Consider the following 56,858-nt stretch of genomic DNA (forward strand, 5'->3'; position numbering starts at 1 on the left):
TATTCCTACTCCTTTGCTGCCATGTTCTCTGCCTATGTGAATCATTCAGCCAATTTATATTTAATTGTTTTCACAGTTGGATTGTATGGTTTAATGAATCTATTAAGGACAAAAAGAGAAAAGGCAGAAAAAGAATACCATGCATTAAGATGTGAAATTATTGATAAAAGCAAGGATCTTTGGAAAAAGGAAGAGGAATGGAAAAATAGGCATCTTGTATATGAAATGATGAAAACCAATTATGACATTAATCTTTATCATGAAAATAAATAAATCCACAGAAAAGGTAAGTAAAGCTGCTTCTTTTCTGTGGTCCTTGTTTTTTAAAAGATTCGCTTTTTCCCTTGTTCGTCTTTCAAAATTTCTACGGCCTCTCTAAAACGCTGAGAGTGAATGATCTCTCGTTCTCTTAGGAACCGTAAGCTATCGTTAATATCTGGATCATCACTCATATTAATAATCCATTGATAGGTGGCTCTTGCCTTCTCCTCAGCCGCAATATCTTCATACAAATCGGCAATTGGATCGCCTTTTGCTTGAATATATGTTGCAGTCCAAGGGACGCCGCCAGCATTTTCATAATAGAGGGCATTGTCATGATTGGCATAATGTGCACCTAATCCTGCTGCTTTCATTTGGTCGGGAGTGGCGTCTTTAGTCAATTTAAATACCATTGTGGCAATCATTTCTAAATGAGCAAATTCCTCTGTTCCGATATCTGTGAGTAGACCAATGACTCTATCAGGTATTGTGTACCGCTGATTTAAGTATCTTAAGGCAGCTGAAAGCTCTCCATCGGCTCCGCCGTATTGTTCAATTAAGAATTTCGCAAGCATCGGGTTACATTGACTGACACGAACCGGATATTGTAATTTCTTCTCATAAACCCACATATAACCCCTCCATCATATAAAGCAATTGGTTATAGTTATTGTTCCGAAAGCACTTCCACAATTAAATTTGCCATGGCCATGGTGGATCATCCCAATTCCATGGGGTTCCTGAATAGCTGTGACCAAAATGCATAAGTGGGCCGTATTTGCTCTCAATTGCATTTCTGAGCTTCTTTCTTTCACTTACATAATGATTAAATTGTTTAATTGCCTCCTCATCTCCATTATGAGTATCGAGATATAAATTAAGCTCAACTAGCACAAAATCAACTGCCTGAAGATGCTCCAATAACTGATAATATTCAGCTGGCAGCTGTTTCATGAGTGCCCCTCCTTTGCCTTCTCATATGGACTGAAATAGGGATCGTAGAATGCCTTCCATAATGTACCTGCACGCAGTGCCTCCATTGGTGAAAATTGAGGGAGATTTGGCGGCTGAAAGCCCATATATAGATTAGGTGGAGTGGAAAAGGTTTTTACTTTGATCGGTTTGCAAGGATCGAATGGACTAACATAAGGATGGTAAGTTTTTATAGGTGTGAACATGTAATCCCTCCTTTAAATGTACGTCATTCAATCTTATGACTAAAATTTTGCTTTCATGTTTACTTTTATGAAGGGTTTTAGAGATATATGTGGAATAATAAAAGCATAGCTGTAAATAATATTTTGAGGTGATAATTATGTTTGTGAAAAGCGTCATGATTCCAAAATTTAAGAGCTATACAATTGATCACGATAAGACAATCAAGGATGCCCTTGAAAAATTAGAAGAACATCAAATTGATGGGTTGCCAGTTTTAGAGGGGGACTCCTATGTTGGAATTATTACACGTTACGGAATTTATGAAAATTATTTTTCCGCAGAACAAACAAAAGAAGATTATTTACAGAAAACATTAGTGAAGGAAATTGTCACACATAAAGAGCATTATTTAAGTGGTGATGAAATATTTGAAAGTACACTTTTGGATTTAAAGGATTTCCCACTGTTAGCCGTGCTTGATGATAATCAGAAATTCTTAGGGGTCGTTACCCGCTATGATGTCCTTGCACAATTTCAATCTGCTTTTGGCATGAATAGACCAGGTGTCCGAATCGCCTTTACTTCTTCCGAAACAGAGGGAAGACTTGCAAGGCTAGCTGACATCGCACAGCATTATCATGAACAAATCATTTCACTTGTCACTTTCGACGAGACAGATAGACTTATCCGAAGAATTGTCATGAAGATCGAAAAGAAAGAAAACATTGATCAATTCATTGAAAAACTTGAAAACTCAGGATTCCGAGTTCTCGATGTAAAGGAAGATTAATCAAATCAATATAACCCCAAATCCCCTCTTGAAATCTAGTGAGAGGGGATTTTCTGTTTTCTCATAAATTATGGTATGATTTCTTTAGTTTCTAAAGATTGTTGTTTTTGTATAAGTTGTGTAAATGAAAAAATGTTGACAAAAAAAGTTGTTGATTGGAGCGGAAGGTGCGAGACTCCAGCGGGAGTAGTGGGACAGCTGAGACCCCACAGGCGCATGGCACCGAGGAGGCTCACCGCCCACCCCGCGGAAAGCGAGCAGCCTGGAGCGGAAATCAACCTCTACACACTCCTTTTTAATAGCACAATGTTTGCGAAAATAGCCTTAGATTATAAGAATTTAAAGTTTGCTGTTAAACAGTAGGGCTTTTTAGGGCAGGAGGAAATATGGGCTATCTTTTTATCGTTGTAATTATATTCATCATATTAATCATTGGGCTCGTTGCTTATATGTTTAAGGAGGCATTCGCTAATCGGGTCATTCAAATGGATGTTTCTTTTTCTGATTTTCCGGAAACCTTTGGGGAAGTAAAGCTATTTTTTATATCGGATATACATAAAAGGGATATTTCTGACCAAATTATTCAAGAAGTGAAGAACCTGAAAGCAGATATTGTTATTATTGGTGGAGATTTAGTAGAAAAAGGTGTTCCATTTGAAAAAGTAAGAAGTAATCTCCTTAAATTAAAGACACTCGGAGATGTTCTTTTTGTATGGGGAAATAATGATTATGAGGTTGATTATCGGTATTTGGATGCACTTTTATTAGATTGCGGTGTGCAGATTCTAGATAATACGGCAGCTACCTTTGAATCAGCTGAAGGTGAACGTCTTATTTTTATGGGGATAGATGATATAGGCGTAAAAAGAGATCGGTTTGACCTCGCATTGGGAGATGCAGGAGAAGGCGGATTCAAAATCCTAGTTAGCCATAATCCGAAAGTCATTGATATGATTGAAAAGGAACATAATATTCGCCTTGTCTTAAGTGGACATACACATGGTGGGCAGATCCATATTCTAGGATACAGTCCATATGAAAAAGGAAAATTAAAAGTATTAGAAAAAACAACCCTGCTAATTAGCAACGGTTATGGCACAACTGCGCTGCCTTTGAGATTAGGAGCAAAAGCAGAAACCCATCTAATTACTTTAAAAAAGGGGTAGTGCTCCATGGGAATATTTGTGGACGACTCACCAACAATTATTCATTTCATACACTAATTAAAAGAGTTGGTTCACGGCAGGGGGCATTTGCATGCGCTTAGAACGTTTGAATTATAATAAAATTAAGATCTTTTTAACTTTGGATGATTTATCGGAAAGAGGCCTCACGAAAGAGGATATATGGAAGGATTCTATGAAATGGCATCAGCTCTTTCATGAGATGCTTGAGGAAGCTAGTGATGAGTTTGGCGTAGAAATTCAAGGGTCTGTTGCGGTAGAGATTTTCTCCATGCAGACTCAGGGAATGATCATGATCGTCACAATGGAAGAGCAAGAGAGTGAGGATAGCTTTCAGGATGGATTTATTGAAATGCAAGTGATTATGGAGGGTGAGGATATTCTTTTTGAACTGGATGAATTTGAATATGCCATCCAATTGGCAAAGCGTTTATCCAGTATCAAGATGACAGCTGGGTCCCTCTATGCTTATGAAGACCATTATTATTTTCATTTCTGTAATCATGATCCAGCGGAATTAAACAAATTGATTGCGATCCTTGCAGAATATGGGAATCCTTCAATGAAAAGCATCCATATACTTCAGGAATATGGCAAAGAAATAATTAAAGACGAGGCAATAGAAACGCTGGTAAAGTATTTCCACTAAAGTAGGGAGGAGGGATTAATCTCTCCTCTTCTGTGCATAACAAAGTAATATTTTATGTATATCCAAGGATTTCGGTAGGGTAAATATTTATAGATTTATTGGGTAAAACAAGGTGTAGAATGAAAAAGCTCTACCTTGTATTTTTTTATGATGTCAATTAGTAAATTCCTTAAAAATAGTGTCATTACTTGTCATTTAAAATAATTAGAAGTAGAGCTGTGGGTGGAGTTGAGAGCGTTTACATAAAATTATCAAAAAATAAGAAAAAAAACTTTTTTCATCTTGCATAAATTAAACAAAGGTGTATACTATGTCATGAATGGGACAACAAATGAAAGAGATTTCTAGGAGGTTTACTGATGGTAGCCAATAATGGTACTGAAACGAATAAAGAAGACAAACTTGACGTGTTAAAGTCAACTCAAACTGTTATTCATAAGGCGTTGGAGAAGCTAGGGTATTCAGATGAAGTGTATGAACTCTTAAAAGAGCCTCTTCGAATGATGACTGTTAAAATTCCAGTCCGGATGGATGATGGAACTGTGAAAGTCTTTACTGGCTACCGGGCCCAACATAACGATGCAGTCGGTCCAACAAAAGGTGGAATTCGTTTCCATCCAAATGTAACAGAAAAAGAAGTGAAAGCCCTTTCGATTTGGATGAGCTTAAAATGTGGAATTGTTGACCTACCATATGGTGGGGGAAAAGGCGGAATTGTATGTGATCCAAGAAACATGTCCTTCCGTGAATTAGAAGCATTAAGCCGTGGATATGTACGTGCAATCAGCCAAATCGTCGGTCCGACGAAAGATATCCCAGCACCAGATGTATTTACTAACTCACAAATCATGGCATGGATGATGGATGAATATAGCAGAATGGATGAGTTTAACTCACCAGGATTTATTACTGGGAAGCCATTAGTACTTGGTGGTTCTCATGGCCGTGAATCTGCAACGGCTAAAGGGGTAACAATCTGTATTAATGAAGCAGCAAAAAGAAGAGGAATTGAATTAAAAGGCGCAAGAGTAGTTGTGCAAGGATTTGGGAATGCAGGAAGCTTCCTATCTAAATTCTTACATGATGCTGGAGCTAAAGTAATTGGTATTTCTGATGCGTATGGTGCATTACATGATCCAAACGGTCTTGATATTGATTATTTACTTGACCGTCGCGATAGCTTCGGAACAGTAACTAACTTATTTAATGATACAATTACGAATAAAGAGCTCTTGGAATTAGATTGCGATATTTTGGTTCCAGCAGCGATTGAAAACCAGATTACAGATGAAAATGCTCATAATATTAAAGCGAAAATTGTTGTTGAAGCTGCGAATGGACCTACTACATTGGAAGCTACACAGATTCTAACTGAGCGTGGAATTTTGCTTGTTCCTGATGTACTAGCCTCTTCTGGTGGAGTAACAGTGTCATACTTTGAGTGGGTACAGAATAATCAAGGTTACTATTGGTCTGAAGAAGAAGTTGAAGAAAAGTTAGAAAAGATTTTAGTGCAATCATTTGAGAATATTTATGATACAGCTGAATCTCGTCGTGTAGATATGCGTCTAGCTGCCTACATGGTCGGTGTTAGAAAGATGGCAGAAGCATCAAGATTCCGTGGCTGGGTTTAATTAGATCATTTGAATCTTTAAGAAAAATCTCCTATCATGTTTGGTAGGGGATTTTTAATTTCTCCTTTGGAAAGGAGTACATAAACATGAAAAGAGAAGATGTAATTATTATTGGGGGAGGTCCATGTGGTTTAGCGGCAGCGATATCACTTATTGAAATTGGACGAAATCCGCTGGTGATTGAAAAAGGCAATATTGTCCACGCGATCTACCATTATCCAACACATCAAACCTTTTTTAGCACAAGTGAAAAGTTAGAAATTGGGGATGTTCCTTTTATAACTGTAGAACATAAGCCACGAAGAAATGAAGCTTTAACCTATTACCGTGAAGTAGTTAAAAGGAAGAATATTAAGGTAAATTCATATGAAAAAGTAATAAAGGTAGTAAAACAAGAAAATAATGAATTTCTAATTGAATCAAATAAAGATCAGTACATTGCAAATCAAGTAATTATTGCAACTGGCTATTATGACAATCCAAACTTCATGAATATTGAAGGGGAAGACCTTCCGAAGGTACTTCATTATTTTAAAGAGGCTCATCCCTATTTTGATAAGGATGTAGTAGTTGTTGGCGGCAAAAATTCAAGTGTTGATGCGGCATTAGAGCTAGTAAAGGCTGGTGCAAGAGTGACTGTTATTTATCGTGGAAGTGAATACTCCCCGAGTATAAAACCATGGATATTGCCAGAATTCGATTCTCTTGTTAGAAATGAAACCATTAAAATGGAATTTAATGCACAGATAAAAGAAGTTCATCAGGATAAAGTGATCTATTTGAAAAATGATCAAATGTATGAGATCAAAAACGACTTTGTCTTCGCAATGACTGGGTATCATCCAGATCATCAATTTCTAAAGGAAATGGGCGTGCAGATCGATCAGGAAACAGGCAAGCCTTTCTTCAATACTGAGACAATGGAAACAAATGTTGAGGGTATCTTTATTGCAGGGGTAATAGCAGCAGGTAACAATGCAAATGAGATTTTCATTGAAAATGGCCGTTTTCATGGCGGTTTAATAGCACAGGCAATCAAAAATAAATAGTAAAAAAAGAAATCGGCGAAATAGCCGATTTCTTTCATTATAATGACTAAATAAGGAACATTTCTTCAATTGCTTTCATTTCATTCGTGCTCTCTAAACCAATTAGTAATTTGATTCGTGCTTTTTGGCCATTTAGACCGTTAGAGAAAATAACGCCTAAATCCTTTAAGTTCTTCCCACCGCCATCATAACTGTAAACATCTTGAGCAATACCGTTAAAGCAGCGGGAGACGAGAACGATAGGTATATTCTTTTCAATGAGTGCTTTAATTCCGTCAACAGTTGCAGGCGGCAAATTCCCTTGCCCAAGTGCTTCAATAACCACTCCATTATAGTCTAGGTCTCTAATGGCAAGTAAGAGAGTAGAATCCATTCCAGCATGCGCTTTAATTAAGGCGACTCGTTTAGACACTCCAGCAATTTTGTAATATTCATTCGTTGTAGGGAGATGATGGAAGAAGACACCTCTCTTTGTCACTATACCGATCGGTCCGTACTGTGGACTTTGAAAAGTGGAAACATTGCTTGTATGTGTTTTGGTCACATTTTCTGCTGTGTGAATTTCATCATTAAGGACCACAAGAACCCCTTTATTCTTTGCTTCTTCACATGACGCCACTCGAATGGATGAGATTAAATTATAAAGTCCGTCTGCTCCAATTTCATTGCTTGAACGCATAGCACCAGTGACAACAATGGGCATAGATGACTGTACTGTTAAGTGAAGGAAATAAGCTGTTTCCTCTAATGTATCTGTTCCGTGAGTAATAACAACCCCTGAAATTGCTGCTTCTTCATTGTATTTATCAATGATTGTCTTCAGTTTATACATTTCTACAGATGTTATATGTGGAGAAGGAAGATGGAATGGTTCCTCAACAATAATATCAGCAAGAGACAGTAATTCATTTGTCTTTTCAGTTAATGGGTTATTATCAGTTGGCCTGACAGCACCTGTTGAAGCATCTTCACTCATGGAAATTGTTCCGCCTGTATGAATAATAAGTACCTTCTTCTGCATCGAATATTCCTCCGAATTTCTTATTGTAAATGGATGATCTTTTGAACTAAATGGACATAGTTTCCTATTTTTCTAATTCCAATATTTGAAAAGTCATTTTCATTCCTTCATTATCATGTTACGATTAAAGAAAATTATTTGAAAAGAGGGCAGCTCATGCTTGGAATATTATCTGCGGGCATTGCCCCTGGATTAGCACTATTAAGTTATTTTTATTTGAAGGATCAATATAGCTCTGAGCCCATTTCTATGGTATTAAAAACCTTCTTTTTCGGCGCACTGCTTGTGTTTCCAATTATGTTTATTCAATATGTACTTGAAACGGAAAACTTGATTCAATCCAGCTTTATAAATGCCTTTCTTTCAGTTAGTTTGATGGAAGAATTTTTTAAATGGTTTGTATTATTTTATGCGATTTATCAGCATGTAGAGTTTGATGAACCATATGATGGAATTGTGTATGGTGCTTCCGTATCTTTGGGCTTTGCAACATTAGAGAATATTTTCTATCTAATTGCTCATGGAGTGGATCATGCACTTGGAAGAGCTCTTCTTCCAGTATCAAGCCATGCACTTTTTGGTGTCATTATGGGTTATTATATCGGAAAAGGGAAATTTACAGCAACCCATAAATATAAATGGATATTTCTATCCTTATTCTTTCCATTCATTCTTCATGGTACGTATGACTTCATATTAATCACTCAAAAAAATTGGATGATCATAATGCTTCCATTCATGATATTCCTTTGGTGGCTAGGCTTGCGAAAGGTTAAGATGGCCAGAGCGATGAATGCAAAGCATATCGAAAATCACCTTCATTATTAAACAAACTCTTCATTTATAAAAATGAGGAGTTTTTTAATTGTATAAAAAACCAGTTACTACAAAATATAGAGATAATGCTATAAAGATTTACTTTGGAGGTTGCAATCCATGAAAAAGAATTTGTTCATAACTAAAGTATTTCTAATCATTTCTCTATGTATGCTGTTTGTACCAATGAGCTGGAATGATGGAAAGGTTACGGCTTTTACAAATCAAGTCATCCAACAAGGAGCGGTAGGTGACGATGTAATTGAGCTGCAATCAAGGCTTCAATATCTTAGTTTTTATAATGGAAAGATAGATGGTGTATTTGGGTGGGGGACATATTGGGCTTTAAGGAATTTTCAATATGAATTCGGATTGGATATTGACGGGATAGCTGGACAGGGAACAAAGGACAAGCTTGTTAAGGCATCGAATTATAATGAAAGTTTTGTCAAAGAACAAATCAAAAAAGGAAATAAGTTTACGCATTACGGAGGTACTGATTTAGAAAAACAAACGAAGTCGACTAATGAGGGAAAAGCAAAACAAGATACAACTGGAGCACAGCAGAATCAGACCGGTACTCAGCAAAAACCTTCAGCAGCAAATATGCCAAATGGTTTCTCGCAAAATGATATTCAATTAATGGCTAATGCAGTGTATGGAGAAGCAAGAGGAGAGCCTTATACAGGTCAGGTTGCGGTTGCAGCTGTCATTTTAAACCGGGTGGATAGTGCTTCTTTCCCGAACACGGTATCAGGTGTTATTTTTGAACCGCGGGCATTTACAGCAGTAGCAGATGGGCAAATATGGCTGACGCCGAATGAACGGGCAAAGGAAGCTGTTTTGGATGCGATTAATGGCTGGGATCCAACAGGAAATGCACTTTATTATTTCAATCCTGACACTGCTACTAGCGGATGGATCTGGACAAGACCACAAATTAAACAGATTGGTAAACATATTTTCTGTAAATAGAGAGGTGAAGAATGATGCTAAGAGGAATATTAATAGGTGTACTTGGATTAGGTGTAGCTGGAACAGCTTTTTGGGGCTATCAGGAACATCGTGAGAAAAATGCAATCCTGATTAATTCGGAAAATAATTATCAAAGGGCCTTCCATGATTTAACCTATCAAATAGATGTTCTACACGATAAAATTGGTACGACTTTGGCGATGAATTCACGGTCTTCGCTATCTCCTGCCTTAGCGGATGTTTGGAAGCTAACATCTGAAGCTCATTCTAATGTTGGGCAGCTGCCATTAACGTTGCTTCCATTTAACAAAACAGAAGAGTTTCTTGCGAATATTGGGAATTTCAGCTATAAGACTGCAGTTAGGGATTTGGATAAAGAACCGTTATCAGATAAGGAATACCAATCATTAAAAAAGCTATACTCACAGGCTGGAGAAATACAGAAAGATTTACGTGAAGTACAGCATATGGTGCTAGAGAATAATCTTCGCTGGATGGATGTGGAGATGGCCCTAGCATCAGGTGATGAAACGGCAGATAATACAATTATTGATGGATTCAAAACGGTTGAGAAAACAGTTGAAGGCTATGGAGAGATGGACTTTGGTCCAGCCTTTGTAAACATGCAGAAAAAAGATGAGAATTTCGAATATCTTGAAGGTAAACAGATTTCTAAAGAAGAAGCTGAAAAAATTGCTAAGAAATATGCAAACTTCGGAAATAAAGTGAATGTGCAAGTCACGGAAAATGGGGATGGTTCAAAATATGGATTTTATAGTGTAACTGTCCAAGATAAGAAAACAAAAAATGAAGCTAATATGGATATCACCAAAAAAGGCGGCTATCCTATATGGTTCATCCTTGCAAGAGATGTAGAAAAACAAGCCATTAGCTTGAATGAAGCGAGTAAAAAGGCCATTACATTTTTGAAAGAAAACGGGTTTGAAAGCTTGGATTTATTCGAAAGTGCACAATATGATAACATTGGGGTCTTTACCTTCGTAACGAATGAAAATAATATTAGAATTTACCCAGAGTCTATTAAGATAAAGATTGCATTGGATAATGGGAAAATGCTTGGATTTTCTGCAGAGGATTATTTAAGATCCCATCATGTTAGGGATATTCCTGAACCTGCCATAACGAAGGAAGACGCACGTTCAAAGATTAACCCACAAGTAAAAGTAATGGAAGATCAGTTAGCCGTAATTATTAATGACTTGAATCAAGAAGTTCTCTGCTATGAGTTCTTAGGAACATTAGGGGATGATACGTACCGGATCTTCATTAATGCTGAGGACGGAATGGAAGAAAAAGTTGAAAAATTAAAAAATGCAGAGCAAATATTTGAAGATGTTGTCTAAAGGAAGAGTCATAGGACTTTTCCTTTTTCCCTTTCAGGCTAAAGAAGACTAAGCTTTTCGTATATGTACAAAACTTTCCATACATGTCATAATTAATGGATAAGATGAACCTTTTGCATGAGAAAGTGTGGTCTGTATGGTAAATATCGGTGATGTACTTATATTAGAACTAAGTCGTTCAGAGAAAGTCGAACAATATAAATGTAAGATCGTTGAAAGGTCAGGAGATAAGCTTTTTATTGATTACCCAATAAGTTTGGAAACAAAGAAAACCGTGTTTCTTCTGGATGGCACACAATTAAAAGGGAATTTTGTTTCGGATGACGGTTCTGTTTACCTTTTCGAATGTGAGGTACTTAGAAGGGTGAAGCAGAAAATTCCGATGATTGTTTTATCTTATCCAGGTAATGAACATCTTGTAAGAATCCAGCGAAGACAATTTGTGCGTGTTGAGACATCTGTGGACGTTGCAATACATCCTATTGATGCCGAATTTCCACCGATTATATCAGTAACGGAAGATATTAGTGCAGGTGGAGCAGCCATCATCAGCCCTTATCATTCCCATTTGAAGCCAAATATGGTCATATATAATTGGTTTGTTTTGCCAATGCAAAATGGAGAAATTCATTATTTGAAATTGAAAGGAAAGATTGTAAGGATCCTTGAGAGGAAGGATTCCAAGCCAGTCATTTCTATCCAATTCGTTGAAACTTCGTATAGTGACCGACAGCTTCTATTGCGCTTTTGCTTTGATAGACAGCTTGCATACAAGAAAAAAGGGATAGAATAATTAAGGAATGGAATAATTTATTTAATTTGCTCTCATACTAATAGTATAGTAAACGAGCGGAGCGATAATAAATGAAAACATTCGAGAGAATTCTAATCAAAATGGTGATAATCCAATGTTTATTTTTGATTATGACCCAATTATTTCTACATAAATGGAATGCTTTTCCCGAATTGAAGCAACTAAGTCAATATGAAGGTGTGACCGATAATAATTTCGCTGAATTGCTAGAGACATTTAGGGGAAAATGAGTAAGCAGGTAATTGCCTGCTTATTTTCTATTTAAAGTGAAGGTACTAGATTAAATAAGATGATTTTCCGTCATCATATGTTAAAATAAAATCATAAAAAACAAACATTCATGAGCATTTGCTCACAACGAAGTATGTAAAAGTCGGTCTGCTTCATTTCACTTCGCTGGTTATTACTTCGTACATAAAGGCTTGTTCAATGAATCAGACCGACCATTTTGTTACATAGAAAAAGTATGTACAGTTATTATAGGAGGCATTATGACTAATAAGATTTCAATTGCAATCGATGGCCCTGCAGCAGCAGGAAAGAGTACAGTCGCAAAAATTGTGGCTGAAAAGCTTTCATATATTTATATAGATACAGGTGCGATGTATAGAGCGTTAACTTACAAAGCGATTACAAACCATTGTAGCCTAGAAGATGAACTAGAGCTCATGAAAATATTGAATGATACTTCAATGGAGCTGCTCCCTGGGGAACTAGGGCAGTTAATTTATTTAGATGGGCAAAATGTAACAAATGAGATTAGATCCTCAGAGGTAACGAATTCGGTATCGATTGTTGCAAAGCATAAGTTAGTTAGAGAAGAAATGGTTTCTAGACAGCAAAGCTTTGCCAAAACTGGCGGGGTAGTTATGGATGGAAGAGATATTGGTACCCATGTGCTGCCTGAAGCGGAAGTAAAGGTTTTTCTTCTGGCATCTGTCGAGGAGAGGGCTGTTCGTAGACATAATGAAAATATTCAAAAGGGATTTCCATCTGATCTAGAGAAGTTAATAGAAGAGATTGCCTTGAGAGATAAATTAGATTCAGAGCGTGAGGTTGCCCCATTGAAAAAAGCAGAAGATGCTATTGAAATAGATACAACTTCCTTATCAATTGAACAGGTTGTTGACGAAATTATGAACCTGGCTAATGAAAGGATCTGATGATATTGACATTTTATTCTTTCGCCAAATCGGTTTTACTTGGAGTATTAAAGCCAATTTATCGATTTGAAGTCATTGGTCGGGAAAATTTGCCGAAAAGTGGCGGTGTCCTTCTTTGCACGAATCATATACACAATTTTGATCCGATTGTTGCAGGTATTAATGCGCCGAGGCCCGTTCATTTTATGGCAAAGGAAGAGTTGTTTAATGTACCAATTTTGGGCAAGCTCGTTCCTCACTTAAATGCATTTCCTGTCAAAAGGGGAATGAGTGACCGTGAAGCTTTAAGAAAAGGGCTTTCCGTTTTAAAAGAAGGGCATGTTTTTGGTCTTTTTCCAGAAGGAACGCGGAGCAAAACAGGGGAGTTAGGGAAAGGGCTAGCAGGTGCTGGTTTTTTTGCTCTTCGTACAGATGCTGAGATTGTTCCATGTGCAATTATCGGCCCATACAAAGCTTTTAAAAGATTAAAAGTAGTTTATGGGAAGCCGATTGATATGAAAGCCCATCGTGAAAGGAAAGCTACTGCTGAAGAGACAACGGAAATAATTATGAATGAGATTCGTAAGCTAATTAATGAGTATAGATAAGCCTTCTTGCTTGACAAAAGAAGCCGTTTGTAAGAAGTTAGTAAAAAGGCAATTTTTAAAATTTATTTATAAATATATGATTAATAGAATTAGAGGGCTACAAGCAAACACCGCCTAGACGGGGTATAAGTCAAGGTGTTTTTGCATTTCAATAAGGGAGGAATACATATGTCTGAAGAGATGAACCAAGTGGAAGTGAGAAGTTTCGAGGTAGGGGACAAGGTTTCTGGTCAAGTGACGAAAGTGGAAGAGAAGCAGGTAATCGTTCATATTAGTGACAGTAAATTAGATGGAATTATTCCAATCAGTGAATTATCTAGCCTCCATGTTGAAACAGCGAGTGATGCTGTGTCTGTTGGGGATCAGCTGGATCTTGAAGTTCTAAAGGTGGAAGAAGATGCATTGATTCTATCCAAGCGCAAAGTAGATGCTGAGAAATCATGGCAAGATCTAGAGGGGAAATTTAATAATGGCGAGATCTTTGATGCCGAGATTAAGGATGTTGTAAAAGGCGGATTAGTCGTAGACTTAGGTGTTCGCGGATTTGTTCCTGCATCACTTGTTGAGGCCTTCTTTGTTGAAGATTTCTCTGATTATAAAGGGAAAACAATGTCCTTTAAAATTGTTGAATTGGAAAAGGATAAAAACCGCTTAATTCTTTCTCATCGTGCAGTCGTTGAAGCGGAAAAAGGAAAGCAAAAACATCAAATTCTTGACTCATTAAAGGCTGGACAGGTGATCGAAGGTACTGTACAAAGAATTACTGATTTTGGTGCATTTGTAGACATTGGCGGGATTGATGGACTTGTGCATATTTCCCAGCTTTCCTACGAACATGTAGAAAAACCTTCAGAAGTTGTTGAAGAAGGTCAAAAGGTTCAAGTGAAAGTGTTAAGTGTGGATCGTGATAATGAAAGAATTTCTTTATCAATTAAGGAAACCCTACCTGGGCCTTGGAGCAATATTGCTGAAAAGGCGCCTAAAGGAAGCACGCTAAATGGTGTTGTTAAAAGACTAGTATCCTATGGTGCTTTTGTTGAACTATTCCCTGGTGTAGAAGGGCTTGTTCATATCTCTCAGATTGCTCATAAACATATTGGCACACCACATGAGGTATTAAAAGAAGGCCAAGAAATTCAAGTGAAGGTGCTTGAAGTTAACGAACAGGATCAGCGTCTATCTTTAAGTATAAAAGAGCTTCAAGAAAGAGAAGAAGATTACGTCACTGACTATGAGCTGCCAGAAGAATTCAAAGGGTTTCAGTTAGGTGAAATGATCGGTGATCAATTAAAGAATTTGAAGAAGTAATGGTGATAAATAGTGTCTAGATCAAAAAGAAAATGGGATCATATACGTTTCGCCCTCGCAAATGGACAAGAAAGAACGGCAAGGTTTGAGGATATTGCTTTTATCCATCAAAGTTTACCGGATGTTTCTTTAGATCAAGTGAAGTTAGACACAAAAATTGGTGAACTTTCAGTAAGTTCACCAATTTTCATCAATGCCATGACTGGTGGTGGCGGGGACCGAACATTACAGATTAATCGAGATCTCGCTATTGCAGCAAGAAATATGGGCATGGCTATTTCCGTCGGTTCTCAAATGGCTGCTCTCAAGGATCCAGCAGAAGCGAAAACCTATCAAGTTGTTCGCGAAGAGTATCCAAATGGAGTCATTATCGGCAATCTAGGCAGTGAGGCAACAAGTGACCAGGCAAAAGCAGCGATTGATATGATCGATGCGAATGCTCTCCAAATTCATTTAAATGTGATTCAAGAATTGACGATGCCTGAAGGAGATCGGGATTTTTCTTTTGCACTTCAACGAATTGAAAAAATCGTAAGCGATACGAATGTTCCGATCATCGTCAAGGAAGTTGGCTTTGGCATGAGTAAGGAGACGATAGCAAAGCTGCTCTCAATCGGAGTGACTGCAGTTGATGTTGGTGGCTTTGGCGGTACTAATTTTGCGAAAATCGAAAATAACCGACGTGAAAGCTCTCTTGCCTTCTTTAATGACTGGGGAATTCCAACATCTGTTTCAATTGTAGAGGCGAAGACAATGGGAAGTGGATTATCAGTTCTTGGCTCAGGTGGGATTCAGACAAGCCTTGATATTGCAAAAGCAATTTCTCTTGGAGCTGATGCCGTTGGCGCTGCAGGTCATTTTCTTAAAATTCTCATGAAAGAAGGGGTTGAAGCATTAATTGAAGAGCTTCAATTCATTCATGACGAATTGGCCATAATAATGACAGCTTTAGGTGCAAGAAATATAGCGGATCTCCAGCAAGTCCCTATCATTATATCTGGAAAAACACATCACTGGCTTAGTGAAAGAAATATTGATACAAAGAAGTATAGTCAAAGATAATAAAAGAGCTCTCGCAAGTAAGTTGCGAGAGCTCTTTTTTCTTTTCCTATAGCTTATTATTATTCAAGTCTCTAGCTTCTTCAGGGCTTTGCATCTTCGTAGCTCCAGAATAATGAAGTGCTTGGTCACGGTCGGATTCTACCCTCTTGCTTTGCTTCAATTTTTTCTCCTGACGATCTCTTCCCATAGAACACACCTCCCTTTATATAACATGGAGTAAGGATGAATAAATTATTCACACGTAAAAAGATTAAAGTACATAATTGAAAGCCATAATGAAAAGAATAGGAGGTGAGTACATATGGAAGGATTAACATTTTATTGGTTAACTTGGAGCTTTTGGATTATTGCAACCTTTTTTATGAAAAAAGAAAATAAAACACGGTTAAAGTTTTCCATCTGGCTTTTATTATTTATTTGTGCATCATCATGGGTGATTCCCATTTTTGGTTATGAAGTATCAGGGGCCGGCATCTTTCTTAGTTGTTCGTTATTTTATGCTGCAGCTCGAATGGAAAGGCTAAAAATGCTTTATTCATTACTATGTTCTTTTATTATTATGCTAGCCTATGTATGTTTCTATTTATTTGAATTATTCGATCCAGTATGGCTCATTTTCCCGCGTAATTGGATGCTTGCTGTAATAGTCGTATGTATATCCTTCTTATTGCAAAGAAATAGCTGGGGGCGTATTTATATTCTATTGCTGGGTTCCATTCAGGGAGAGTTCTTATATGCACTTATTCTAAGTAAATATTCATTTCCTTTCTTAATTGCTTCGTTCACTTTTTTAGATGTTATTGCACTGGCTACGCTGCTAGTCACTATATGGAATGGAATTGAATACTTGGCAACATTCTATGAGAGACATTTCAATCAATTGGAAAGGGAGAAACAAAAACTATCATGAGTGAATACACATTACCGATCCTTTTTGGAGTTGCAATTGGGACACTGGCAAGACTGTATATGTTGAGATCTGATTATCGTCAGTATCCTACCTATCTCCATGGGAAAATTATTCATACGGCGCTTGGATTTATTGCGGCTGGCTTAGGATCCGTCGCGATTCCATCTATTCTCAATGCAGAATTTACAGCGATTACCTTTCTGACATTGGCAGCTTCTCAATTTCGTGAAGTAAGGAATATGGAAAGAAATACACTGACGGAACTGGATAGCTATGAAATGGTTCCTAGAGGAAAGACCTATATCGAAGGAATTGCAATTGCCTTTGAAAGCAGAAACTACCTTGTGATTTTCACTTCCCTTGTAAGTGTCCTCGGATACCTGTTACTAAATATATGGCTTGGTCTTACCTTCGCGGTGATCGCCTTTATTCTTGCTAGAGTTCTTATGTCCGGTGGGAAGATCTCTGATATCGTGGATATTGAATACATGAAGCCCCGCTTTGATGGCGCAGGATTATATGTTGATAATATTTATATTATGAATATTGGTCTCCCGCAAAGACAAGAAGAGGTTCTAAAGTACGGAATGGGCTTTATATTAAAACCGAAAAACTTTAATGCCCGCTCGACCATTGCGAATTTAGGCCAAAGACAGGCCATTCTTCACGATGTATCAACAGCACTAGGTGTCTATCGAGACTCTGGCACTCCAGCGCTCGTACCGCTTGCTAAACGAGATCTTGATGATGGGAGAGTAGCAGTGTTTGTCCTGCCGCAAGAGAAAAACATTGAAAAAGCTTTAACCATTATCGGCGCTGTGCCAACACTTGAAAATGCTATCCGTATGCCAACTGAAAGAAATACTTCTAGCAAAAAGGAATAGAAAGATCTTAGGAAATATAAGCAACAATGTTTCCCGTAAACAACCATAAGAAAAGGAGTTAAACTGATGGTTCTGGAAAAATATATACTTGCTGTGATCACGACAAATCCTGCGAAGGTCCCAAGTGGGGCCACCGTATTCTCTTGTGAAAACAAAGAAGAAATGGATTCAATCGCAGCCAATCTTGAAGCCATTCTCGATGGAATTGCCCATGCATTAAATGAAGAATTGTATGTGATTGTGAAACATTAACCAATCTTCTAAGTTTTTCGTTGCTAGGAAGGTACTGCTTTGATAATATAAGGAAGTTAGGCCCTTCTATTTAATAAGAAGGGTTTATTTTATCACAAATCACTTTTATCCGTTCTTAGGCTTCGGTTGAATAAATTAGGATGTTTAAGTATGTTTGAAAGAAATAAGTTTAAAGGAGTGATGTTCATGGCAAAACCAGTGATGGCGATTGTCGGACGTCCAAATGTAGGGAAATCAACTATTTTCAATAGAATTGTAGGTGCACGAATTTCTATTGTTGAGGATATTCCAGGAGTTACGAGAGATCGTATATACAGTTCAGGAGAATGGTTAACACATGAATTTAACATTATTGATACAGGCGGAATTGATATTGGAGATGAACCTTTCTTAGAGCAAATTCGCCAGCAGGCGGAGATCGCTATTGATGAAGCAGATGTTATTATCTTCTTAACAAACGGAAGAGAAGGCGTAACGGCTGCTGATGAAGAAGTAGCGAAAATACTCTATAAGTCAAAAAAACCTGTTGTCCTTGCTGTTAATAAAATTGATAATCCTGAAATGAGAGATCAAATTTATGATTTCTATTCATTGGGATTTGGGGAGCCATTCCCAATTTCAGGTTCACATGGTTTAGGATTAGGGGATTTGCTTGATGAAGCAGCCAAACATTTTCCGAAACATGGGCAAAACGATTATGAAGATGATGTCATTAAGTTTTCATTAATTGGAAGACCAAATGTAGGAAAATCTTCTCTTGTTAATGCCATTCTTGGAGAAGAACGGGTTATCGTGAGTAATATTGCTGGAACAACTAGAGATGCAATTGATTCGCAGCTTACTTATAATGGGGATAAATATGTCATCATTGATACAGCTGGTATGCGTAAAAAAGGGAAGGTCTATGAAACAACTGAGAAGTATAGTGTCCTTCGTGCCTTAAGGGCGATAGAACGCTCAGACGTTGTTCTAGTAGTAATTGATGGAGAAGAAGGCATTATTGAGCATGATAAGAAGATTGCTGGCTATGCACATGAAGCTGGAAGAGCAGTTGTGATCGTTGTGAATAAATGGGATGCTGTTGAAAAAGATGAAAAGACGATGAAGGCATTCGAAACAAATATCCGCGAACACTTCTTATTCCTAGACTATGCACCAATCGTTTTCTTATCGGCCAAAACAAAAAAACGGATTCATACATTGATTCCGATGATTAATACGGCAAGTGAAAACCATGCATTACGTGTAGACACTAGTGTGCTAAATGATGTGGTGATGGATGCAGTAGCAATGAATCCTACTCCAACAGATAAAGGCAAGCGTCTCAGAATTTACTATACGACACAAGTGGCCGTCAAGCCGCCAGCATTTGTTGTGTTTGTTAATAATCCAGAATTACTCCATTTCTCATATGAGCGTTTCCTAGAAAACCGAATTAGAGATGCTTTCGGCTTCGAAGGAACACCAATAAAAATATTCGCTAGAGAAAGAAAGTAATAAGAAAAGCGTAAGCGGCTCGCTCAGCCCCGACAAGCATAAGACAAGCCTCCCGTAAAAGGTGTTCTTTACCTTTTATGGGAGGAGTGGCTTATGACCTCGAGGGGCTAGCCGCTGAAGCTGGACAAAGAAAAGCGCATGATAATATCAATAAAAGGCAGTGATTTTATGGAGCGAAATAGGGACAGCGTTGCTGTAATTGGTGCTGGCAGCTGGGGTACAGCATTAGCAATGGTTTTGGCAGACAATGAACATAAAGTGAAGCTCTGGGGACATAACCCTGAACAAATTAAAGAAATAAATGAATACCATACAAATAAAAAATATTTACCTGATATTCATTTGCCAGAAGGAATTATCGGCTTTGCTTCTCTGGAAGATGCTTTATTTGGAGTTAACACAATCATTTTAGCCGTTCCTACAAAAGCTATTAGGGAAGTAATCGGTAAGATAAGTACAATTAGAAAAGAACCTCTAACAATTGTCCATGTCAGCAAAGGAGTAGAGCCAGATACCTTGCTCAGAATTTCTGAAATGATTGAAGAAGAGATGCCTGCCCATCTTTTGGAAAGTGTTGTTGTTCTTTCTGGACCGAGCCATGCAGAAGAAGTGAGTCGACGATATCCAACAACAGTTACTGTTTCCTCGAAAAATATGGAGGCAGCAGACAGGATTCAAGATTTATTTATTAATAATAATTTTCGAGTCTATACGAACCCGGATATTGTTGGTGTAGAAATAGGCGGTGCTCTAAAAAATATTATTGCACTTGCAGCAGGGATTACTGATGGACTAGGGTATGGGGATAATGCGAAAGCTGCCTTAATTACACGTGGTTTAGCAGAAATTGCACGTCTAGGAATGAAAATGGGCGCAAGTCCGCTAACTTTTTCAGGTCTAACTGGAATTGGTGACTTAATTGTGACATGTACAAGCGTTCACTCCCGAAACTGGAGAGCAGGTAATTTACTTGGAAAAGGCCACAACCTTCAAGAGGTTCTTGACAATATGGGAATGGTAGTTGAAGGGGTCAGAACGACAAAAGCAGCTAAACAATTAGCGGAAAAGTATGAAGTAAATATGCCGATTGCCGATGCACTTTATGATGTTCTTTTTAATAATATAAACACAAAAGATGCTGTTGATCGCTTAATGGCTCGTGGGAAGAAGAACGAAATGGAAGATCTGACGAATGTTCTAGATAATAATTTGTAAATATAGGCATTCGAGGATGCGAGTGAGCAATCTTTTGCATACAATGCAACGAAGCAAACTGGTGAAATGAACAGAGTGTTTGGGTTATTTAGTCACATGCTGAGTTAAAGAATTGCCCCTCTTTAGCTCAGTTTTTTTTTCGTGATTTTTTTTTCATATCGTGTAACCGAAAAAAAGAAGTGTTTTCAAGCAAAAATCATGTTTGGTGCCAATTATACTGGCGATATGGTATAATACATCGGGGAAAAAGGAGTTGAAATCATGTCACCGTCATTAATGAAAATGTGGGTATCTCTGTCTGCGATGGGGTTTATGTTTTTGTCTATACTCATGATTTATTTGAGTCGTTATAAATTAGGTGGGGTTTTGAAATTTATTACTGCTACAATTGCTTATATCTTAATGATTTTGTCAGGAATCATTATATTTTTTGTCGTATTTACTGGTCCTACCCCAGAATAATTAAAGTAGAAATTCCAGCAGTGTATCCCTAGTTTTGGTTGATAAATACATAGTCAAAAGGATTGAGTCTGTTGAAAAAAGGATTACTGTTTTTTTCTTTACTGCTTTTAACCATTTCTGTTCTATCTGGATGCATGTATCCTGAAGAAAGATTAGCAAAAAATCAAATCCCTTATGAGGACCAGATTCAAGCTGTTCAAACAGCAGTTAATAAATATAAAGAAGACACTGGTGGGCTTCTTCCAATTAAAACGAAGAGCCAAACAACACCTATATATCAAAAGTACCCAATTGATTTCAAAAAAATAGCTCCTAAGTATATGGCTGAGGCGCCAGGAAATGCATTTGAGTCTGGTGGGGTATTTCAATACGTATTAGTTGATGCAGAAACCAATCCAACGGTAAAAATATTTGATTTAAGAATTGCAGAAACGATACGAGATATTAAACTAAGGATAAAATCGCAAGGATATCCTCCATATAATGAACAAATTGCTGGCCATGTTTTTTCTTTGGATTTTCGCAAATTAGGCTATGCAGAGGATCCAACTGCTTTAAGTCCATATAGCGGATTAGAGCTTCCCTTCGTAGTAACTGGAGATGCTGAAGTGTATGTAGATTATACAAGCGATCTTTTTGAGGCAGTGAAGGATAGGGAAGTGAATTATAAACCTGGCGAAGACATCAGGGGTATTCTTCTTGAGGATTCATCATTTGTACCTGCTTATTCTTTGCCGTATACAATTGATGCAAATACAAAACAGCCAATCTTTTTGGCAAAATAGTCATAACCCTTCTCCAGCAAAATATATTGTAGGAGAAGGGTTTTTTTCTTCATTGCGATTCTAACCTAAACAGTAATGAATAAGAAATAAAGTATGAACAAGACTTTACTCTTTAATTGGGGTAATTAATAAAAAACTGTCATAACGGAGTAGGACAACATCATAAACATATAATGTCCAGACGTAATTGATAGGATAATATTATCCCACAGATTTTAGGAGGGGATCACTTGGAAAAGGTAGATATTTTTAAAGATATTGCCGAAAGAACTGGCGGTGATATCTATTTCGGGGTAGTTGGAGCAGTGCGTACAGGTAAATCAACTTTTATAAAAAAATTTATGGAGCTTGTTGTATTGCCGAATATGAGCAATGAAGCAGACCGCGCACGCACCCAAGATGAACTTCCTCAAAGTGCGGCTGGTAAGACCATTATGACAACTGAACCGAAATTTGTTCCAAACCAAGCTGCCACAGTTCATGTGGATGAAGGGCTGGATGTGAATATTCGCCTAGTTGATTGTGTTGGCTACACGGTTCCTGGAGCGAAAGGCTATGAGGATGAAAATGGCCCAAGAATGATTAATACGCCATGGTATGAAGAACCCATTCCTTTTCATGAAGCTGCGGAGATTGGTACAAGGAAAGTCATTCAAGAGCATTCAACCATTGGGGTAGTGATTACGACTGATGGGACAATTGGCGAAATTCCGCGAGTCAATTACCTTGATGCTGAAAAAAGAGTAATCGATGAGTTAAAAGAGGTTGGAAAGCCATTCATTATGGTTATCAATAGTGTACAGCCTCATCACCCCAACACAGAGGCACTTAGGAATGAGTTAGCTGAGAAATATGATATTCCTGTCTTAGCTATGAGTGTAGAGGGTATGCGGGAATCAGATGTATTAAATGTCATGCGTGAAGCATTATATGAATTTCCTGTGCTTGAGGTCAATGTGAATTTACCAAGCTGGGTAATGGTTTTACATGAAGAACATTGGCTGAGAGAAAGCTATAAAGAGGCTGTGAAAGAAACAGTTAAAGATATTAAAAGGCTTAGAGATGTAGACCGTGTCGTTCATCAATTCAGTGATTTTGAGTTCATTGATCGAGCGGGCTTAGCTGGAATTGAGATGGGTCAAGGTGTCGCAGAAATTGATCTATTTGCACCAGATGATCTTTATGATGAAGTATTAAAAGAAATTGTCGGTGTAGAAATTCGCGGCAAAGACCATTTATTAGAGCTTATGCAGGATTTTGCCCATGCGAAAACAGAGTATGATCAAATATCAGATGCTTTGAAAATGGTCAAACAAACCGGCTATGGAATTGCAGCTCCATCCCTTGCAGATATGAGTTTGGATGAGCCTGAAATTACACGCCATGGTTCAAGATTTGGTGTTAGATTAAAGGCAGTGGCCCCGTCTATTCATATGATTAAAGTAGATGTGGAATCTGAATTTTCACCGATTATTGGAACGGAAAAACAGAGTGAAGAACTCGTTCGTTATTTAATGCAGGATTTCGAGGATGATCCGCTATCCATTTGGAATTCAGATATATTCGGACGCAGTTTAAGCTCCATTGTTAGAGAAGGAATTCAAGCAAAGCTGGCCATGATGCCTGAAAATGCAAGATATAAACTGAAAGAAACGTTAGAAAGAATTATAAACGAAGGCTCGGGCGGATTAATCGCGATAATATTATAGTTTAAGGGACTCCGAAGGGGGTCTTTTTCTTTTTGTATTCCCCTTTGCAAATAGTCTAAACGTTCATTTTTGTCAATAAATATGAAAACTTTTCCACTAATACTAGAAATATTCTTGATAACCGTAAATGATTGTGATAATCTTTAAACTGAATTAAAGCAAAAGTTGCTTAAACCCTTAGTATTAAAGGATTTTTTAATACAAATGGATTGATATTTTTTCGTTTATGATTTATTATTGGGCATGTTAAACAAAAATACATGAAAACGTTTAGAAATCAGTAAATTTGTTTACAAATGTAAGTAAGAATATTTCTTTAGATGTTAGAGCGTATGGTATTCCTAGAGTTAGACGGTGTCTAGCTCCAGCTCCAAGGCGCTTTGCGCATTTCAATTTTGGGAGGAGGTGAAAGGCATGAATAAGACAGAACTAATTAACGCAGTTGCTGAAAGCAGCGAACTTTCTAAGAAAGACGCTACTAAAGCTGTTGATGCTGTTTTTGATGCAATCTTAGATGCTTTAAAAAATGGTGATAAAGTTCAACTAATTGGTTTCGGAAACTTTGAGGTTCGTGAACGTGCAGCACGTAAAGGACGTAACCCTCAAACAGGTGAAGAAATTGAAATCGCTGCAAGCAAAGTACCTGCTTTCAAACCAGGTAAAGCATTGAAAGATGCAGTTAAATAAGTACATATTGTGCTATAAGCTTTTGCTTCCAGTTCAAAACCGCGAGTTACTCGCGGTTTTTTCTTTATCTAGGAAATTGTCAATCGTAAGTTTATCAGCCCCTGAATCAGCCACTTCTGCTTTTCTTTAATTTAATGAGTATGCTAATATGGAAATATTAGATTTAGATTACTTTGCTTTGATTTGAGGAGGATATGTAATGACGAAAGTAAATCGTGCGCAGATAGAAGAAGCAGTACGTTTAATATTAGATGCAATTGGGGAGGACCCTACTCGTGAGGGGCTACTCGATACACCAAAAAGAGTAGCAAAAATGTATGAGGAAGTATTCCAAGGTTTAAACCAAGATCCGAAAGAATATTTTGAGACTGTTTTCGGTGAAGATCATGAAGAAGTCGTTTTAGTGAAGGATATTCCTTTTTACTCCATGTGCGAACATCATCTTGTGCCATTCTTCGGAAAAGCTCATGTGGCTTATATTCCAAAGAACGGAAAAGTTACAGGTTTAAGCAAACTTGCTAGAGCCGTGGAAGCAGTTGCTAAACGCCCACAGCTGCAGGAACGAATTACATCAACAGTTGCTGATTCGATCCTAGAAAAGCTTGATCCTCATGGGGTAATGGTAGTAGTAGAAGCAGAACATATGTGTATGACGATGCGTGGAGTGAAGAAGCCTGGTTCTCAAACAATCACTACTGCGGTAAGAGGTGTATTTGCAGAAGATGACAGAGCGCGAGCTGAAGTTCTTTCATTGATCAAATTCTAGTAATCGAAACATGTCTTAGGACAGCCCATACCAATACATAGCATTCATAAATTATATGATATAAAAGGGTGTTTTTTATGGAGAATCGAATTCAGATGGGAAATGAATATATCATTATTAAAGCAAAGGAAGATGGTGTCAATGTAATTGGGCTGACACGAGGTTCAGATACAAAATTCCATCATTCTGAAAAGCTTGATAATGGAGAAGTAATGGTTGCCCAATTTACAGAACACACTTCCGCAATAAAAATTAGAGGAAATGCAACCATCATGACAGCACATGGTGAAGTAGAAAGCGAATCAAAGAAATAATACATAATAAGGCTATTTTTATAAGATTGTTGTTTTTGAATAGGTTTATATATTTAGAAGATATTTACAAATAAGGTTGTTGATTGGAGCGGAAGGTGCGAGACTCCGGCGGGAGAAGTGGGACAGGTGAGACCCCGCAGACGCTTTAGCGTCGAGGAGGCTCAGCGCCCACCCCGCGGAAAGCGAGTACCTGAAGCGGAAATCAACCTCTACCCACGAATGTTATTTAGCAACAATCTTTGCAAATACATAATTTGAAAAAGTTGTAAGTGTTTACATGCAGACTGTTTTCTCGAAAATTCCTCTGACATTGAAATGTAATATATGATATAATGATTTCTGCCTTATGTATGTTTAAAAAGAGAAAAAATTTTTTAATATAAAGTAATATTTCGGAGAAACGAAGAAAACTTAGGGAAAACAAGGGTGATTGCATGCAAAACTTGATGACCGTATTAGCAGATGTGAAAGAACAAATCGAAAAAAAGATGAAACACCCTTATTTACTTAAGTATATTGAGTCTCCAATTATAGATGAAGACAAGCTATTGCTCCTTATTACATTTCTTAAACAAGGGAATCTGCCTGAGAATAAAGCAATAAACTATTGCATAACAACAATGCTCATTCAAATTGCTCTTGATACCCATGAACTGGTTTCAAATCAGAAGCTTGATTCAGAGGATCTAAAGCCTAGACAGCTAACTGTATTGGCTGGTGTTTATTATAGTGGTTTATACTATAAAATCCTTGCAGGCATTGATGACATTGAAATGATTCGTATGCTGGCTATTGGGATAAAAGAAGTGAATGAACATAAAATTTCGCTTTATCAAAAATCATCTGAAAATATAGATGCTTTAATGAACGATGTAAAAATGATTGAGTCTTCTTTATTTGTTAAAATGACTTCGTACTTGGATAACAAGGACTGGAGTGACTTAGTATCAAATCTTTTATTCGTCAAACGGCTAACCGCTGAAAGGGAATTATTTTTACATGGAAAAGGATCAGTTGTTTTTGATGCTTTAAATAACCTTTCATTTCCAAGAACAGAGCAAATATCCAATCAATTGAAGAGTGAGCAAGAAAAAAAATTACTTGCCATCTGTGATAAGTATGTTGATCGTTCGAAGCAGCTAATTGAAAAGAGTTTGTCGAATTTTCCTTTTATGAATGAACTGTTGGATAAAAGAATTCAATCGATCCTTAGTCAGCAGAAATCTTTAACAAATACATTTGTGGAAGAAGGGTAAGCAGTATGCAACAATCAAAAGAAGAGCGCGTCCATCATGTCTTTGAAAAGATTTATGGGAATTATGACAAAATGAATTCCGTCATCAGCTTTCAGCAGCATATTAGATGGCGTAAAGATACGATGAAGAGAATGAACGTCCAAAAGGGTTCGAAGGCTCTAGACGTCTGCTGTGGTACGGCAGATTGGACGATAGCAATGGCTGATGCAGTTGGTGATAAAGGTGAAGTCATTGGTCTTGACTTCAGTAAAAATATGCTGAAAATAGGGGAACAAAAAGTAAAGGATCTTAAACTAAATCAAGTAAAGCTTGTTCATGGAAATGCAATGGAGCTGCCATTTCCTGATAACACATTTGATTATGTCACAATTGGCTTTGGCTTGCGTAATGTTCCTGACTATTTACAAGTACTAAAAGAAATGCATAGAGTAGTCAAGCCTGGAGGCATTGCTGTTTGCCTTGAGACTTCTCAGCCAACAATGCTTGGGTTTAAACAAGGTTACTATTTTTACTTCCGCTTCATTATGCCAATGTTCGGTAAGATTTTTGCAAAGAGCTATAAAGAATATTCTTGGCTACAAGAATCGGCACGTGACTTCCCGGGGATGAAGGAACTTGCTAAAATGTTTGAGAATGCTGGTTTTGATCAGGTTAGCTATAAGCCTTTTACTGGTGGAGTAGCGGCAGTTCATATTGGCAAAAAAGAAAAATAATATTTTTTTCTGAATGCTTTTTCATAGTATCGTTTGTGCATTAGATAACATTATGGAAGCGGCAGACAGGATTGATAAGCTGGGTGAGTATGGATATGAAATTAAAAATGATGTATTCATTTTTGAATTCAGATTTAACGATAATTGAAGAAGCACTTGAGGAGACCGTTCAAGCGGAGTCTCCTTTGTTGCATCAAGCATCCCTGCATTTATTAAAAGCTGGGGGAAAACGAATCCGCCCAGTCTTTGTTTTGCTTGCTGGTAAGTTTGGGGCTTATGACATTGACAAGATAAAAAATGTTGCTGTTGCCCTAGAACTTATACATATGGCTTCACTTGTCCATGATGATGTCATTGATGATGCAGAATTACGGCGAGGCAAACCTACAATTAAGGCAAAATGGGATAATCGGATTGCAATGTATACAGGGGATTATATCTTTGCAAGAGCACTTGAACTAATGACAGAAATCGAAAAGCCCTTCGCCCATCAAATTTTAGCTAATACACTAGTTGAACTTTGTATTGGAGAAATAGAACAAATTAAAGATAAATATAATTTCGAACAAAACACGCGGAATTATTTTCGAAGAATCAAAAGAAAAACAGCGATTTTAATTGCTGTTAGTTGTCAGCTTGGAGCGATTGCAGCTGATGTGGATGAAGAGATACATAAAAAGCTATATCAATTTGGGTATTATGTAGGGATGTCCTACCAAATAATTGATGATGTTCTTGATTTCACAGGAACAGAGAAGCAGCTAGGCAAGCCAACAGGTGATGATTTGCACCAAGGGAATATCACTCTCCCAGTCTTATTTGCTATGAGGGACGAGAGAATTCGAGAAAGAATCATAAAGGTACAAGCTTCTACGGAACGTGATGAGATCGAACAGATCATTGCTATGATTAAAGAATCAGGGGCAATTGAAGAATCACTTCTTGTTAGTGATCGTTATTTGAAAAAAGGGCTTGAAATTTTAAATGAACTCCCACAAAATCGCGCAAAGAAAACATTAAGAGATATTGCTAAGATTATTGGAAAGAGAAAATTTTAATCGGCCGCTTCCGCTTTTATCTGTCTAGCTTCAGCGGCTAGGAGCTCGAGTCATAAGCCAAGCCGGCACAAAGGTTAAGGAACAACCTTTATGCCGGCTCGTTTTATGCTTGTCGCTCCTGATCAAGCCGCTTCCGCTTTTATTATAAGTTTACAAATTGTCTAAAAAATGTTACTATTTTCATGGGTTGTCTTCTTAGGTAATTCACTATACATATGCTTTAGGAGTGGAAATCATGGAAAAAACATTTTTAATGGTAAAGCCTGATGGTGTTCAACGTAATTTAATTGGGGAAATCGTTTCTCGCTTTGAAAAGAAAGGCTTCCAGCTAGTTGGCGGAAAGCTTATGAGTATTTCACAAGAGCTTGCAGAAGAGCATTATGGTGAGCATAAAGAGCGTCCATTCTTCGGAGAATTGGTTGACTTTATTACTTCTGGACCTGTGTTTGCAATGGTTTGGGAAGGCGAAAATGTAATTGCAACAGCACGTCTTATGATGGGTGCAACAAATCCTAAGGATGCTGCACCAGGAACAATCCGCGGCGACTTCGGAATTACAGTAGGAAAAAATGTAATTCACGGATCTGATTCACCAACTAGTGCTGAACGTGAAATCGGTTTATTCTTCAAAGAAGAAGAACTTGTGGACTATTCAAAACTAATGAACGAATGGATTAACTAACAAGAGGCTATTTTTAGCGAATATCTATACTTCAAACAAAGCACTTGCATATGCGAGTGCTTTTTTGCTACATAGGAATTTATATAATCTGATGTTGTGGATAGCTTTGCGACAAGTTTGTCTGCGTTCAGCTCCAGCGCCTACCCCCTCGAGGTCACAAGCCAATCCTCCCAGAAAGGTAAAGGACACCTTTCCGTGAGGCTCGTCTTGTGCTTGTCAGGGGTGATCAAGGCGCTTGCGCATTTGTTCTTTCTTTTAGTTAGTAACTTAAATTTCTATATTGACCAATGATATCCAGTTTGATACGGTAAACTCATCTAATTAGTCCTATTGATGGGTGGAATCAGATTGGTTTCTTTTTATATTCGTTTTCTTCTTTTGATCTTAATATGGGCTTTTATTCTATATTCCTCAAGGCAAAGTACGGATGGATTGCTTCTGCTCTTTTGCGCAATCTCATTATCAATCTATTTTGTCATTCCAATTTTCAAGAAAAAGCTAATAATCATTTCTTTATTGCTTATCATTACGATACTCTATGCATTCTTATTAGATGAGCAGCTCATATTATTTTTTTTATTGCAAATAGTATTGTATTGCTTTGAGTCCGCTTTTTACTTGCAGCCCCGATATTATCGTAGTTTGCTATTTGGGGTGAATGCAGCTATTTTTATTTTCTTCCTGCTATCCGTAAGTATTTCTATTGATCTAACTGCGGCTTTGTTTATCTTAACAATCCTCCTCTCTCTAATCTTAAGTTACTTAAATACTTATTATTTTAACCTGACAGATCAAACTCAACTGTTTGAACAGCTATTAGATGAATATAGAAAGCTCAAAAGGCAATCGATAAAAAATGAAGAGGCAGTAAGAATGCAGGAACGGACTCGAATTGCCCGTGAAATGCATGATTCAGTCGGACATAAATTAACTGCTTTAAGTATGCAATTAGAAATCCTTCTTATGAAAGAGAAAAATGATCTGTTTCAATCGATGAAAGAGATTGTTAATGAAAGTTTAGAAGAAACGAGAAAAGCTGTAAGAGCTTTAAAGTCAGATGATGTGGAAGGGATTTCTTCGGTTATTCAATTAATAAGGAAGCTTGAATCCGAAAGTCATTTAAGAGTCCATTTTACAACAAAACAAGGTGTCTTAAGCCTGCCCTTATCTAATCAAAACAGCATTGTGTTATACCGGGTTTTGCAAGAGTCATTAACAAATGCGATGAAGTATGGACATTCAAGAGAAATTTTTGTTACATTGGGGACCTCCCCTCTTGGACACTTAAACTTTGAAATAAAAAATACATATGAATTGAACAAACCGTTACATGAAGGATTTGGATTGAAAAATATGCGGCAAAGAGTAGAAGAGGCAGGAGGGAAACTCGAAATATTTCAATTAGATCATACATTTATTATACAAGGTACATTGCCATAAGGGAGGGATGAAATTGATTCGAGTTTTATTGGTAGAAGATCAAAGCATTGTCCGTCAAGGATTGAAAATGATACTTGAGCAAGATAAACATTTTACAGTTGCAGGAGAAGCAGAAAATGGAGCATTTGCGGTTGATTTCTTAGAAACACATGCAGTAGACGTTGTGATTATGGACATCCGCATGCCGGTTATGAATGGAATAGAGGCCACTTATAAAATCAAGGAACGATGGCCAGACGTCAAAATTCTGATTCTTACCACCTTTAATGATGAAGAATATGCACTCCAAGCTTTAAAGATAGGAGCAAATGGCTTTTTACTGAAAACCTCAGATGCTCCGAAGCTAATCAGTTCCATTATAAGCTGTCTTGAGGGAGGAATGCCTATACATGAACAAGTAGCGGCAAAGTTCTTGCCAAAGCTGTTAGATAAACAGGTTAATGAATCCCTCCCAATTGATTTAACACCTAGAGAGCTAGCCATTACGAAGCTTATAGGCCATGGAAAAACGAATAAGGAAATTGCTAGTGAACTCTATATTTCTATCGGAACAGTTAAAAATCATCTAACACAAATATTACATAAGCTTGAATTAAGAGATCGAACCCAGTTAGCCATTTTTGCCATTAAATATGATCTTATTTAAGCATATTTGCCGCAAATGCATCGAAAAGAATAGGGAAGCATGAATACTTAGTTATGTCAGCTGACATAACTTCTTTTATGTTACGAAATTTAAAATAATGACTGCAGTCATGGGTATAGATTTCTTTAGTGACCTAAGGCAGTGTAGTGAAATTCGAAAGTTAATTACACTAAGGATGAATAAGGGAGGGGATTTAATGCTAGAAGTCGTAGAGCTATCGAAGCACTATAAAAATAAAAAGGCGGTAAAGGGAGTTAATTTGTATTTGGAGAAAGGGGAGACGGTTGGTTTGCTTGGACCGAATGGTGCAGGAAAGTCGACAACCATCTCAATGATTTCATCCTTAATCGTTCCCACGAGTGGGGATGTGAGAATAATGAATGAAAGTATCTTGAAAAAACCAGAGAAAATTCGAAATATACTAGGAGTTGTTCCCCAGGATATAGCTTTATACATGGATTTAACCGCTAAAGAAAATCTTGAGTTTTTCGGAAGAATTCATCGTATTAGCAAGAAAGAACTGCATGGCAAAGTAGATGAAATACTGGAGATAATAGGCCTTACTGATCGAAAAAATGATGTGGTGAAAACATTTTCTGGCGGTATGAAGAGACGATTAAATATTGGTGTTGCCTTGCTTCATGAGCCAAAGCTAATCATTATGGATGAGCCGACAGTGGGCATTGATCCCCAATCAAGGAACTATATTCTTGAAACGGTCAAAAGATTGAATAAGGAAAAAAATATTACTGTATTATATACAAGTCATTATATGGAAGAAGTAGAGTATTTATGTGACCGTATTTATATTATGGACCATGGGGAAATCATTGCGGCAGGGACAAAAGAAGAAATAAAAAATATTTTATCAGCGGAACAGTCCATTGGCATTAAAGTAGATATTTTAAAAGGTGAATACCTTCAATTACTTGAATCCCTTCCAAATATAAAGAATATATCGGTCCAAGACCCTGCTATTACGCTCATCGTACCTAAAAAGGTTAATATTCTTAAAGATATTTTTAAATTAGCGGAAGAAACAAATACAAGTGTAACATCTGTTCATATTGAAACTCCATCATTAGAAGATGTTTTCCTTCATTTAACGGGACGCCAATTAAGGGACTAAAGGAGGTGGGGGAAAATGATCTTTCAATTGATAAAAAAGGAATTGCTCCTGGTTTGGAGAAGACCTCGGGAGTTAGTTATCTTACTCTTTATGCCGTTTGTGCTTATTACTATTTTAGGAGCAGCACTAGGATCTATGATGGACGGAGAGTCTCCAGATTTGAATATCAAACTAGCGATTATACAAAAAGATGATACAGATGGCGGGGAAGCCAAGATTATCAAAGAATTGGAGAGCCTGCCAATTACAGATGAAGTAAAAACAGGGGCAGTTGAGGGGATTAGAAGCTTCAATCCCATACGAATTTTAGTTGATGAAGTTTTTGCAAGTAAAGAATTTAAGAATAGTATTCAAGTTGTATATGTAGACAATGAACTGTCCAAACAAGAGGAGCTTAAATATAGTGGTATTCTTGAGATTCCAAATGGATTTACTGAACAATTTTATCGCTATACTTTTTTAAATGGTGAAAAGGCTCCACAGCTCAAACTCAAATTAAATGAATCAACGACATTAGCAGGCAGTGTTTTAAAGGATTTTTTTACAACTTTTCAAGAGGATATTTCCTTTTGGTCTGTAGTCCCCTCGTTAGGAATTGATCCAGCTGAACTTCAGACAAAACTTCTTACTAAAGTAGGGAAAGTGGAGACCGTATCAAAGAATAAGCCAATAAATGCAGTCACTTATTATGCGATCGGAATGAGTGTAATGTTCATGTTTTACGTAGCAGGGAATATTGCATCGCTTGCGTTCGAGGAAAAGGAAAATCAGATATTTGGCCGGATTTTGCTCGCGAACATCCCTGTTTGGCTGTTTTTTTCAGGGGTATTTGTTTCAACGTCAGTAGTGGCATTTATTCAAATGAATATTTTGTTTGGCCTCTCAGCCCTTGTACATGGAGTGATATGGCCTAATCTCATCCACTTCCTAATTGTAACGGCATTAATATGTGCTATGGTTGGTGGATTTGCCGTCTTTCTTTCTGCTATTATTTACCGAACAAATTCAAGGGGTGCCCTTCAAGTCTTTTCAAGCTTTTTGATTCCGATTATTGCTTTTATTGGGGGAAGCTTTGTCCCAATTTCGCAAATAGGCGGCTTTTTTGAGACAATTTCTAGCTATTCACCTGGGGGAGCAAGTATTTCAGCTTATTATAAAATAATGCAAGGCTATTCGTTAGGTGATATTTCCAGCCAATTGATTGCAGTGGGTGTAATAACGGTCGTATTACTATTTATCGCATTTTTGATTCAACCGAGAAGGGGTGAGTCTGTATGAAGGGAATTTTATGGGGGAATTTCCGCCTGCTATTAAGAAAGCCCGGTCCTTTTCTTTCAACGACGATTATTTGTATGGCATTTGCCTTTTTACTTGGGCAGTCATCCTTTACAAAAGTGGAAGTACCTGTTTATAGTTCCTTACCTGAAGGGGAATTAAATTCAATCATAAAGGACTTAAATCAAAGTGATTCCTTTGCATTTGTTGTAGAAGATGAAAATATTGTGAAGAACAAAGTTGCCGAGGCAAGTGCGGAAGCAGGGATTTTCCTTGAAGACTCCTTTTTCACCTTATATCATGCAGGAAGTACAGAGAATTACCATTTGATTAATCGATATGTAGAAAATATTTATTTAAAAAGGGTAAAAGAAAAAGCTGTAACGGAGCTTGCTATTAATCCAAATGAGGCAAAGGAACAATTGGATCAGGCAGCGGAAAAGCAATTGGTCGAGCTATCAGTTGCATCGTATACAGATGATAATCAATGGACGTATGATCAAGGCTTACAATCTCTGTTTGGATTTGTCCTATTCTTCTCGATATACACGGTTGCATTTAGTGTGGTTGGAATTTTGCGGGAGAAGCAAATGGGAATATGGGATCGGCTTATTCTATCTCCAACATCAAAAGTGGAGATGTACGCAGGAAATTTATTATACAGCTTTATCATAGGATATGTTCAAATTGCTTTAATTTTTGTCGTATTCAAGTATGGTGCAGGAGTGAATTTCTACGGTTCATTTGGGAAGACATTCATTTTGATTATCCCTTATTTGTTTGCAATTGTCGCTCTATCTATCTTTCTGACTGGTGTGGTTAAAACAATCGGTCAATTTAATGCAATCATTCCTTTAATAAGTGTTAGCTTTGCTATGCTTGGCGGAGCTTATTGGCCGATCGAACTAGTTACTTCAGAGATTTTGACTGTGCTTTCAAAAGTAGTTCCAATCACATATGGGATGGAACTATTGAAAGGGGCGACGATTTCTGGCTTATCCTATAGTGAGTTACTCTATCCCATCTCTATCTTAATACTTATGGGGGTCGTCCTGATGGGAATTGGGATTCGTTTAATGGAAAGCCGTCATATCTAATTAGAGAGAAGATAAGATTAGATACAAAATTTTCATCTAAAAATACTCCATTCCAATTCTTTTCAGCTATACTAAAAGATGTGTATAGAGAATAAAGCACTGGATAGAGGAGAAGAAGGAATGTCGCGGGACTATCAGAATTTTATTGTAAATATTAAAAGGAAAACGGGAATTGATCTCTCTTTATATAAAGAGGCTCAAATGAAAAGAAGATTGCTCTCTTTATATGAAAAGAAAGGATTCCAATCCTTTAATGATTTTTTTGATGCCATTAGTAAAGATAAAGAATTATTAAATGAATTCCTTGATCGAATGACGATCAATGTATCAGAATTTTATCGGAATGCAAAAAGATGGGAAGTGCTGGAAGAGAAAATCTTGCCAAAACTTTTGGCAAGAGGAAAACGGCTGAAAATTTGGAGTGCTGCATGTTCGACAGGCGAAGAACCATATACGATTGCAATGATCATGTCGAAATTTATGCCTTTATCTCAAGTACAAATACTAGCAACAGATCTAGATGAAAATGTCATTGCCAGAGCAAAAAAAGGTGTTTATCCAGAGAGATCATTGAATGAAGTACCAGATGAAATGAAAAAGAAATATTTCACGGTTGAGGGGAGCTTCTATAAGGTAGCTGAAGAAGTTAAGAAAACGGTGACTTTCCGTAAGCAAAATCTGCTTGCCGATCAATTTGGGGGACCATTTGATTTGATCATCTGCCGCAATGTGCTCATTTATTTTACTGAAGAAGCGAAGGATGAGCTTTATAGTAAATTTAGCGGGGCGTTGAATTCAGGTGGTATATTCTTTGTTGGAAGCACAGAGCAAATTTTTAACCCAGGTAAATATGATTTTGAAACTGAAGATACATTCTTTTACCGTAAAAAGTAATTTAGAGTCTGGAGAAATCTAGGCTCTTTTTTTCTATTTTGTTTAATGGGGATTTTCATGTTAAAATGCATTAAATATAGAAAAATTATAGGAATTTTCTTTTTTTTACTATGCTTCTTTTTTGTCATATGTTATATTGGTACATAATCCTTTAATGAGTTGAAGGGGGAAAGAGTTTTGCGATACTTAACTTCGGGTGAATCCCATGGTCCGCAGCTGACTACGATTATTGAAGGGCTGCCAGCGGGTTTATCCCTGCTAGATTCAGATATAAATTTCGAATTAGCTAGACGCCAAAAAGGTCATGGCAGAGGCAGAAGAATGCAAATTGAAAAAGATACGGTGCAAATTGTTGGTGGTGTCCGACATGGATATACACTAGGCTCTCCAGTGGGATTGGTTGTTGAAAATAATGATTGGAAGCACTGGACGAAAATTATGGGTCAAGAACCACTGGCACCAGATGAAGAGGATGAAATCAAACGAAAGATTACGCGTCCTCGTCCTGGTCATGCTGATTTAAATGGTGCACTTAAATACGGACATAGGGATATGCGGAATGTTCTAGAACGATCATCTGCAAGAGAAACGACTGTACGGGTAGCAGCTGGAGCTGTTGCGAAAAAGCTATTAAAGGAATTGGGCATTGAAGTAGCTTCACATGTAATTGAAATCGGTGGGGTCACTTCATCGGTTAAAGAATATGAATCTCTTGAAAAATTAAAGGAAATAACAGAAAACTCACCAGTAAGATGTCTAGATTCTGAGGCCGAAAAGAAAATGATGAGTGCGATTGATGAAGCAAAACAACAAGGTGATTCAATCGGAGGCATTGTTGAGGTCATTGCTGAAGGCATGCCTCCTGGTGTAGGAAGCTATGTACACTATGATAGAAAACTAGATGCAAAATTAGCAAGTGCGATCATGAGTATCAATGCGTTTAAAGGTGTGGAGATTGGGATTGGATTCGAAGCTGCAAGCAAACCAGGCAGTGAGGTTCACGATGAAATTCTATGGAGCAAGGAACAGGGCTATTACCGGAAAACCAATCGCTTAGGAGGATTGGAGGGCGGAATGACTACAGGAATGCCAATTGTTGTCAGAGGTGTAATGAAGCCAATTCCTACCCTTTATAAGCCGCTTCAAAGTGTGGACATTGATTCAAAAGAGCCATTCACTGCTAGTATTGAGCGTTCTGACAGCTGTGCAGTTCCAGCTGCGGCAGTCGTTGCTGAGAATGTAATTGCATGGGAATTAGCGGTAGCGATTGTTGATCAATTCTACTCTGACCGGTTTGAAACATTAAAAGAAGTGGTCGACAAGCAGAGAGCATTCGCAAAGGAGTTTTGATATGGAACCCATCACTATTCAAACTGCCTCTAAAACCTATCCGGTATTTATTGGCAGTGGGGTTATAAATCAATTACCTTCATTTATTCACGAAGCCTTTCCGACCATAACAAACTTGATGATTCTTACCGATGAAACAGTTGCGAATCTGTACCTTTCTGATATGCAAGAAGCATTGAATCCATTCGATTGCAAGTCATGCATTGTTCCGAGTGGTGAAAGGGCGAAAACCTTTGATGTGTACCATCAATGCTTAACATTTGCCCTTGAGAACAGGCTTGATCGAAAATCGGTTGTCCTCGCATTTGGCGGTGGTGCTGTTGGAGATCTTGGTGGGTTTGTTGCAGCAACATTCATGAGGGGAATCCCGTTTATTCAAGTGCCTACAACCATTCTTGCTCATGATAGTGCAGTAGGCGGGAAAGTTGCGATCAACCATTCATTAGGAAAAAACATGGTTGGTGCTTTCTATCAGCCTGAAGCTGTTTTTTATGACCTAGATTTTCTTCCATCACTTCCAATGCATGAGAAAAGGTCTGGCTTTGCAGAGGTTATTAAGCATGGTCTCATCCATGACCCATCCTTTTATTCATGGCTGCTTGAACATATTGATTCCTTGGAAAGTCTAGGAGCAGATGATTTAAGCCATATGCTTTCAAAAGGAATTGAAATTAAAGGTGCTTTCGTTTCTAAAGATGAAAGAGAAGAAGGCATCCGTGCCTTTCTCAATTTCGGACACACACTCGGTCATGCGATCGAGGCAGAAATGGGTTATGGCAAATGGACACATGGCGAAGCTGTTGTGATCGGAATGCTATTTGCATTGGAGCTAAGCCGAAAAAAAGCGGGCTTAACATTTGATTGTGAACAATTTAAAAACTGGCTAATGAAGCTGGGATATGAAACAAATATGCCAAAGGAATTAGTATATAACAAATTAGTCGAGCGAATGAAGCAAGATAAAAAATCCGTTGGGCAAAAGGTGAAATTTGTTTTATTAAAGGAAATTGGCAGCCCTGTTTTATATGAAATATCTGATGAAGAGTTAATGACAGAGCTGTACAAATTTTAAAAAGGGAGAATGAATATGATCCGAGGAGTGAGAGGCGCTACCACTGTGATTGAAAATGAGGAAAAGGAAATTATCGAAGCAACAGAAGTTTTGCTCCGGAAAATGATCGAACAAAACAGGATTGAAGCAAATACAGTTGCATCTGTTTTCATTTCTGTAACAGAGGATATTACAGCTGCATTCCCTGCGAAAGCGATCAGATTAATTGATGGCTGGACATTTGTACCTATCATGTGTATGAAAGAAGTTCCTGTGCCATCCTCCCTGACAAAGTGTATACGAGTAATGATGCATGTGAACACAACGATCCCTCAGGAAGAGATCAGTCATGTATATTTAGGGGAAGCCGTAAGCTTGAGACCTGATCTAAAAACAAGTATCAATTAGCAGTACCTCGATTAGTGATCCTAAAGGAAATATTGATTAGAAAAGGTGGATAATTATGAAATGGAAAGAGCAATTGCTTCAGTTAACTCCTTATCAGCCAGGGAAATCAATAGATGAAGTGAAAAAGCAATTTGGCCTCAGTGAGATTATTAAGCTTGCCTCGAATGAAAATCCGTTTGGATGTTCAGAAAAAGTCCTTACTGTCCTTAAGCCTGCCGAATCTACATTTCCGTTATATCCTGATGGATACGCAGCTGAATTGAGAACGGTATTGGCTGCACATCATGGGGTAAATGAAGACCAATTGATATTTGGCAATGGATCAGATGAATTGATTCAAATGATCTCCAGAGCCTTGTTAGGGAAAGGGACCAATACTGTAATGGCGGAATGTACATTTCCGCAGTACAGACATAATGCTGTGATTGAAGGAGCAGAAATTAAGGAGGTTCCTTTAAAGAATGGGGAACATGATCTTGATCAAATGCTTGAAGCCGTCAACCACAATACTTCGATTATTTGGATTTGCAATCCTAATAATCCTACTGGGCAATACATTCCTAAAAAGCAGTTGACCTCTTTTTTAGAAAAAGTGCCTGCTGATATACTTGTTGTGCTTGATGAAGCTTATTATGAATATGTTGTTGCAGATGATTATTGCAACTCCATTCATTTATTGAAATCTTTTCCTAATTTAATTATTCTAAGGACATTTTCGAAAATTTATGGTTTAGCCAGCTTAAGAATCGGCTATGGAATTAGTCTGGCAGAAACGATCCGGGCGTTAGAGCCTGTCAGGGAACCATTCAATGTCAATCGGTTCGCACAAAAAGCTGCAGTTGCAGCCCTTTCTGATCAGTCATATGTAGAAGACTGCAAACAGCAAAACAGGGAAGGCTTGGAACAGTATTATCGCTTTTGTCGGGAAAATGGGCTGACGTTCTATCCCTCACAAGGAAACTTCATTTTAATTGATTTCAAAACTGATGGGAATGATGTATTTCAATATTTGCTTGAAAGAGGTTATATCGTTCGTTCAGGAAGAGCACTAGGATTTCCAACATCAGTTCGTGTAACAGTAGGTTCTAAAGAACAGAATGAAGGGGTAATTAAATTGATGGGTGACTATTTATCATCAAGATTGCTGTTGCCTGAGATGATCCCTTCTTCATAAATATTTATTTAAAGGATGTTCTTCCCTAGAGGCTGTAAAGGCCTCTAAATTTTTTAGTAGAGGTGGTGAGGATCTTGGATGGCCGTGTATTTATAATTGGCTTAGGATTAATTGGGGGCTCTCTTGCATTATGTATTAAGAAACAGCATGAAGATGCGACCATTGTTGGTTTTGATGTCAATGCTGAACAGGCAAGACTAGCTCGAATGCTGACTGTTATTGATGAGGTAGCTGATTCAATAGAAAGTGGGGCAAGTGATTCTGATCTTATCCTCATTGCTACTCCTGTAAAAGAAACAGAAAGAATACTGCAAATTTTAGGTTCTCTGCCGCTAAAAGAGAATGTTATTATCACAGATGCTGGCAGTACGAAAAAGGAAATTGTCAAAAAAGCAAGCAGCTTAAAAGAAAAAGGGATTACATTTATCGGTGGTCATCCAATGGCTGGCTCTCATAAAAGTGGGATAACTGCTGCAAAAGCCATTCTTTTTGAAAATGCCTTTTATTTGTTGACACCTGAAGATCATATTAGTGAAGAACAGATACAAGATTTACAATGCTGGCTTTCGGGCACAAGAGCAAAGTTTATCATGATGTCACCTATGGAACATGATTATTTGACAGGGGTGATCAGCCATTTCCCTCATATGATTGCTGCATCCCTTGTCCATCAAGCCGAAAAAACAAGTACGACACAGAAGCTGGTTTCTCGCCTAGCGGCCGGCGGGTTTCGTGATGTAACTAGGATTGCATCAAGCAGTCCCGAAATGTGGCGGGATATCATGCTGCATAATAAAGAGGTTATGCTGAGCCTATTAACAGACTGGCAAGAGGAAATGAATAAGGTTGCAGGCATGCTTACGTCTGAAAATAGTGAAGAAATCTATGATTATTTTTCACAGGCAAAGCAATTTAGGGACGAACTGCCACAGAAGCAAAGAGGCGCTATTCCAGCTTTCTATGATTTGTTTGTTGATGTCCCGGATTATCCAGGTGTTATTTCTGAAATTACCGGCATACTTGCGAGAGAAGAAATAAGTATAACGAATATACGTATTCTTGAAACGCGTGAGGAAATCTATGGGGTACTTGTGATAAGCTTTCAAACGGAAGAGGATCGCGAATGCGCTGCAACTTGTATTCAATCCAATACCAACTACGAGACTTCTATAGGTCTTTAAAAGATTTGCGAAGGGTGATGAATATGGAGGCAATCCAATTACATACAAATGTAAAAAGTCTGAATGGTGAACTCGCAATTCCAGGAGATAAATCAATTTCTCATCGCTCCATTATGTTTGGAGCAATTGCTGAAGGTGAAACAACTGTAACGAATTTCTTATTAGGTGATGATTGCTTAAACACCATCGAATGTTTTAAGAAATTAGGTGTGTTGATTGAACGGGAGGATGAGAAAGTTATTATTCATGGGAAAGGATTGGATGGTTTACAAGAGCCTGCCGATATACTAGATGTCGGGAACTCTGGAACGACCATTCGTTTACTGCTAGGAATATTAGCTGGCCGTCCTTTTCATTCTGTTCTCATTGGGGATCAATCGATTGGAAAAAGGCCGATGACTAGAGTGACACAGCCATTGCGTTCATTAGGGGCCGTTATTCACGGAAGAAAGAATGGTGAATTTACTCCTTTATCCATTAAAGGTGGTCATTTAGAAGGAATGGAATATCAGCTTCCTGTTGCAAGTGCCCAAGTGAAATCATCCATTCTATTTGCTGGATTGCAGGCAAGTGGAACAACAACGATTATCGAACCTGTCAAAACGAGGGATCATACGGAACGAATGATCAGACAATTTGGTGGAGAAGTGGAGATCAACGGGCAAACCATCCAAATAAAAGGTAACCAAAAATTAACAGGTACATCTATTCATGTTCCAGGAGATATCTCTTCTGCTGCCTTTTTTTTGGTTGCTGGTGCCGTCCTGCCTAATAGTGAGATCAAATTGACCAATGTGGGTTTAAACCCGACAAGAACGGGCATTATTGATGTAATGAATGAAATGGGCGCCGACATTACGATTACACAGCATAATGAGGATGCTTTTGAACCGAGTGGAGATATTGTTATTAAATCCTCCGTGCTTAAAGGAATAACCATCGAAGGAAATATCATTCCTAGACTGATTGATGAAATTCCGATCATTGCATTATTAGCAACTCAAGCAGAGGGCAAGACCATAATTAAGGATGCCCATGAATTAAAAGTAAAGGAAACGAATCGGATTGATACAGTTGTTGCTGAACTCACGAAGCTAGGCGCAGATATAGAGGCGACAGATGACGGGATGATTATTAATGGGAAGTCTAATCTAACTGGTGGATCCGTATCCAGTCATGGGGACCATCGTATTGGGATGATGCTTGCCATTGCAGCCTCACTTTGTAAAGAAGATGTCTATCTTGAAAAGGAAGACGCCATTTATGTATCATATCCATCATTCTTCGACCACTTGCATAGCCTCACTTAATTATTAAACTAATTAGAGCTGCCATGCAGCTCTTTTTCATTGTCTAGGAATTTATAGATTTTGATGTTGTGGATAACTTTGCGACAAGTTTGTCTGCATCCAGCTCCAGCGCCTATCGCCTATCAAACTTCAGGTCCCCTCCCTACGATAAGTCAACATCGGTTCGCTCTCGCTCACCGTGTTTCCTTTATCTCAGTCGCGGCCCTTCCAGTTTGTACGGCGATGACCAAGGCGCTTGCGCTTTTCTTATTAATAATTGTCATATTTATTAGAAAAATACATAGCTTGTCATAAGACCGTTTTAGAGGGGGGTTTTATGACGTATATTATTGAAAATGCGAATATACTACAGGACCGGATGATTACAAAGACTTCGCTATTGATTGCTAATGGGAAGATCTCATCGCTGAAACCAGTATATAAAAGATACCGGTTTATTAGGATGAATGCAGCTCCTTATATTATGACCCCCACACCAACTCTTTTGCTTAAAGAGTTCCCGTTACACTTGTCTTTCCAAGAAACGAAAGCCTATTTTATAGAAGAATTTATTCTAAAAGGATGTACAACTTTTATTACGTTAGCCAATGTGCAACAAGAACAAGCATTGTCAAAAGAAATAAAACGAATAAAGACAAGATTATTAAATAGTCCAATTGACTATATTATTGGCGTAAGAATTCCTGTCAGATTGTTAACACCATCTTTCTTGAGATCATGCAAACGGGAAAAGGTGCCAGCTATTTTTGTTGAAATAAAACAGGTGGACGAGCTATATAAACTTCCTTGGGGATGGATTCGAGAGGCAATGTTTCCATTCAATAGTCCCTTAGTTCCTCTTTTCATTAATGATGATGAAAGAGAAAAGAACCAAATGAAGTCAGAATGGAGAAAAGTATTAGTAAAGGAAAAGATCCCATCTATTAATGATGAATTAGCGGAAAATGAACCAATTCCTTATTCTGCGCTAACTAAAATAGGGATTTACCCGAAAAAATCAAGTTTACATCAGGGAAGTGGATTATCCTATAATTTTTATTTGAAGAGCAGGGAAATCAGAAATATTGAAGAAGTGGAGCTCTTTCATTATCATAGACATATGCTAGTCATTACTGTTCATAAAGGCGAAGTCCTCCGTGCCAATGATTATCTGGATTTTCGACCAGGTTATGGTGAACATGTTAAAATAAATACGCCTTCATTTTATACAAGCTAGCTTTCATAAGAAAAGCAAACCTGAAAGGAACTTAAAATGGATAAAGTAAATCAAATTATTACACTTATAGAAAACGGTCAACATGAAGAAGCCTTAAAGCAGTATAAACAAATATTATTAAATGGTTCGAATGAGGAAAGATTTGTACTCGGGGAAGAGCTATTTCAGTATGGCTTTATGGAAGAGGCAAAGGCTTTGTTCGAAAGACTACTAGAATCTTATCCTGAAGAGGGTGAGCTGCTTGTTCTCTTAGCAGAGGTATCGATTGACTTAGGGAAAGAAGACGAAGCCATACTTGTCCTAGAACGATTGAAAGAGGATGATCCAAGCTATCCGCAAGCTCTTTTATTATTAGCTGATCTGTATCAGATGGAAGGGCTGTATGAGGTAAGTGAGCAAAAGCTTCTGAAAGCAAAATCAATTTTGCCTAATGAAGTAATTATTGATTTTGCCCTTGGGGAGCTATATGCGGAGCAGGGGAAATTTCTTGAAGCAACAAAGGCATACGAAAAGGTATTACAAATAGAAACGGTCATTGCAGGTGTGAATGTCAATCAAAGAATGGCTGATGTCCTTAGTGTTGGCGGAGCCTTTGAAGAAGCATTGCCCTATTATGAAAAAGCGCTAGATGAGAAAAATGAAATCAATACATTATTCAGTTATGCATTTACAGCTTTGCAAGCCGGCTTTAACAGAGTGGCTATTGAGAAGCTAATTGAACTCAAAGAGATTGACCCAGAATTCCATTCCTTATATTTGCATCTTGCTAAAGCATATGAACGGGAAGAAGAACTGGATAATAGCTTGCAAGCGATAAAAATGGGCATCAAACAAGATGAATTTAATAAGGAACTTTATTTCTATGGCGGGAAGCTTGCACTAAAGGTTGGCAACGAAGAAGAAGCCGAGCAGCTTTTTAGAGAAGCACTCGCGCTTGATCCTGAATATACAGAAGATGCAGTTACCTTGACGAAATTACTCCTTAAGCAGGAAAGATATAATGATGTATTAGAAATTGTGGAAATGATGAATGATTTTGAGGAAGAAGAGCCAAGATTGATGTGGGATGCTGCGATTGCCCATCATCAGCTGGAGGAATATTCACAGGCATTAAACAAATACCAAAGTGCATATACTTTCTTAAAGGAACAGCCGGATTTTCTTTCTGATTATGGATATTTTCTAATAGAAGAAGGAAAAAGAGAAGAGGCTGCCGAAATTTTTAATACACTGGTAAAAATGGAACCAAACAACTTAGAATATCAAGATATTGTTCAAAGACTCTCAGAATAATTAAGTATGAGTTTTACAAAGAAAAGTTTATTAAGTTAGATTATTATCTAGCACAAGCGGCTACTTCTGATGTACAGGATGTCGCGTTTTTGTCGACCTTGGGCAGTCATCTCCACATCTCGGTCAATCCTCCCAGAAGGGAAAGAATCCCTTTTTGAGAGGCATGTCTTGTACTTGTCGGGGCAAGAGAGAGCTGTTTCGAGCATTTCATTTTGCAGAGGAGGGAATTTCATCATGTCAGCCCCTGTATCTGTCAACGAGAAAAAAGATTTTATTCGCTGGTTTCTTAATCATTATCAATTAAAAAGGCGAGAATGTGTGTGGATTTTGAATTATTTAATGAGTCATGACCAGCTGATGGAAAAGGTGCATTTTGTTGATCAGGCGCAGTATTGCCCAAAAGGTTTAGTCATGTCAACCCATTGTGTGGAAGAAGTTCCTTTTCGTTTTTACAAGGAAAATGTGATGACGACGGATGCTGAGAAATCATTTCATGATATTCGCCTGAATCGTGAAGAGGAAATATTTATTCAATTGAACTTTCATGCATCAAACAAGGCACACCAGTATGCAGCCGTTCTTGAAGAGAATCCTTTTATGCCGAAAAGACTTCAAATTAATGAAAAAGATAAGTTAATTGCTGAAAGATTTCTCAGTGAATGCTTGGAGAAATTCCAAAGGGATCTTCTTCTTCAGCAAATTGACGAAGCATTGGATAATCAAGATCAGAAAGCCTTCTTACTGTTAACGGAAAAGTTAAAAAAACTAAAAAAGAACTAATTTCGCTTGCTATATTATAGCAGGCTTTTTTTTGTAAAAAAATAAATTGTCGATCTGATTAATTAACATATATTTTACCAAACTTCTTTTGTCGACGGATGTTTAAAGTGTTATGATAGATGAGGCAAGCCACTATTATTAGAGGTTTACTGTATGTAAATAAGGAAATTGGACAAATATAGGTTATGGAGTGAAATGGATGAAGTGGATTTCTCAGGATATTGAAATGTATTTGAAATCAAAGGAATATGTAGATACAGTCGTCCTTCCGTTGTTCCCCGTCTCATTTGATGATGATATTAAACAGACGGTTGCGATGACAGAGTTTATCTCGTTGCTAAGTGTTCAGTTAGAAAGGCAGTTCAGAGGAAGGCTTGTTATGCTCCCAGGCTATTCCTATTTAAAATCAACTGCTGAGGATAAGCTTGTCAGTGATGTGAAGGATTGGGAGACAGAGCTGCTAGCTAAAGGATTTAAGCATGTATTCTACATCACTTCTGATAGCAGCTGGAAAGCGATTGAAAATAAGCTAGAGGGTGGACTAATTTGGCTGCCATCGCTGCCACTAGAACATATGGATGATAATTATAAAAATTCTATTCTTGAAGATCAAGTGAAGCAGCTGCTTAATTTATTTCTTCAAAAATGGCAAACAGCCGAATAGGTGGCAATTTTGGTCACACAGTTGACATGTTTTCGTCAAATGATTATATTGACCTTCCATAAAGATTGATATATCATAATTATGTCCTAGTTTTATATTGTGTTGAATTTTGTCCGTTGGACTTAACTTCATAATAGAGGGGGGAAAGGTATGAGCAAAAATCGTGTTTCAAGACGTCAATTCCTAAGCTATACACTAACTGGTGTAGGCGGTTTCATGGCTGCCGGAATGTTAATGCCAATGGTTCGCTTTGCAGTAGATCCTGTATTGCAGGCTAAGGCAGCAGGTGATTACATTCCAACTCAACAAAAAGTTGCAGATATCACTGATGTCCCAACTCGAGTTGATTTTACATTCGAACAGCAGGATGCTTGGTATTCATCTGAAGAGACGGGTACAGCATGGGTTTACAAGGACGACAAGGGAGAAATTGTCGCACTTTCACCTGTTTGTAAGCATTTGGGCTGTGTAGTTGACTGGAATACAGACAAGTCAAACCAGAATCATTTTTACTGTCCATGTCATGGAGGACTATACACGAAAGATGGTACAAACGTTCCAGGAACACCACCAATTGGACCACTTGATGTATATCCATACATTGAAAAAGACGGTTATCTGCATGTAGGTAAGGCTGAGCCTAAGAAGGGGGCGTAATCATTGTTAAACAAGATTTATGATTGGGTAGATGAACGTTTAGATATTACGCCTTTATGGCGCGATATAGCAGACCATGAAGTGCCAGAGCATGTTAACCCTGCCCATCACTTCTCTGCTTTCGTTTATTGTTTTGGCGGTTTAACATTCTTCGTTACTGTCATTCAAATTTTATCTGGAATGTTCTTAACAATGTACTATGTTCCAGATATTAAAAATGCATGGGAATCTGTGTATTATTTACAAAACCATGTGGCATTTGGACAAATTGTCCGTGGAATGCATCACTGGGGAGCAAGTTTGGTAATCGTAATGTTATTCTTACATACGTTACGCGTGTTCTTCCAAGGAGCTTATAAGAAGCCACGTGAATTGAACTGGGTTGTCGGCGTACTTATTTTCTTTATTATGCTAGCGCTTGGTTTAACTGGCTACTTATTGCCTTGGGATATGAAAGCATTATTTGCAACAAAAGTTACAATGCAAATTATTGAATCTGTTCCGTTAATTGGGGTATATCTAAAAACCCTTATTGCTGGATCTGCGGACATCGTTGGTGCGCAAACGATTACTCGTTTCTTTGCGATTCACGTATTCTTCTTGCCAGCAGCATTATTTGCATTATTGGCTGCTCACTTTGTAATGATTCGTAAGCAAGGTATTTCTGGCCCATTGTAAAATGAATGGACTAAGGGTTTTTTGATAAAGGAGGGGGAATCGCCCAATGCATCGCGGTAAAGGTATGAAATTCGTAGGAGACTCTCGTGTTTCTGCTGAACGAAAACCGAACATTCCGAAAGACTATTCGGAATACCCAGGGAAAACAGAGGCATTCTGGCCTAACTTCCTATTAAAAGAATGGATGATAGGTGCAGTTTTCCTAATCGGATTTTTATGTTTAACAATTGCACATGTGCCTCCGCTTGAAAAAATTGCGGATCCAAGTGATACAGCATATATTCCATTGCCAGACTGGTATTTCTTATTCTTATACCAATTATTAAAGTATACTTACGCTTCAGGTCCATTTAATATCGTAGGTTCTTTAATTATTCCTGGTTTAGCTTTCGGAGGATTATTGCTTGCTCCATTTATTGATCGTGGACCAGAGCGTCGTCCTTCTAAGCGTCCTTTGGCAACAGGATTTATGTTGTTAGCAATCGCTGCTATTACTTTCTTAACTTGGCAATCAGTAGCAAACCATGACTGGGAAGCTGCTGCTAACCAAGGGAAGATTGTAGCAGAAGTTGATATTGACACAGAAGCTGAAGGCTACAAAATTATGGAAGCCAACACTTGTTTAACTTGTCACGGTGGGGACCTTCAAGGTGGCGCTGGATCACCAGCTCTTATCGATAATGGTTTAACTCCTGATGAGATTAAAGAAATTGTTACTAATGGTAGAGGTGCTATGCCTGCTGGACTTTTCAAAGGTACGGATGAAGAGTTTGATAAATTGGCTGAGTTTATCTCTGGCTTAAAAAGCGAATAATTAACAAAAAGCTGACGTTTTTTCGTCAGCTTTTTTTGATGTGTTTCCTATGTTTAATGATCCAATATGGTAAAATAATGAATAATACAAATCTTTAATAGAGAAGAGGACAACCATGAAGTGGATTTATCCTATATTAGCAAACAGAGCAGTCATGCTGCTTCTATTAATTATTAATATCGCAGGAACTATTTACGGATATATTTGGTATAAGTGGCAGCTAGATGATACACCAGCTATATTCTTGCCGTTTGTCCCAGATAGTCCAACTGCTAGTTTTTTCTTCGTATTTGTCTTGATTGCCTTTTTATTAGGAAAAAATTGGCCTCTATTTGAAGCATTAGCAATTGTGACGCTAATAAAGTACGGCATATGGGCAGTTGTAATGAATTTACTAGTATTTGAAGTAACTGGAGAGCTTGATCTTATTGCACTTATGCTCATCTTTTCCCATGGAGCAATGGCTGTTCAGGGGATATTATATGCCCCATTTTACCGAATAAAGACTTGGCATCTTGTTGCAGTAGCAATATGGACGCTACATAATGATGTGATCGATTATGTATTTTTTATGCTTCCGCGTTATCCGATTTTGAATTTGTATACTCCACAGATTGGGTATTTTACATTTTGGTTAAGCATCGCCTCTCTCGGGGTAACCGCCTTTTTATGCTTAAGAAAAAACCGTTTTCAACTGGAAATAAAGTATTAAGCTTGAATGAACTATTCGATCTTGTATAGGTGAACGATCATAGATTTCTGGTCTAACCTTGTCCAATCTCTCATACATATTTAATAGTAATTGGAGGGGGGACAAGGATGAAAGCAAGATTTATTATTGCCATTATGATTTTTCTTCTACTGCCTATAACAGTCTATTCAGAAGAAACCTCACCTATTGATAGATTAGATCAATTATCAGATGACGCACTTCAAATGGTTAAGCTTCATAGATATGAAGATGCAAAAAAGCTATTGGATTATTTTTCAGATCAATTTCGCGTTGTTTCTGAAAGGAAAAGGCCATTATCCACTGATGAACTGCGGATCGTTACCATTTCTCATGACGAAGCTGTCCAGGCTACAGCTAATACAACCATTGATCATAATGAAAAGATCAATCGTGTGACAAAGTTTAGACTTGTCATGGATGCGATTACCTCTCAAAATCAGCCGCTATGGACAGAAATGGAATCACCAATAATGACTGTCTTTGGGGAAATGAAAGAGGCTGTCTACAGCGGGGATAAAGAGCATTTTTATACAAATTTGAATGCCTTTTTGTCTTTATATGATGTCATTTATCCGAGCATGAAAATTAATGTAGATGTGGAGCGGATTCAAAAGATCGATACTCGAATTGATTATATTAACCGCTATCGCCCCCAAGTGTTAGCAGATGAAGCAAATCAGCAGGAGATTGAAGCATTAGAAGCGGATTTACAGCTTTTATTCGATGAAATGTCTGGTGATGAAGCGGATCCTTCACTTTGGTGGGTTATTATTTCTACAGGAAGTATTATTATTCTTACATTATCCTATGTTGGATGGAGAAAATATAAAGGAGACCGACAGAAGGAGAAGAACCGTTCTCGAGGGCAAAAATAGTGACTTCATTTTTCAGCTGGAGTACAATATTGTCAAAGTACCTCTTGCAGGTGCTATCAACTAGAATTAGCTGAATTGGAGGTTTATTATGAGTGGATATCTTATTTACTTCGCCATCATTATTTTGGTGCCAATTTGGGCGCAATTTAAAGTAAAAGGTTCATATGCCAAGTATTCAAAGGTTGCGTCGTCATCCCATATGAGGGGGGCGGAAGTAGCTAGAAGAATCTTAGACGCAAATGGTTTATATCAAGTGGGAATAGAAGAGACACGGGGACATCTATCAGACCATTATGACCCGCGTTCCAAAACCGTTCGGCTCTCTACAGCCAATTATCATGGACATTCTGTTGCAGCAGCAGCGATTGCAGCCCATGAAGTTGGACATGCAATCCAAGATCAGCAAGATTATGCCTTTTTACGATTTCGGCATGCGCTTGTTCCTGTTGCCAATCTAGGCTCAAATTTCTCTTGGATATTGATTATGATCGGTTTTCTAGCAGGTTTTAGCGGATTTGTTTTATTAGGTATTATCTTTATGGCTGCAGCTGTTGTCTTTCAGCTAATTACACTTCCAGTTGAATATAACGCATCGAATAGGGCCATGGATGAGGTTGTCTCATTAGGAATTATCCGTAATGATGAAGAAAGAGAGACGAAGAAAGTTTTAAATGCAGCTGCATTAACATATGTGGCGGCAGCAGCCGTTGCAGTGCTTGAGCTACTGCGCTTAATCCTTATTTATACAGGTATGCAAAGAAATGATTAAAACCAGCCAAGTGGCTGGTTTTAGTCGTTGTATAAGAAAAATACTTGTATTGGATGTTGGTTTATTAATGTTCAATCGGTTTTTTGTTTTCATCTAATGTAAAGCCTTCTCCAAGGACATCGTGAACGATGCTGACAGAAACAAATGCATGTGGGTCAACAGAGGTAATGACGTTTTTCAAGCGGACAATTTCATTTTTTGCAACGACGCAATAAAGGACTTCTCGTTCTTTCTTTGTGAAAGAGCCATGGCCCTTTAATACGGTGACTCCTCTATCCATTTCACTCATAATTTTCGCGGCTATTTCTTCATTGAAATCGGAAATAATCATTGCTCCTCTGGCAGAGTAAGCCCCTTCCTGCATGAAGTCAATGACACGTGCACCAACAAACACGGCTACAAGTGTATACATCGCTTCTTGATAGGTTAAGTAGAAAATTAATGATAATGTAATAACAACTGCATCAAACATAAACATGGCTTTCCCCATACTTATTCCAGCATATTTGTTAGCTAATCGAGCAATAATATCAACGCCACCTGTTGTTCCTCCGAATCGGAAGATGATTCCAAGGCCTACTCCGATAAACACGCCAGCAAATAAAGCAGCCAAAGTTAAATCCTCATTAAGAGGCATAGAGATCTGATAGCGTTGAAAAATCCATAAGAAAACGGAAACACTTACAGTCCCAATAATCGTGTAAAAGAAGGCATTCCGCCCAAGTAATTTCCAACCAATAATGAAAAGCGGGATATTTAAGATTAAATTCGTATACGATGGATCCCAATTAAAAAGAAAGTATAAAAGTAATGTGATCCCCGTGAATCCGCCCTCAGCTAAGTTATTCTGCATATTAAAATGGACAATACCAAAAGAAAATATGGCTGATCCAAGTAGAATAAACAGTATGTTTTTCAATTTCATAAAAACCCTCCACTACCAAAATGACACTTAGATTATTGTGCCTTTATTGGAATGGGAAAGTCAAGTTTATTCATTAAAGGAATTTAGTATAATAAAAATGTTTGTAAAAGATCGGTTGATTAGCTAACATGAAAGAAGGAAAACGATCGTGTTTTCATACATAATAAAGCCTATTTAAAAGGGAAGTGGAACCATTGTCAGAAAAAACAATGAAAGAGCTTCAAGCTGAAGTTGATACATATATTGGTCAATTTAAAGAAGGATATTTCAGTCCCCTTGCTATGCTTGCACGAATGACAGAAGAATTGGGCGAACTGGCTAGGGAAATCAATCACCAGTATGGTGAGAAACCGAAGAAATCTTCTGAGACCGAAAAAGCAATCGAACAGGAAATGGGCGATATGCTATTTGTCCTCATTTGTCTTGCGAACTCATTAAATATTGATCTTGAGGAAGCTCATAATCGAGTAATGAATAAGTTTAATACTCGTGACAAAGATCGTTGGACTAGAGTGGAAGAGTAAAGGAGCGATGGGAATGGAAAAGGTTAATATTGTTATTGCGGGACCTCGTGGACGTATGGGAAGAGAAGCGGTTAAGCTAGTACATGAAACAGAAAATTATCATTTAGCTGCGGTTGTGGATCGTAAAAATGATGGTGGGCTATTAAGTGATTTTGACGGCTTTCTAGGATTGGATGTACCAGTTTATTCTAATATTGAGGAATGCTTTCAGAAGACGGATGCGAATATTCTTATCGACTTAACGACTCCTGCTGTAGGAATGTTTCATACGAAGACAGCTTTGACCTATGGAGTTAGGCCGGTTGTTGGGACAACTGGTTTTACAAAAGAGGATTTGAAGGAACTGGAAAACCTATGTAAAGAAAAGGGATTAGGCTGTGTGATTGCACCAAACTTTGCAGTTGGTGCTATTCTCATGATGAAATTTGCGCAATTGGCAGGCAAATATTTTGATGATGTGGAGATTATTGAATTGCATCACGATCAAAAGCTTGATGCACCTTCAGGAACTGCAGTTAAAACAGCAGAATTGATTGCGGAAGTAAGAGAATCCAAACAACAAGGGCATCCACAAGAGGAAGAAGTCATTCCAGGAGCAAGAGGAGCCAATTATGATGGGATGCATATTCACTCAGTCCGCTTGCCTGGGTTAATTGCACACCAGCAGGTTATGTTTGGGTCAGCAGGTCAAACGCTCACGATCCGTCATGACTCATATAATCGTGCCTCATTCATGTCAGGAGTGAAGCTTGCAGTAGATACAGCGTTGAAAGTAGATACACTTGTATATGGATTAGAGAATATTATTGAATAAGGAGGGCGAAACGATGAATATTGCATTAATTGCTCATGATAAGAAAAAGGATGATTTAGTAAGCTTTGCAACTGCTTATCAAGAAATTTTGTCCAAGCACAGTCTTTTTGCAACGGGAACTACAGGTTTAAGAATAATGAATGAAGCCGGTTTGTCTGTTCATCGGTTTCAATCCGGTCCATATGGCGGTGACCAAGAGATCGGGGCAATGGTGGCCAATAATAAAATGGATATGGTTATTTTTTTCAAGGATCCTTTAACAGCACAGCCACATGAGCCTGATATAACGGCATTAATTCGCCTTTGCGATGTATATGCTGTTCCATTAGCTACTAATCTTGGCACAGCTGAAATATTGATCAAAGGACTTGAACGTGGAGATTTAGCATGGAGAACGATTGTGAATGGAAGAAGTGGTGAAAAAAATGGCGCAGATCAAGCTTGATATTCTTGCGTTTGGCGCCCATGCAGATGATGTAGAAATTGGCATGGGGGGTTCCATTGCGAAGTACGCTGCAAATGGAAAGAGAATTGGCATTTGTGATTTAACGAAGGCGGAGCTATCATCCAATGGAACGGTTGAAATAAGGGAAATGGAAGCGCGGGAAGCAGCTGCGATAATCGGAGTGGAAACAAGAGAGATGCTTGATCTTCCTGATAGAGGACTATTCCTAAAACAGGAATATATAAGAAAAATAGCAAGTCAAATTCGTAAATATCGTCCATATCTCGTGTTTGCCCCTTATTTTGAGGATCGTCATCCAGACCATGGCGCATGTGCCCGTCTTGTGGAAGAAGCAGTATTTTCTGCTGGAATAAAGAAGTACGATACAGAAGATGGACGAGAATCACATAAAGTGAACAGTCTTTACTTTTACATAATTAATGGGTTTCATGAGCCGGATTTTGTCATTGATATTTCGTCTTATATGGATAAGAAAATAGCAAGTCTACAGGCTTATAAGAGTCAGTTTACTAGATCAGCCGACTCATTTGATACCCCATTAGTCAATGGCTATGTTGAAATGATCCAAGCAAGAGAAGGGTTATTTGGCAATCAAGCTGGTGTTACATATGCGGAAGGCTTTAAACGAAAGAAACCATTAATTATGAATCATGATTTATTTGGAGAAGAGCGATGAAAGCAAAAAAGTTAAAAATCGGCATCACCTGTTACCCCACAGTTGGCGGTTCAGGTGCTATTGCAACAGAATTAGGGAAGATGCTTGCAGAGAGTGGTCATGAGATTCATTTCATCTCCTCAAGCGTCCCATTCCGTTTAAATAAAATGAATCCCAATATTTATTATCATCAGGTTGAAGTTAATCAGTATTCAGTTTTTCAATATCCTCCATACGATATTGCCTTAGCAAGCAAAATGGCCGAGGTTATTAATCGTGAGAACCTTGATCTTCTGCATGTACACTATGCCATTCCACATGCGGTATGTGCGATTCTTGCCAAGCAAATGTGTCATAAGGACATCAAAATTGTTACCACCTTGCATGGCACAGATATTACAGTTCTTGGATATGATTCGTCCCTTACAGATGCCATTCGATTTGGAATCGAAAAATCAGACGCAGTAACGGCCGTATCACATGCCTTAGTTGCCCAAACATATGATGTAGTTAAACCAGATAAACCAATTGAAGTGGTTTACAACTTTATTGATGAGCGGGTTTATCGATTAACTGATTCTTCCTATTTACGTGAGGAATTTGGCATTTCCGCAGAAGAGAAGGTAGTCATACATGTTTCGAATTTCCGAACAGTAAAGAGAGTCCAAGATGTAGTAAAAGCTTTTGCAAGAATAAGTGAACAAGTCCCTTCCAAGCTGCTTCTTGTTGGTGATGGGCCTGAAATGGCGGTTATTTGTAAGCTTGTTAATCAATTAGGCCTTAAGGATCAGGTGATCTTCCTTGGTAAGCAAGATAATCTGGAAGAGCTATACTCAATAAGTGATCTCATGCTTCTGCTATCGGAAAAGGAAAGCTTTGGGCTAGTGGCACTTGAAGCAATGGCGTGTGGGGTTCCATGTATTGGAACGAATGTCGGCGGAATTCCTGAGGTCATCTTTGATGGGAAGAATGGCTATTTATGTCCACTAGGGGACATTAAAGCAGTTGCGGAGAAAGGAATTTCACTGCTTTCAGATGAAAATCTGCACAAAAAGTTTGCTACTGAGGCTATTAATACAGCTTATAAAAACTTCCGGTCAGGTCTCATTGTCTCTCAATATGAAGATATTTATTATAATCTTTTAAAGAAAGGTGAGGACAAATGAAGGAGCCTTTCTTGTCTGCCATCCCCCTTTTAACTAGAATAGAAGCCGCGGGATATGAAGCCTATTTTGTCGGTGGAGCTGTCAGAGACTTTCTGTTAGGCCGTGAGATTTCGGATGTGGATATTGCAACTTCGGCAACCCCTCAAGAAATCAAAGAGATTTACCCAAAAACAATTGACGTCGGGGTTGAACATGGAACGATTATTGTCCTATTCAATGGCATGCCTTATGAGGTAACGACGTTCCGTTCAGAGTCAGAATATGAAGATTTCAGAAGACCGTCTGAAGTACAATTTATTCGCTCACTGGAGGAAGACCTTCAGCGAAGAGACTTTACAATGAATGCAATTGCTATGAATAAAGATGGGCTATTAATTGACCCTTTTAATGGAAAGCAGGCAATAAGGGAACAGATGATTCAAACAGTTGGCAAAGCTGAAGAGCGCTTCCAAGAGGATGCATTACGAATGATGCGTGCTGTGCGATTCTACAGCCAACTTGGTTTTGAAATGGAACAATCAACACGGGAAGCACTTGTAGTATTTGCTAAGTTACTTGAAAACATATCGATTGAACGAAAGCTGATTGAATTTGAGAAGCTGTTGACAGGTAGATATCGCTTTAAGGCTTTAGAAATTTTAAGTAATACAGGACTCTATCGATATTTGCCAGGGATGACTTCCTATTCGGATGAATTAAATCACCTGCTTCAATTCGATTTTACGGATTTAACGATTGAAGAAATGTGGGTGCTGCTAATCCATCAGTTTGGCATCAATGATAATGAAGTAAAGACCTTCCTGAAAAACTGGAAGCTTCCTGTGAAAAAGATAAATAAAATCATGCAGCTAGTAAAATGGCTTGATTTTAGGCTGAAAGTGGATTGGACAGATGAAGCAATTTACCATGCTGGTCAGCAAACATCACTTGCAGCAGAAAGACTTTATATGTTCGTACATAATCGCAAGATAAACGGAAACATAACTAGCTTAATGAAACGATATGAATTACTGCCTATTAAACATCGAAGCGAGCTTCAAGTTACGGGGAATGACTTACAAGTCTGGTTCCAAAAGAAACCAGGTCCATGGATTAAGGATGTAATTGAAAAAGTAGAAAACGCGGTCATTAATCGGGAGATTAGCAATCGTAAAGAATTGATAAGGGAGTGGCTTATTGCGTGCAATCAGAGCTGAGGAAAAAGCTGCTTGATGTGTTTTCAAACAGTCAGGATGAATATTTATCAGGCCAGCATTTAGCTGATTTAATTGGATGTTCTAGGACAGCTGTCTGGAAGCATATGGAGGAATTGCGGAAAGAAGGTTTTGAACTGGAGGCCGTTAGAAGGAAAGGGTATCGAATCACTAGGACACCAGAGCGGGTGACTGCGGATGAAATAAGTCTTGGATTGATGACGGAATTTATGGGCAGACATATACATTATGAGGAAAGTGTGGAATCGACCCAAAAGATTGCGCAGCGCCTTGTATATGAAGAGGCCCCTGAAGGTACGATTATTATCGCTGAAGAGCAGCTATCTGGAAGAGGCCGAATGGATCGGAAGTGGTACTCTCCCAAATACACGGGCATTTGGTTAAGCATGATACTCAGACCGAATCTTCCCCCGCCAAAAGCTCCGCAGCTTACATTAATTACTGCGGTTGCAGTTGTTCAGGCAATTGAAGAAATGACTAATTTAACACCACAAATTAAGTGGCCTAATGATATTTTGCTTAATGGAAAGAAAGTAACAGGAATATTAACTGAGCTGCAAGCAGATGCAGATCGAATTAAATCAATCATTATTGGGATTGGGATTAATGTGAACCAGCAAGTCGAAGACTATCCA

65 protein-coding genes (2 of these 65 running past the window's edge) are annotated in these 56,858 nt (G+C 38.0%); 59 read left to right on the forward strand and 6 right to left on the reverse strand.

Annotated elements, in window-relative coordinates:
- Positions 1–273 carry the 3' portion of a YpbF family protein gene (locus ACFYKT_RS04510; protein ID WP_389216056.1) on the forward strand. Its footprint begins 186 nt before the window's first position, so only the last 273 of its 459 coding nucleotides appear in the window; the start codon falls outside the window, past its left edge; the stop codon is at positions 271–273.
- Positions 274–323: 50 nt separating this feature from the next.
- Here ACFYKT_RS04510 and ACFYKT_RS04515 read toward each other — a convergent pair whose 3' ends face one another.
- From ACFYKT_RS04515 to ACFYKT_RS04525, 3 genes are all read right to left on the reverse strand, one after another.
- Complete coding sequence (locus ACFYKT_RS04515) at positions 324–893, reverse strand: manganese catalase family protein (protein ID WP_389216059.1); 570 nt, start codon at positions 891–893, stop codon at positions 324–326.
- A gap of 61 nt (positions 894–954) precedes the next feature.
- Positions 955–1,215, reverse strand: a complete 261-nt coding sequence (locus ACFYKT_RS04520) for a spore coat protein CotJB (RefSeq protein WP_389216061.1) — start codon at positions 1,213–1,215, stop codon at positions 955–957.
- A complete protein-coding gene (locus ACFYKT_RS04525; protein ID WP_389216064.1) occupies positions 1,212–1,439 on the reverse strand; it encodes a spore coat associated protein CotJA in 228 nt (75 codons plus the stop codon). Before ACFYKT_RS04525 ends, ACFYKT_RS04520 begins: the two co-directional genes overlap by 4 nt.
- A gap of 137 nt (positions 1,440–1,576) precedes the next feature.
- Here ACFYKT_RS04525 and ACFYKT_RS04530 point away from each other — a divergent pair, with 137 nt between their 5' ends.
- The 5 genes from ACFYKT_RS04530 (at position 1,577) to ACFYKT_RS04550 (ending at position 6,725) form a co-directional block, all read left to right on the forward strand.
- On the forward strand, positions 1,577–2,209 hold the full coding sequence (locus ACFYKT_RS04530) for a CBS domain-containing protein (protein ID WP_389216067.1): 633 nt from the start codon (positions 1,577–1,579) through the stop codon (positions 2,207–2,209).
- Between the two features lie 386 nt (positions 2,210–2,595).
- A complete protein-coding gene (locus ACFYKT_RS04535) occupies positions 2,596–3,375 on the forward strand; it encodes a metallophosphoesterase (protein WP_389216070.1) in 780 nt (259 codons plus the stop codon).
- 91 nt (positions 3,376–3,466) lie between these two features.
- The gene (locus ACFYKT_RS04540) at positions 3,467–4,042 is read left to right on the forward strand and encodes a genetic competence negative regulator (RefSeq protein ID WP_389216073.1); all 576 of its coding nucleotides are present in this window, start codon (positions 3,467–3,469) and stop codon (positions 4,040–4,042) included.
- A 359-nt stretch (positions 4,043–4,401) separates the two neighbouring features.
- Positions 4,402–5,676 (forward strand): Glu/Leu/Phe/Val family dehydrogenase, encoded by a 1,275-nt coding sequence (locus ACFYKT_RS04545; protein WP_389216075.1) that lies wholly within the window; start codon positions 4,402–4,404, stop codon positions 5,674–5,676.
- Positions 5,677–5,762: 86 nt separating this feature from the next.
- Positions 5,763–6,725 (forward strand): YpdA family putative bacillithiol disulfide reductase, encoded by a 963-nt coding sequence (locus ACFYKT_RS04550; RefSeq protein WP_389216077.1) that lies wholly within the window; start codon positions 5,763–5,765, stop codon positions 6,723–6,725.
- Positions 6,726–6,771: 46 nt separating this feature from the next.
- Here ACFYKT_RS04550 and ACFYKT_RS04555 read toward each other — a convergent pair whose 3' ends face one another.
- On the reverse strand, positions 6,772–7,746 hold the full coding sequence (locus ACFYKT_RS04555) for an asparaginase (protein ID WP_389216079.1): 975 nt from the start codon (positions 7,744–7,746) through the stop codon (positions 6,772–6,774).
- Between the two features lie 156 nt (positions 7,747–7,902).
- On the opposite strand from ACFYKT_RS04555, the gene prsW reads away from it, so the two are divergent.
- The 9 genes from prsW (at position 7,903) to fni (ending at position 15,835) form a co-directional block, all read left to right on the forward strand.
- Positions 7,903–8,574 carry a glutamic-type intramembrane protease PrsW gene (gene prsW / locus ACFYKT_RS04560; RefSeq protein ID WP_389216081.1) on the forward strand — a complete coding sequence of 224 codons (672 nt, stop codon included), beginning with the start codon at positions 7,903–7,905 and terminating at the stop codon, positions 8,572–8,574.
- Between the two features lie 108 nt (positions 8,575–8,682).
- Positions 8,683–9,537 carry a spore cortex-lytic enzyme gene (sleB, locus tag ACFYKT_RS04565; RefSeq protein WP_389216083.1) on the forward strand — a complete coding sequence of 285 codons (855 nt, stop codon included), beginning with the start codon at positions 8,683–8,685 and terminating at the stop codon, positions 9,535–9,537.
- Between the two features lie 14 nt (positions 9,538–9,551).
- Entirely contained in the window at positions 9,552–10,901 is a 1,350-nt protein-coding gene (ypeB, locus tag ACFYKT_RS04570) for a germination protein YpeB (RefSeq protein WP_389217035.1), read from the forward strand.
- A gap of 136 nt (positions 10,902–11,037) precedes the next feature.
- A complete protein-coding gene (locus tag ACFYKT_RS04575) occupies positions 11,038–11,694 on the forward strand; it encodes a flagellar brake protein (protein ID WP_389216085.1) in 657 nt (218 codons plus the stop codon).
- 71 nt (positions 11,695–11,765) lie between these two features.
- Positions 11,766–11,945 (forward strand): YpfB family protein, encoded by a 180-nt coding sequence (locus ACFYKT_RS04580; protein ID WP_389216088.1) that lies wholly within the window; start codon positions 11,766–11,768, stop codon positions 11,943–11,945.
- A 261-nt stretch (positions 11,946–12,206) separates the two neighbouring features.
- The gene (cmk, locus tag ACFYKT_RS04585) at positions 12,207–12,878 is read left to right on the forward strand and encodes a (d)CMP kinase (RefSeq protein ID WP_389216091.1); all 672 of its coding nucleotides are present in this window, start codon (positions 12,207–12,209) and stop codon (positions 12,876–12,878) included.
- Positions 12,879–12,883: 5 nt separating this feature from the next.
- Positions 12,884–13,465: a lysophospholipid acyltransferase family protein gene (locus tag ACFYKT_RS04590; RefSeq protein WP_389216094.1), complete on the forward strand. Its 582-nt coding sequence runs from the start codon at positions 12,884–12,886 to the stop codon at positions 13,463–13,465.
- Positions 13,466–13,633: 168 nt separating this feature from the next.
- Positions 13,634–14,773 carry a 30S ribosomal protein S1 gene (gene rpsA, locus ACFYKT_RS04595; RefSeq protein WP_389216097.1) on the forward strand — a complete coding sequence of 380 codons (1,140 nt, stop codon included), beginning with the start codon at positions 13,634–13,636 and terminating at the stop codon, positions 14,771–14,773.
- Between the two features lie 12 nt (positions 14,774–14,785).
- Positions 14,786–15,835: a type 2 isopentenyl-diphosphate Delta-isomerase gene (gene fni, locus ACFYKT_RS04600; protein WP_389216100.1), complete on the forward strand. Its 1,050-nt coding sequence runs from the start codon at positions 14,786–14,788 to the stop codon at positions 15,833–15,835.
- Positions 15,836–15,881: 46 nt separating this feature from the next.
- Here the strand turns inward: fni and ACFYKT_RS04605 are convergent, their stop codons facing one another.
- Entirely contained in the window at positions 15,882–16,022 is a 141-nt protein-coding gene (locus tag ACFYKT_RS04605) for a YpzI family protein (RefSeq protein ID WP_389216103.1), read from the reverse strand.
- 114 nt (positions 16,023–16,136) lie between these two features.
- Between ACFYKT_RS04605 and ACFYKT_RS04610 the strand changes: the two genes are divergently transcribed.
- The 37 genes from ACFYKT_RS04610 (at position 16,137) to ACFYKT_RS04790 (ending at position 50,459) form a co-directional block, all read left to right on the forward strand.
- A complete protein-coding gene (locus tag ACFYKT_RS04610; protein WP_389216105.1) occupies positions 16,137–16,745 on the forward strand; it encodes a YphA family membrane protein in 609 nt (202 codons plus the stop codon).
- Complete coding sequence (locus ACFYKT_RS04615) at positions 16,742–17,629, forward strand: YIEGIA family protein (RefSeq protein ID WP_389216108.1); 888 nt, start codon at positions 16,742–16,744, stop codon at positions 17,627–17,629. The genes ACFYKT_RS04610 and ACFYKT_RS04615 overlap by 4 nt, the downstream gene beginning before the upstream one ends.
- 66 nt (positions 17,630–17,695) lie before the next feature.
- Positions 17,696–17,881 carry a capping complex subunit for YIEGIA gene (locus ACFYKT_RS04620; protein ID WP_389216111.1) on the forward strand — a complete coding sequence of 62 codons (186 nt, stop codon included), beginning with the start codon at positions 17,696–17,698 and terminating at the stop codon, positions 17,879–17,881.
- A gap of 186 nt (positions 17,882–18,067) precedes the next feature.
- Positions 18,068–19,378: a ribosome biogenesis GTPase Der gene (gene der, locus ACFYKT_RS04625; protein ID WP_389216114.1), complete on the forward strand. Its 1,311-nt coding sequence runs from the start codon at positions 18,068–18,070 to the stop codon at positions 19,376–19,378.
- A 168-nt stretch (positions 19,379–19,546) separates the two neighbouring features.
- Positions 19,547–20,593 carry an NAD(P)H-dependent glycerol-3-phosphate dehydrogenase gene (locus ACFYKT_RS04630; RefSeq protein ID WP_389216117.1) on the forward strand — a complete coding sequence of 349 codons (1,047 nt, stop codon included), beginning with the start codon at positions 19,547–19,549 and terminating at the stop codon, positions 20,591–20,593.
- A gap of 261 nt (positions 20,594–20,854) precedes the next feature.
- Positions 20,855–21,055 carry a DUF2768 domain-containing protein gene (locus ACFYKT_RS04635; protein ID WP_389216120.1) on the forward strand — a complete coding sequence of 67 codons (201 nt, stop codon included), beginning with the start codon at positions 20,855–20,857 and terminating at the stop codon, positions 21,053–21,055.
- A gap of 71 nt (positions 21,056–21,126) precedes the next feature.
- Positions 21,127–21,840, forward strand: coding sequence for a hypothetical protein (locus tag ACFYKT_RS04640; RefSeq protein WP_389216123.1), 714 nt, complete (start codon positions 21,127–21,129; stop codon positions 21,838–21,840).
- Positions 21,841–22,070: 230 nt separating this feature from the next.
- Positions 22,071–23,549: a stage IV sporulation protein A gene (gene spoIVA, locus ACFYKT_RS04645; protein ID WP_389216126.1), complete on the forward strand. Its 1,479-nt coding sequence runs from the start codon at positions 22,071–22,073 to the stop codon at positions 23,547–23,549.
- A 414-nt stretch (positions 23,550–23,963) separates the two neighbouring features.
- Positions 23,964–24,236 carry an HU family DNA-binding protein gene (locus ACFYKT_RS04650; RefSeq protein WP_053476815.1) on the forward strand — a complete coding sequence of 91 codons (273 nt, stop codon included), beginning with the start codon at positions 23,964–23,966 and terminating at the stop codon, positions 24,234–24,236.
- Between the two features lie 199 nt (positions 24,237–24,435).
- Positions 24,436–25,002 (forward strand): GTP cyclohydrolase I FolE, encoded by a 567-nt coding sequence (gene folE, locus ACFYKT_RS04655; protein ID WP_389216130.1) that lies wholly within the window; start codon positions 24,436–24,438, stop codon positions 25,000–25,002.
- Positions 25,003–25,079: 77 nt separating this feature from the next.
- Entirely contained in the window at positions 25,080–25,316 is a 237-nt protein-coding gene (gene mtrB, locus ACFYKT_RS04660; RefSeq protein WP_389216133.1) for a trp RNA-binding attenuation protein MtrB, read from the forward strand.
- 434 nt (positions 25,317–25,750) lie between these two features.
- Positions 25,751–26,572 (forward strand): heptaprenyl diphosphate synthase component 1, encoded by an 822-nt coding sequence (locus ACFYKT_RS04665; RefSeq protein WP_389216135.1) that lies wholly within the window; start codon positions 25,751–25,753, stop codon positions 26,570–26,572.
- A 5-nt stretch (positions 26,573–26,577) separates the two neighbouring features.
- Entirely contained in the window at positions 26,578–27,285 is a 708-nt protein-coding gene (locus ACFYKT_RS04670) for a demethylmenaquinone methyltransferase (RefSeq protein WP_389216138.1), read from the forward strand.
- A 95-nt stretch (positions 27,286–27,380) separates the two neighbouring features.
- Positions 27,381–28,343, forward strand: a complete 963-nt coding sequence (hepT, locus tag ACFYKT_RS04675; protein WP_389216141.1) for a heptaprenyl diphosphate synthase component II — start codon at positions 27,381–27,383, stop codon at positions 28,341–28,343.
- A 235-nt stretch (positions 28,344–28,578) separates the two neighbouring features.
- Entirely contained in the window at positions 28,579–29,025 is a 447-nt protein-coding gene (gene ndk / locus ACFYKT_RS04680) for a nucleoside-diphosphate kinase (RefSeq protein WP_389216144.1), read from the forward strand.
- 348 nt (positions 29,026–29,373) lie between these two features.
- Positions 29,374–30,465 (forward strand): sensor histidine kinase, encoded by a 1,092-nt coding sequence (locus ACFYKT_RS04685; protein WP_389216147.1) that lies wholly within the window; start codon positions 29,374–29,376, stop codon positions 30,463–30,465.
- A 13-nt stretch (positions 30,466–30,478) separates the two neighbouring features.
- Positions 30,479–31,111, forward strand: coding sequence for a response regulator transcription factor (locus ACFYKT_RS04690; protein WP_389216150.1), 633 nt, complete (start codon positions 30,479–30,481; stop codon positions 31,109–31,111).
- A 196-nt stretch (positions 31,112–31,307) separates the two neighbouring features.
- A complete protein-coding gene (locus ACFYKT_RS04695) occupies positions 31,308–32,240 on the forward strand; it encodes an ABC transporter ATP-binding protein (RefSeq protein WP_389216153.1) in 933 nt (310 codons plus the stop codon).
- 15 nt (positions 32,241–32,255) lie between these two features.
- Positions 32,256–33,518, forward strand: coding sequence for an ABC transporter permease (locus ACFYKT_RS04700; RefSeq protein ID WP_389216156.1), 1,263 nt, complete (start codon positions 32,256–32,258; stop codon positions 33,516–33,518).
- A complete protein-coding gene (locus ACFYKT_RS04705) occupies positions 33,515–34,612 on the forward strand; it encodes an ABC transporter permease (protein ID WP_389216159.1) in 1,098 nt (365 codons plus the stop codon). Before ACFYKT_RS04700 ends, ACFYKT_RS04705 begins: the two co-directional genes overlap by 4 nt.
- A gap of 120 nt (positions 34,613–34,732) precedes the next feature.
- On the forward strand, positions 34,733–35,506 hold the full coding sequence (locus tag ACFYKT_RS04710; protein WP_389216162.1) for a CheR family methyltransferase: 774 nt from the start codon (positions 34,733–34,735) through the stop codon (positions 35,504–35,506).
- A 177-nt stretch (positions 35,507–35,683) separates the two neighbouring features.
- The gene (gene aroC / locus ACFYKT_RS04715; RefSeq protein ID WP_389216165.1) at positions 35,684–36,856 is read left to right on the forward strand and encodes a chorismate synthase; all 1,173 of its coding nucleotides are present in this window, start codon (positions 35,684–35,686) and stop codon (positions 36,854–36,856) included.
- Position 36,857: 1 nt separating this feature from the next.
- Entirely contained in the window at positions 36,858–37,928 is a 1,071-nt protein-coding gene (gene aroB / locus ACFYKT_RS04720) for a 3-dehydroquinate synthase (RefSeq protein WP_389216168.1), read from the forward strand.
- A 15-nt stretch (positions 37,929–37,943) separates the two neighbouring features.
- Positions 37,944–38,315, forward strand: a complete 372-nt coding sequence (aroH, locus tag ACFYKT_RS04725; RefSeq protein WP_389216171.1) for a chorismate mutase — start codon at positions 37,944–37,946, stop codon at positions 38,313–38,315.
- Between the two features lie 55 nt (positions 38,316–38,370).
- Positions 38,371–39,489 carry a histidinol-phosphate transaminase gene (gene hisC / locus ACFYKT_RS04730; RefSeq protein ID WP_389216174.1) on the forward strand — a complete coding sequence of 373 codons (1,119 nt, stop codon included), beginning with the start codon at positions 38,371–38,373 and terminating at the stop codon, positions 39,487–39,489.
- A 74-nt stretch (positions 39,490–39,563) separates the two neighbouring features.
- Positions 39,564–40,670 (forward strand): prephenate dehydrogenase, encoded by a 1,107-nt coding sequence (locus ACFYKT_RS04735; RefSeq protein WP_389216177.1) that lies wholly within the window; start codon positions 39,564–39,566, stop codon positions 40,668–40,670.
- Positions 40,671–40,693: 23 nt separating this feature from the next.
- Positions 40,694–41,980 carry a 3-phosphoshikimate 1-carboxyvinyltransferase gene (gene aroA, locus ACFYKT_RS04740; RefSeq protein ID WP_389216180.1) on the forward strand — a complete coding sequence of 429 codons (1,287 nt, stop codon included), beginning with the start codon at positions 40,694–40,696 and terminating at the stop codon, positions 41,978–41,980.
- Between the two features lie 316 nt (positions 41,981–42,296).
- A complete protein-coding gene (locus ACFYKT_RS04745) occupies positions 42,297–43,196 on the forward strand; it encodes a hypothetical protein (RefSeq protein ID WP_389216182.1) in 900 nt (299 codons plus the stop codon).
- Positions 43,197–43,232: 36 nt separating this feature from the next.
- Entirely contained in the window at positions 43,233–44,489 is a 1,257-nt protein-coding gene (locus ACFYKT_RS04750) for a tetratricopeptide repeat protein (protein WP_389216185.1), read from the forward strand.
- 234 nt (positions 44,490–44,723) lie between these two features.
- Positions 44,724–45,269 (forward strand): ReoY family proteolytic degradation factor, encoded by a 546-nt coding sequence (locus ACFYKT_RS04755; RefSeq protein WP_389216187.1) that lies wholly within the window; start codon positions 44,724–44,726, stop codon positions 45,267–45,269.
- A 199-nt stretch (positions 45,270–45,468) separates the two neighbouring features.
- On the forward strand, positions 45,469–45,933 hold the full coding sequence (locus tag ACFYKT_RS04760) for a YpiF family protein (protein WP_389216190.1): 465 nt from the start codon (positions 45,469–45,471) through the stop codon (positions 45,931–45,933).
- A gap of 150 nt (positions 45,934–46,083) precedes the next feature.
- Positions 46,084–46,590, forward strand: a complete 507-nt coding sequence (locus ACFYKT_RS04765; RefSeq protein WP_389216193.1) for a ubiquinol-cytochrome c reductase iron-sulfur subunit — start codon at positions 46,084–46,086, stop codon at positions 46,588–46,590.
- 3 nt (positions 46,591–46,593) lie between these two features.
- Positions 46,594–47,268 (forward strand): menaquinol-cytochrome c reductase cytochrome b subunit, encoded by a 675-nt coding sequence (qcrB, locus tag ACFYKT_RS04770; RefSeq protein WP_389216196.1) that lies wholly within the window; start codon positions 46,594–46,596, stop codon positions 47,266–47,268.
- 46 nt (positions 47,269–47,314) lie between these two features.
- Positions 47,315–48,082, forward strand: a complete 768-nt coding sequence (locus ACFYKT_RS04775) for a menaquinol-cytochrome c reductase cytochrome b/c subunit (RefSeq protein ID WP_389216199.1) — start codon at positions 47,315–47,317, stop codon at positions 48,080–48,082.
- Positions 48,083–48,197: 115 nt separating this feature from the next.
- Positions 48,198–48,794, forward strand: coding sequence for a DUF1405 domain-containing protein (locus tag ACFYKT_RS04780; RefSeq protein WP_389216202.1), 597 nt, complete (start codon positions 48,198–48,200; stop codon positions 48,792–48,794).
- Positions 48,795–48,901: 107 nt separating this feature from the next.
- Positions 48,902–49,690, forward strand: coding sequence for a sporulation protein YpjB (gene ypjB / locus ACFYKT_RS04785; protein ID WP_389216205.1), 789 nt, complete (start codon positions 48,902–48,904; stop codon positions 49,688–49,690).
- 88 nt (positions 49,691–49,778) lie between these two features.
- Positions 49,779–50,459, forward strand: a complete 681-nt coding sequence (locus ACFYKT_RS04790; RefSeq protein WP_389216208.1) for a zinc metallopeptidase — start codon at positions 49,779–49,781, stop codon at positions 50,457–50,459.
- A 64-nt stretch (positions 50,460–50,523) separates the two neighbouring features.
- Here the strand turns inward: ACFYKT_RS04790 and ACFYKT_RS04795 are convergent, their stop codons facing one another.
- Positions 50,524–51,384: a YitT family protein gene (locus ACFYKT_RS04795; RefSeq protein ID WP_389216211.1), complete on the reverse strand. Its 861-nt coding sequence runs from the start codon at positions 51,382–51,384 to the stop codon at positions 50,524–50,526.
- A 194-nt stretch (positions 51,385–51,578) separates the two neighbouring features.
- Between ACFYKT_RS04795 and ACFYKT_RS04800 the strand changes: the two genes are divergently transcribed.
- The 7 genes in view from ACFYKT_RS04800 to ACFYKT_RS04830 are tightly spaced (at most 13 nt apart) and all read left to right on the forward strand, a layout consistent with a single transcriptional unit that may run on beyond the window.
- Positions 51,579–51,908 (forward strand): nucleotide pyrophosphohydrolase, encoded by a 330-nt coding sequence (locus ACFYKT_RS04800; protein ID WP_389216213.1) that lies wholly within the window; start codon positions 51,579–51,581, stop codon positions 51,906–51,908.
- 13 nt (positions 51,909–51,921) lie between these two features.
- Positions 51,922–52,722 carry a 4-hydroxy-tetrahydrodipicolinate reductase gene (dapB, locus tag ACFYKT_RS04805; protein ID WP_389216216.1) on the forward strand — a complete coding sequence of 267 codons (801 nt, stop codon included), beginning with the start codon at positions 51,922–51,924 and terminating at the stop codon, positions 52,720–52,722.
- A 13-nt stretch (positions 52,723–52,735) separates the two neighbouring features.
- On the forward strand, positions 52,736–53,167 hold the full coding sequence (mgsA, locus tag ACFYKT_RS04810; RefSeq protein WP_389216219.1) for a methylglyoxal synthase: 432 nt from the start codon (positions 52,736–52,738) through the stop codon (positions 53,165–53,167).
- Positions 53,148–53,864 carry a bacillithiol biosynthesis deacetylase BshB1 gene (gene bshB1, locus ACFYKT_RS04815; RefSeq protein ID WP_389216222.1) on the forward strand — a complete coding sequence of 239 codons (717 nt, stop codon included), beginning with the start codon at positions 53,148–53,150 and terminating at the stop codon, positions 53,862–53,864. Before mgsA ends, bshB1 begins: the two co-directional genes overlap by 20 nt.
- The gene (gene bshA, locus ACFYKT_RS04820; RefSeq protein WP_389216224.1) at positions 53,861–55,009 is read left to right on the forward strand and encodes an N-acetyl-alpha-D-glucosaminyl L-malate synthase BshA; all 1,149 of its coding nucleotides are present in this window, start codon (positions 53,861–53,863) and stop codon (positions 55,007–55,009) included. The genes bshB1 and bshA overlap by 4 nt, the downstream gene beginning before the upstream one ends.
- Positions 55,006–56,205, forward strand: a complete 1,200-nt coding sequence (locus ACFYKT_RS04825) for a CCA tRNA nucleotidyltransferase (RefSeq protein WP_389216227.1) — start codon at positions 55,006–55,008, stop codon at positions 56,203–56,205. The genes bshA and ACFYKT_RS04825 overlap by 4 nt, the downstream gene beginning before the upstream one ends.
- Positions 56,190–56,858, forward strand: partial view of a biotin--[acetyl-CoA-carboxylase] ligase gene (locus tag ACFYKT_RS04830; protein WP_389216230.1) — the 5' portion only. It continues 315 nt past the right edge of the window; 669 of the gene's 984 nt are visible here — the first part of the coding sequence; the start codon lies at positions 56,190–56,192; its stop codon lies off the right edge, out of view. The genes ACFYKT_RS04825 and ACFYKT_RS04830 overlap by 16 nt, the downstream gene beginning before the upstream one ends.

The organism is Cytobacillus mangrovibacter, from assembly GCF_042865275.1.
GTDB lineage: Bacteria > Bacillota > Bacilli > Bacillales > Cytobacillaceae > Cytobacillus > Cytobacillus mangrovibacter.

Bases quoted from the DNA above. Each gene is read 5' to 3' on its own strand.
- ACFYKT_RS04775 (WP_389216199.1), top strand. From the start codon at position 47,315: ATGCATCGCGGTAAAGGTATGAAATTCGTAGGAGACTCTCGTGTTTCT.
- hisC (WP_389216174.1), top strand. From the start codon at position 38,371: ATGAAATGGAAAGAGCAATTGCTTCAGTTAACTCCTTATCAGCCAGGG.
- ACFYKT_RS04540 (WP_389216073.1), top strand. From the start codon at position 3,467: ATGCGCTTAGAACGTTTGAATTATAATAAAATTAAGATCTTTTTAACT.
- aroH (WP_389216171.1), top strand. From the start codon at position 37,944: ATGATCCGAGGAGTGAGAGGCGCTACCACTGTGATTGAAAATGAGGAA.
- ACFYKT_RS04650 (WP_053476815.1), top strand. From the start codon at position 23,964: ATGAATAAGACAGAACTAATTAACGCAGTTGCTGAAAGCAGCGAACTT.
- hepT (WP_389216141.1), top strand. From the start codon at position 27,381: ATGAAATTAAAAATGATGTATTCATTTTTGAATTCAGATTTAACGATA.
- aroA (WP_389216180.1), top strand. From the start codon at position 40,694: ATGGAGGCAATCCAATTACATACAAATGTAAAAAGTCTGAATGGTGAA.
- der (WP_389216114.1), top strand. From the start codon at position 18,068: ATGGCAAAACCAGTGATGGCGATTGTCGGACGTCCAAATGTAGGGAAA.
- sleB (WP_389216083.1), top strand. From the start codon at position 8,683: ATGAAAAAGAATTTGTTCATAACTAAAGTATTTCTAATCATTTCTCTA.
- ACFYKT_RS04520 (WP_389216061.1), bottom strand. From the start codon at position 1,215: ATGAAACAGCTGCCAGCTGAATATTATCAGTTATTGGAGCATCTTCAG.
- ACFYKT_RS04635 (WP_389216120.1), top strand. From the start codon at position 20,855: ATGTCACCGTCATTAATGAAAATGTGGGTATCTCTGTCTGCGATGGGG.
- aroB (WP_389216168.1), top strand. From the start codon at position 36,858: ATGGAACCCATCACTATTCAAACTGCCTCTAAAACCTATCCGGTATTT.
- ACFYKT_RS04705 (WP_389216159.1), top strand. From the start codon at position 33,515: ATGAAGGGAATTTTATGGGGGAATTTCCGCCTGCTATTAAGAAAGCCC.
- ACFYKT_RS04530 (WP_389216067.1), top strand. From the start codon at position 1,577: ATGTTTGTGAAAAGCGTCATGATTCCAAAATTTAAGAGCTATACAATT.
- ACFYKT_RS04670 (WP_389216138.1), top strand. From the start codon at position 26,578: ATGCAACAATCAAAAGAAGAGCGCGTCCATCATGTCTTTGAAAAGATT.
- ypeB (WP_389217035.1), top strand. From the start codon at position 9,552: ATGCTAAGAGGAATATTAATAGGTGTACTTGGATTAGGTGTAGCTGGA.
- ACFYKT_RS04525 (WP_389216064.1), bottom strand. From the start codon at position 1,439: ATGTTCACACCTATAAAAACTTACCATCCTTATGTTAGTCCATTCGAT.
- ACFYKT_RS04515 (WP_389216059.1), bottom strand. From the start codon at position 893: ATGTGGGTTTATGAGAAGAAATTACAATATCCGGTTCGTGTCAGTCAA.
- bshB1 (WP_389216222.1), top strand. From the start codon at position 53,148: ATGGCGCAGATCAAGCTTGATATTCTTGCGTTTGGCGCCCATGCAGAT.
- bshA (WP_389216224.1), top strand. From the start codon at position 53,861: ATGAAAGCAAAAAAGTTAAAAATCGGCATCACCTGTTACCCCACAGTT.
- ndk (WP_389216144.1), top strand. From the start codon at position 28,579: ATGGAAAAAACATTTTTAATGGTAAAGCCTGATGGTGTTCAACGTAAT.
- dapB (WP_389216216.1), top strand. From the start codon at position 51,922: ATGGAAAAGGTTAATATTGTTATTGCGGGACCTCGTGGACGTATGGGA.
- ACFYKT_RS04790 (WP_389216208.1), top strand. From the start codon at position 49,779: ATGAGTGGATATCTTATTTACTTCGCCATCATTATTTTGGTGCCAATT.
- ACFYKT_RS04630 (WP_389216117.1), top strand. From the start codon at position 19,547: ATGGAGCGAAATAGGGACAGCGTTGCTGTAATTGGTGCTGGCAGCTGG.
- mgsA (WP_389216219.1), top strand. From the start codon at position 52,736: ATGAATATTGCATTAATTGCTCATGATAAGAAAAAGGATGATTTAGTA.
- rpsA (WP_389216097.1), top strand. From the start codon at position 13,634: ATGTCTGAAGAGATGAACCAAGTGGAAGTGAGAAGTTTCGAGGTAGGG.
- ACFYKT_RS04620 (WP_389216111.1), top strand. From the start codon at position 17,696: ATGGTTCTGGAAAAATATATACTTGCTGTGATCACGACAAATCCTGCG.
- ACFYKT_RS04700 (WP_389216156.1), top strand. From the start codon at position 32,256: ATGATCTTTCAATTGATAAAAAAGGAATTGCTCCTGGTTTGGAGAAGA.
- ACFYKT_RS04535 (WP_389216070.1), top strand. From the start codon at position 2,596: ATGGGCTATCTTTTTATCGTTGTAATTATATTCATCATATTAATCATT.
- ACFYKT_RS04755 (WP_389216187.1), top strand. From the start codon at position 44,724: ATGTCAGCCCCTGTATCTGTCAACGAGAAAAAAGATTTTATTCGCTGG.
- ACFYKT_RS04605 (WP_389216103.1), bottom strand. From the start codon at position 16,022: ATGGGAAGAGATCGTCAGGAGAAAAAATTGAAGCAAAGCAAGAGGGTA.
- folE (WP_389216130.1), top strand. From the start codon at position 24,436: ATGACGAAAGTAAATCGTGCGCAGATAGAAGAAGCAGTACGTTTAATA.
- ACFYKT_RS04710 (WP_389216162.1), top strand. From the start codon at position 34,733: ATGTCGCGGGACTATCAGAATTTTATTGTAAATATTAAAAGGAAAACG.
- ACFYKT_RS04825 (WP_389216227.1), top strand. From the start codon at position 55,006: ATGAAGGAGCCTTTCTTGTCTGCCATCCCCCTTTTAACTAGAATAGAA.
- ACFYKT_RS04780 (WP_389216202.1), top strand. From the start codon at position 48,198: ATGAAGTGGATTTATCCTATATTAGCAAACAGAGCAGTCATGCTGCTT.
- ACFYKT_RS04665 (WP_389216135.1), top strand. From the start codon at position 25,751: ATGCAAAACTTGATGACCGTATTAGCAGATGTGAAAGAACAAATCGAA.
- ACFYKT_RS04550 (WP_389216077.1), top strand. From the start codon at position 5,763: ATGAAAAGAGAAGATGTAATTATTATTGGGGGAGGTCCATGTGGTTTA.
- ACFYKT_RS04545 (WP_389216075.1), top strand. From the start codon at position 4,402: ATGGTAGCCAATAATGGTACTGAAACGAATAAAGAAGACAAACTTGAC.
- ACFYKT_RS04765 (WP_389216193.1), top strand. From the start codon at position 46,084: ATGAGCAAAAATCGTGTTTCAAGACGTCAATTCCTAAGCTATACACTA.
- mtrB (WP_389216133.1), top strand. From the start codon at position 25,080: ATGGAGAATCGAATTCAGATGGGAAATGAATATATCATTATTAAAGCA.
- ACFYKT_RS04745 (WP_389216182.1), top strand. From the start codon at position 42,297: ATGACGTATATTATTGAAAATGCGAATATACTACAGGACCGGATGATT.
- ACFYKT_RS04795 (WP_389216211.1), bottom strand. From the start codon at position 51,384: ATGAAATTGAAAAACATACTGTTTATTCTACTTGGATCAGCCATATTT.
- ACFYKT_RS04695 (WP_389216153.1), top strand. From the start codon at position 31,308: ATGCTAGAAGTCGTAGAGCTATCGAAGCACTATAAAAATAAAAAGGCG.
- ACFYKT_RS04760 (WP_389216190.1), top strand. From the start codon at position 45,469: ATGAAGTGGATTTCTCAGGATATTGAAATGTATTTGAAATCAAAGGAA.
- ACFYKT_RS04615 (WP_389216108.1), top strand. From the start codon at position 16,742: ATGAGTGAATACACATTACCGATCCTTTTTGGAGTTGCAATTGGGACA.
- ypjB (WP_389216205.1), top strand. From the start codon at position 48,902: ATGAAAGCAAGATTTATTATTGCCATTATGATTTTTCTTCTACTGCCT.
- ACFYKT_RS04610 (WP_389216105.1), top strand. From the start codon at position 16,137: ATGGAAGGATTAACATTTTATTGGTTAACTTGGAGCTTTTGGATTATT.
- cmk (WP_389216091.1), top strand. From the start codon at position 12,207: ATGACTAATAAGATTTCAATTGCAATCGATGGCCCTGCAGCAGCAGGA.
- ACFYKT_RS04750 (WP_389216185.1), top strand. From the start codon at position 43,233: ATGGATAAAGTAAATCAAATTATTACACTTATAGAAAACGGTCAACAT.
- prsW (WP_389216081.1), top strand. From the start codon at position 7,903: ATGCTTGGAATATTATCTGCGGGCATTGCCCCTGGATTAGCACTATTA.
- ACFYKT_RS04575 (WP_389216085.1), top strand. From the start codon at position 11,038: ATGGTAAATATCGGTGATGTACTTATATTAGAACTAAGTCGTTCAGAG.
- ACFYKT_RS04555 (WP_389216079.1), bottom strand. From the start codon at position 7,746: ATGCAGAAGAAGGTACTTATTATTCATACAGGCGGAACAATTTCCATG.
- ACFYKT_RS04580 (WP_389216088.1), top strand. From the start codon at position 11,766: ATGAAAACATTCGAGAGAATTCTAATCAAAATGGTGATAATCCAATGT.